This is a genomic window from Dictyoglomus sp. (genome assembly GCA_025060475.1).
Lineage (GTDB): Bacteria > Dictyoglomota > Dictyoglomia > Dictyoglomales > Dictyoglomaceae > NZ13-RE01.
In genome coordinates, this window is sequence record JANXBZ010000006.1 from 1 (window position 1) to 57,671 (window position 57,671).

General features: G+C 31.8%; 54 protein-coding genes (1 of these 54 running past the window's edge). 23 read left to right on the forward strand and 31 right to left on the reverse strand.

Annotation, left to right across the window (positions count from 1 at the left end; genetic code table 11):
- From NZ841_04120 to NZ841_04140, 5 genes are all read right to left on the reverse strand, one after another.
- Positions 1-470, reverse strand: a 470-nt coding sequence (locus NZ841_04120) for an N-acetyltransferase (protein MCS7201940.1), incomplete at its 3' end; no start/stop codon positions are given.
- A gap of 11 nt (positions 471-481) precedes the next feature.
- Positions 482-1,447 carry a Gfo/Idh/MocA family oxidoreductase gene (locus NZ841_04125; protein MCS7201941.1) on the reverse strand — a complete coding sequence of 322 codons (966 nt, stop codon included), beginning with the start codon at positions 1,445-1,447 and terminating at the stop codon, positions 482-484.
- On the reverse strand, positions 1,432-2,769 hold the full coding sequence (locus NZ841_04130) for a nucleotide sugar dehydrogenase (GenBank protein MCS7201942.1): 1,338 nt from the start codon (positions 2,767-2,769) through the stop codon (positions 1,432-1,434). The genes NZ841_04125 and NZ841_04130 overlap by 16 nt, the downstream gene beginning before the upstream one ends.
- A 1-nt stretch (position 2,770) precedes the next feature.
- Complete coding sequence (locus NZ841_04135; protein MCS7201943.1) at positions 2,771-3,778, reverse strand: UDP-N-acetyl glucosamine 2-epimerase; 1,008 nt, start codon at positions 3,776-3,778, stop codon at positions 2,771-2,773.
- Positions 3,779-3,782: 4 nt separating this feature from the next.
- A complete protein-coding gene (locus NZ841_04140) occupies positions 3,783-5,663 on the reverse strand; it encodes a polysaccharide biosynthesis protein (protein MCS7201944.1) in 1,881 nt (626 codons plus the stop codon).
- A 355-nt stretch (positions 5,664-6,018) separates the two neighbouring features.
- Here NZ841_04140 and melA point away from each other — a divergent pair, with 355 nt between their 5' ends.
- Positions 6,019-7,350, forward strand: coding sequence for an alpha-galactosidase (gene melA / locus NZ841_04145; protein MCS7201945.1), 1,332 nt, complete (start codon positions 6,019-6,021; stop codon positions 7,348-7,350).
- 51 nt (positions 7,351-7,401) lie between these two features.
- On the opposite strand, the gene NZ841_04150 is transcribed toward melA, so the two are convergent.
- The gene (locus NZ841_04150; GenBank protein MCS7201946.1) at positions 7,402-8,055 is read right to left on the reverse strand and encodes a 1,4-beta-xylanase; all 654 of its coding nucleotides are present in this window, start codon (positions 8,053-8,055) and stop codon (positions 7,402-7,404) included.
- 106 nt (positions 8,056-8,161) lie between these two features.
- Here NZ841_04150 and NZ841_04155 point away from each other — a divergent pair, with 106 nt between their 5' ends.
- A complete protein-coding gene (locus NZ841_04155) occupies positions 8,162-8,818 on the forward strand; it encodes a LysE family translocator (protein ID MCS7201947.1) in 657 nt (218 codons plus the stop codon).
- A gap of 20 nt (positions 8,819-8,838) precedes the next feature.
- Positions 8,839-10,077, forward strand: coding sequence for an MFS transporter (locus NZ841_04160; GenBank protein ID MCS7201948.1), 1,239 nt, complete (start codon positions 8,839-8,841; stop codon positions 10,075-10,077).
- Here the strand turns inward: NZ841_04160 and NZ841_04165 are convergent.
- The gene (locus NZ841_04165; GenBank protein MCS7201949.1) at positions 10,052-10,603 is read right to left on the reverse strand and encodes a macro domain-containing protein; all 552 of its coding nucleotides are present in this window, start codon (positions 10,601-10,603) and stop codon (positions 10,052-10,054) included. The genes NZ841_04160 and NZ841_04165 overlap by 26 nt on opposite strands.
- 99 nt (positions 10,604-10,702) lie before the next feature.
- On the opposite strand from NZ841_04165, the gene NZ841_04170 reads away from it, so the two are divergent.
- Together NZ841_04170 and NZ841_04175 are read left to right on the forward strand one after the other, a co-directional pair.
- Complete coding sequence (locus NZ841_04170) at positions 10,703-11,782, forward strand: alanine/ornithine racemase family PLP-dependent enzyme (GenBank protein MCS7201950.1); 1,080 nt, start codon at positions 10,703-10,705, stop codon at positions 11,780-11,782.
- The gene (locus NZ841_04175) at positions 11,779-13,092 is read left to right on the forward strand and encodes a cyclic 2,3-diphosphoglycerate synthase (GenBank protein MCS7201951.1); all 1,314 of its coding nucleotides are present in this window, start codon (positions 11,779-11,781) and stop codon (positions 13,090-13,092) included. Before NZ841_04170 ends, NZ841_04175 begins: the two co-directional genes overlap by 4 nt.
- Before the next feature lie 12 nt (positions 13,093-13,104).
- On the opposite strand, the gene NZ841_04180 is transcribed toward NZ841_04175, so the two are convergent.
- From NZ841_04180 to NZ841_04190, 3 genes are read right to left on the reverse strand one after another with little or no spacing between them, the layout of a single operon-like run.
- Entirely contained in the window at positions 13,105-14,127 is a 1,023-nt protein-coding gene (locus NZ841_04180) for an alpha/beta hydrolase family protein (GenBank protein ID MCS7201952.1), read from the reverse strand.
- Between the two features lie 10 nt (positions 14,128-14,137).
- A complete protein-coding gene (locus tag NZ841_04185) occupies positions 14,138-15,397 on the reverse strand; it encodes an alkaline phosphatase family protein (protein MCS7201953.1) in 1,260 nt (419 codons plus the stop codon).
- A gap of 15 nt (positions 15,398-15,412) precedes the next feature.
- Positions 15,413-16,072, reverse strand: coding sequence for a SagB/ThcOx family dehydrogenase (locus NZ841_04190; protein ID MCS7201954.1), 660 nt, complete (start codon positions 16,070-16,072; stop codon positions 15,413-15,415).
- A gap of 57 nt (positions 16,073-16,129) precedes the next feature.
- Between NZ841_04190 and NZ841_04195 the strand changes: the two genes are divergently transcribed.
- A complete protein-coding gene (locus NZ841_04195) occupies positions 16,130-18,067 on the forward strand; it encodes an ATP-dependent helicase (GenBank protein MCS7201955.1) in 1,938 nt (645 codons plus the stop codon).
- On the opposite strand, the gene NZ841_04200 is transcribed toward NZ841_04195, so the two are convergent.
- On the reverse strand, positions 18,054-18,338 hold the full coding sequence (locus tag NZ841_04200) for a metal-sulfur cluster assembly factor (protein ID MCS7201956.1): 285 nt from the start codon (positions 18,336-18,338) through the stop codon (positions 18,054-18,056). The two genes, NZ841_04195 and NZ841_04200, sit on opposite strands and share 14 nt — an antisense overlap.
- Before the next feature lie 85 nt (positions 18,339-18,423).
- Between NZ841_04200 and NZ841_04205 the strand changes: the two genes are divergently transcribed.
- Together NZ841_04205 and NZ841_04210 are read left to right on the forward strand one after the other, a co-directional pair.
- On the forward strand, positions 18,424-18,795 hold the full coding sequence (locus tag NZ841_04205; GenBank protein ID MCS7201957.1) for a response regulator: 372 nt from the start codon (positions 18,424-18,426) through the stop codon (positions 18,793-18,795).
- Entirely contained in the window at positions 18,792-21,308 is a 2,517-nt protein-coding gene (locus NZ841_04210) for an ATP-binding protein (GenBank protein MCS7201958.1), read from the forward strand. The genes NZ841_04205 and NZ841_04210 overlap by 4 nt, the downstream gene beginning before the upstream one ends.
- Here NZ841_04210 and guaB read toward each other — a convergent pair.
- The 3 genes from guaB to NZ841_04225 are packed head-to-tail and all read right to left on the reverse strand — an operon-like array spanning position 21,278 to position 24,773.
- Positions 21,278-22,753, reverse strand: a complete 1,476-nt coding sequence (guaB, locus tag NZ841_04215) for an IMP dehydrogenase (protein ID MCS7201959.1) — start codon at positions 22,751-22,753, stop codon at positions 21,278-21,280. The genes NZ841_04210 and guaB overlap by 31 nt on opposite strands.
- 11 nt (positions 22,754-22,764) lie before the next feature.
- Positions 22,765-24,048: a glycoside hydrolase family 1 protein gene (locus tag NZ841_04220; GenBank protein ID MCS7201960.1), complete on the reverse strand. Its 1,284-nt coding sequence runs from the start codon at positions 24,046-24,048 to the stop codon at positions 22,765-22,767.
- 20 nt (positions 24,049-24,068) lie between these two features.
- Positions 24,069-24,773 (reverse strand): DUF4272 domain-containing protein, encoded by a 705-nt coding sequence (locus NZ841_04225; GenBank protein MCS7201961.1) that lies wholly within the window; start codon positions 24,771-24,773, stop codon positions 24,069-24,071.
- Between the two features lie 78 nt (positions 24,774-24,851).
- On the opposite strand from NZ841_04225, the gene NZ841_04230 reads away from it, so the two are divergent.
- Positions 24,852-25,853 carry a mannose-1-phosphate guanylyltransferase gene (locus tag NZ841_04230; GenBank protein MCS7201962.1) on the forward strand — a complete coding sequence of 334 codons (1,002 nt, stop codon included), beginning with the start codon at positions 24,852-24,854 and terminating at the stop codon, positions 25,851-25,853.
- Positions 25,854-25,863: 10 nt separating this feature from the next.
- Positions 25,864-26,610: a sugar phosphate isomerase/epimerase gene (locus NZ841_04235; GenBank protein ID MCS7201963.1), complete on the forward strand. Its 747-nt coding sequence runs from the start codon at positions 25,864-25,866 to the stop codon at positions 26,608-26,610.
- A gap of 11 nt (positions 26,611-26,621) precedes the next feature.
- Here NZ841_04235 and NZ841_04240 read toward each other — a convergent pair whose 3' ends face one another.
- The 8 genes from NZ841_04240 to NZ841_04275 all read right to left on the reverse strand — a co-directional run bounded on the left by NZ841_04240 (position 26,622) and on the right by NZ841_04275 (position 35,481).
- Positions 26,622-27,623 carry a glycoside hydrolase family 5 protein gene (locus NZ841_04240; protein ID MCS7201964.1) on the reverse strand — a complete coding sequence of 334 codons (1,002 nt, stop codon included), beginning with the start codon at positions 27,621-27,623 and terminating at the stop codon, positions 26,622-26,624.
- A 12-nt stretch (positions 27,624-27,635) separates the two neighbouring features.
- Positions 27,636-28,583 (reverse strand): ABC transporter ATP-binding protein, encoded by a 948-nt coding sequence (locus NZ841_04245; GenBank protein ID MCS7201965.1) that lies wholly within the window; start codon positions 28,581-28,583, stop codon positions 27,636-27,638.
- Positions 28,576-29,556 carry an ABC transporter ATP-binding protein gene (locus tag NZ841_04250; GenBank protein ID MCS7201966.1) on the reverse strand — a complete coding sequence of 327 codons (981 nt, stop codon included), beginning with the start codon at positions 29,554-29,556 and terminating at the stop codon, positions 28,576-28,578. The genes NZ841_04245 and NZ841_04250 overlap by 8 nt, the downstream gene beginning before the upstream one ends.
- A 4-nt stretch (positions 29,557-29,560) precedes the next feature.
- Entirely contained in the window at positions 29,561-30,433 is an 873-nt protein-coding gene (locus NZ841_04255) for an ABC transporter permease (GenBank protein ID MCS7201967.1), read from the reverse strand.
- 31 nt (positions 30,434-30,464) lie between these two features.
- The gene (locus NZ841_04260) at positions 30,465-31,427 is read right to left on the reverse strand and encodes an ABC transporter permease (GenBank protein MCS7201968.1); all 963 of its coding nucleotides are present in this window, start codon (positions 31,425-31,427) and stop codon (positions 30,465-30,467) included.
- Positions 31,428-31,486: 59 nt separating this feature from the next.
- Positions 31,487-33,427, reverse strand: coding sequence for a peptide ABC transporter substrate-binding protein (locus NZ841_04265; GenBank protein ID MCS7201969.1), 1,941 nt, complete (start codon positions 33,425-33,427; stop codon positions 31,487-31,489).
- Between the two features lie 68 nt (positions 33,428-33,495).
- A complete protein-coding gene (locus NZ841_04270; GenBank protein ID MCS7201970.1) occupies positions 33,496-34,521 on the reverse strand; it encodes a LacI family transcriptional regulator in 1,026 nt (341 codons plus the stop codon).
- A 195-nt stretch (positions 34,522-34,716) separates the two neighbouring features.
- Positions 34,717-35,481 carry an enoyl-ACP reductase gene (locus NZ841_04275; GenBank protein ID MCS7201971.1) on the reverse strand — a complete coding sequence of 255 codons (765 nt, stop codon included), beginning with the start codon at positions 35,479-35,481 and terminating at the stop codon, positions 34,717-34,719.
- Between the two features lie 377 nt (positions 35,482-35,858).
- Between NZ841_04275 and NZ841_04280 the strand changes: the two genes are divergently transcribed.
- Genes NZ841_04280 through NZ841_04290 form a run of 3 tightly spaced genes read left to right on the forward strand, consistent with a single transcriptional unit; the run spans position 35,859 to position 39,190 of the window.
- Positions 35,859-37,004: an alanine--glyoxylate aminotransferase family protein gene (locus tag NZ841_04280; GenBank protein MCS7201972.1), complete on the forward strand. Its 1,146-nt coding sequence runs from the start codon at positions 35,859-35,861 to the stop codon at positions 37,002-37,004.
- Positions 37,005-37,015: 11 nt separating this feature from the next.
- On the forward strand, positions 37,016-38,596 hold the full coding sequence (gene serA / locus NZ841_04285; GenBank protein ID MCS7201973.1) for a phosphoglycerate dehydrogenase: 1,581 nt from the start codon (positions 37,016-37,018) through the stop codon (positions 38,594-38,596).
- A 9-nt stretch (positions 38,597-38,605) separates the two neighbouring features.
- Entirely contained in the window at positions 38,606-39,190 is a 585-nt protein-coding gene (locus tag NZ841_04290; GenBank protein ID MCS7201974.1) for a cob(I)yrinic acid a,c-diamide adenosyltransferase, read from the forward strand.
- Here the strand turns inward: NZ841_04290 and NZ841_04295 are convergent.
- The gene (locus tag NZ841_04295) at positions 39,187-40,041 is read right to left on the reverse strand and encodes a hypothetical protein (protein ID MCS7201975.1); all 855 of its coding nucleotides are present in this window, start codon (positions 40,039-40,041) and stop codon (positions 39,187-39,189) included. The two genes, NZ841_04290 and NZ841_04295, sit on opposite strands and share 4 nt — an antisense overlap.
- Before the next feature lie 107 nt (positions 40,042-40,148).
- On the opposite strand from NZ841_04295, the gene NZ841_04300 reads away from it, so the two are divergent.
- Positions 40,149-40,967, forward strand: coding sequence for a sugar phosphate isomerase/epimerase (locus NZ841_04300; protein ID MCS7201976.1), 819 nt, complete (start codon positions 40,149-40,151; stop codon positions 40,965-40,967).
- Here the strand turns inward: NZ841_04300 and fba are convergent, their stop codons facing one another.
- Positions 40,968-41,921 (reverse strand): class II fructose-1,6-bisphosphate aldolase, encoded by a 954-nt coding sequence (fba, locus tag NZ841_04305; protein MCS7201977.1) that lies wholly within the window; start codon positions 41,919-41,921, stop codon positions 40,968-40,970.
- A 146-nt stretch (positions 41,922-42,067) separates the two neighbouring features.
- Here fba and NZ841_04310 point away from each other — a divergent pair, with 146 nt between their 5' ends.
- The 5 genes from NZ841_04310 to larC are packed head-to-tail and all read left to right on the forward strand — an operon-like array spanning position 42,068 to position 47,423.
- The gene (locus tag NZ841_04310; GenBank protein ID MCS7201978.1) at positions 42,068-43,495 is read left to right on the forward strand and encodes a phosphomannomutase/phosphoglucomutase; all 1,428 of its coding nucleotides are present in this window, start codon (positions 42,068-42,070) and stop codon (positions 43,493-43,495) included.
- Between the two features lie 3 nt (positions 43,496-43,498).
- Complete coding sequence (locus NZ841_04315; protein ID MCS7201979.1) at positions 43,499-44,665, forward strand: MFS transporter; 1,167 nt, start codon at positions 43,499-43,501, stop codon at positions 44,663-44,665.
- 25 nt (positions 44,666-44,690) lie between these two features.
- Complete coding sequence (larE, locus tag NZ841_04320) at positions 44,691-45,521, forward strand: ATP-dependent sacrificial sulfur transferase LarE (protein MCS7201980.1); 831 nt, start codon at positions 44,691-44,693, stop codon at positions 45,519-45,521.
- Positions 45,514-46,272: a nickel pincer cofactor biosynthesis protein LarB gene (larB, locus tag NZ841_04325; GenBank protein MCS7201981.1), complete on the forward strand. Its 759-nt coding sequence runs from the start codon at positions 45,514-45,516 to the stop codon at positions 46,270-46,272. The genes larE and larB overlap by 8 nt, the downstream gene beginning before the upstream one ends.
- Positions 46,269-47,423: a nickel pincer cofactor biosynthesis protein LarC gene (gene larC / locus NZ841_04330; protein ID MCS7201982.1), complete on the forward strand. Its 1,155-nt coding sequence runs from the start codon at positions 46,269-46,271 to the stop codon at positions 47,421-47,423. The genes larB and larC overlap by 4 nt, the downstream gene beginning before the upstream one ends.
- Before the next feature lie 25 nt (positions 47,424-47,448).
- Here the strand turns inward: larC and NZ841_04335 are convergent, their stop codons facing one another.
- Positions 47,449-48,630 carry an FprA family A-type flavoprotein gene (locus NZ841_04335; GenBank protein MCS7201983.1) on the reverse strand — a complete coding sequence of 394 codons (1,182 nt, stop codon included), beginning with the start codon at positions 48,628-48,630 and terminating at the stop codon, positions 47,449-47,451.
- Positions 48,631-48,765: 135 nt separating this feature from the next.
- Between NZ841_04335 and NZ841_04340 the strand changes: the two genes are divergently transcribed.
- Positions 48,766-49,794 (forward strand): 4Fe-4S cluster-binding domain-containing protein, encoded by a 1,029-nt coding sequence (locus NZ841_04340; GenBank protein MCS7201984.1) that lies wholly within the window; start codon positions 48,766-48,768, stop codon positions 49,792-49,794.
- A 3-nt stretch (positions 49,795-49,797) separates the two neighbouring features.
- On the opposite strand, the gene NZ841_04345 is transcribed toward NZ841_04340, so the two are convergent.
- From NZ841_04345 to NZ841_04355, 3 genes are read right to left on the reverse strand one after another with little or no spacing between them, the layout of a single operon-like run.
- The gene (locus NZ841_04345) at positions 49,798-50,196 is read right to left on the reverse strand and encodes a DUF86 domain-containing protein (protein MCS7201985.1); all 399 of its coding nucleotides are present in this window, start codon (positions 50,194-50,196) and stop codon (positions 49,798-49,800) included.
- A 13-nt stretch (positions 50,197-50,209) separates the two neighbouring features.
- Positions 50,210-50,536: a DUF4388 domain-containing protein gene (locus NZ841_04350; protein MCS7201986.1), complete on the reverse strand. Its 327-nt coding sequence runs from the start codon at positions 50,534-50,536 to the stop codon at positions 50,210-50,212.
- A 58-nt stretch (positions 50,537-50,594) separates the two neighbouring features.
- A complete protein-coding gene (locus tag NZ841_04355; GenBank protein ID MCS7201987.1) occupies positions 50,595-52,211 on the reverse strand; it encodes an alkaline phosphatase in 1,617 nt (538 codons plus the stop codon).
- Between the two features lie 289 nt (positions 52,212-52,500).
- Between NZ841_04355 and NZ841_04360 the strand changes: the two genes are divergently transcribed.
- On the forward strand, positions 52,501-54,003 hold the full coding sequence (locus tag NZ841_04360; protein MCS7201988.1) for an alpha-amylase family glycosyl hydrolase: 1,503 nt from the start codon (positions 52,501-52,503) through the stop codon (positions 54,001-54,003).
- On the opposite strand, the gene NZ841_04365 is transcribed toward NZ841_04360, so the two are convergent.
- Both NZ841_04365 and NZ841_04370 read right to left on the reverse strand, forming a co-directional pair.
- Positions 53,968-54,948, reverse strand: coding sequence for a kinase (locus NZ841_04365; protein ID MCS7201989.1), 981 nt, complete (start codon positions 54,946-54,948; stop codon positions 53,968-53,970). The two genes, NZ841_04360 and NZ841_04365, sit on opposite strands and share 36 nt — an antisense overlap.
- A gap of 11 nt (positions 54,949-54,959) precedes the next feature.
- Complete coding sequence (locus NZ841_04370) at positions 54,960-56,210, reverse strand: 6-phospho-beta-glucosidase (protein ID MCS7201990.1); 1,251 nt, start codon at positions 56,208-56,210, stop codon at positions 54,960-54,962.
- Positions 56,211-56,355: 145 nt separating this feature from the next.
- Here NZ841_04370 and NZ841_04375 point away from each other — a divergent pair, with 145 nt between their 5' ends.
- Both NZ841_04375 and NZ841_04380 read left to right on the forward strand, forming a co-directional pair.
- A complete protein-coding gene (locus tag NZ841_04375) occupies positions 56,356-56,886 on the forward strand; it encodes a chromate transporter (protein MCS7201991.1) in 531 nt (176 codons plus the stop codon).
- A complete protein-coding gene (locus NZ841_04380) occupies positions 56,865-57,392 on the forward strand; it encodes a chromate transporter (GenBank protein MCS7201992.1) in 528 nt (175 codons plus the stop codon). The genes NZ841_04375 and NZ841_04380 overlap by 22 nt, the downstream gene beginning before the upstream one ends.
- A 37-nt stretch (positions 57,393-57,429) precedes the next feature.
- Here the strand turns inward: NZ841_04380 and NZ841_04385 are convergent, their stop codons facing one another.
- Positions 57,430-57,671, reverse strand: partial view of a cell wall-active antibiotics response protein gene (locus NZ841_04385; GenBank protein MCS7201993.1) — the 3' portion only. The gene runs 610 nt beyond the window's last position; 242 of the gene's 852 nt are visible here — the last part of the coding sequence; the start codon falls outside the window, past its right edge; it ends in the stop codon at positions 57,430-57,432.

The following is a 57,671-nucleotide window of genomic DNA, read 5'->3' on the forward strand; positions in this document are numbered from 1 at the left end:
CCCACTTGCCTTGCAGGAACCCCCACTACAAGTGCATAAGGAGGTACATCTTTTGTAACCACAGCTCCAGCTCCCACAAATGCATATTCTCCAATAGTTACTCCACAAATAATAGTTGCATTTGCTCCTATTGTAGCACCTTTTTTTACAATTGTCTTTTTAAATTCACTTTTTCTTTCTATAAATGCTCTTGGATTTATAACATTTGTAAAGACACAGGATGGTCCACAAAATACGTCATCTTCTAATTCTACTCCTTCATATATACTGACATTATTCTGAATTTTTACATTATTACCTATTTTTACCCTTGGTCCTATCATTACATTTTGTCCTATTACACAATTTTTCCCTATGGTGGTATAAGGTAGTATATGGCAAAAATGCCAAATCTTGGTTCCTTCTCCTATCTCTACTGGTTCATCTACATATGAGCTTTCATGCACAAAATATTTTTTCTCATCAGACATATTTTTCCTCCTTAATTTACCACTTTTATTGAATTTTGGCACTTTTCAAGCACTTCTAAAACCCTTAATCCCTCGTAACCATCGGTTTCTGGTTTTTTTCTCTCTTTTATACATTCCCAAAAATGCCTCAACTCCTCCTTTAGAGGCTCTTTTTCCTCTATTTTAATTACTTCCAAATCTCCTTTTTTAGCAATAGGAATATTATTTATCCACTCAACCTTATGAGAATAGTAGAAGAGTTTCTCCTTCGAAACATCATCAAAGACTATCATTCCCTTTTCACCAATTACAACTAATCTTTGCTCCTTAAAAGGATGCCACCAACTTACAAAAATATGTGCTTTTATACCATTCTCAAACTCTAAAGAAGCAAGAGCTATATCATCTATGCCTTTTGATATATGGGATGTACCATTATAGATGAAATTTATCACATTACTTTGAGCCAACATGAGTATTAAAGAGATATCATGAGGAGCAAGACTCCACCATACATTTTCATCAGTCCTTAACTTTCCAATATTCACTCTATTGGAATATATATAAAGAATTTTTCCTATTAATCCTTTTAAAATTAATTCCTTCATCCTTTTTACAGCAGGATGATAATGCAAAATATGACCTACCATCAAAATCAAACCATTTTTATCTGCTAAATTTACAAGTTCTTCTCCCTCTTTTAAAGAAGTAGTCATAGGCTTTTCCACTAAAACATCTTTACCAGCTAAAAGAGCTTTTTTAGAAAGAGCATAATGAGTTATAGAAGGAGTAGCAACAACTATCCCCTTTATATTAGGATCCTCAAGAAGATCTTCATAATACGTGGTATAATTTATATCTGGAAAAGTCTTTTTTCTTTCCTTTATTATTTCTTCATTAAAATCACAGGCGGTACGAACTACTTTAAGCTCATATAAGTTACGTAATATATTCTTTCCCCAATAACCAAGACCTACAATTCCTATTTCTCTTTCCATACTCTATTTTTATTTTCTTCCCCTACTCCTAAAATAGTTACTCTTTTGTCTACTACTATTCCTCTTTTTCTGAGGGCATTTCTTGTATCTACAATCAGTTTAGCATTTTCAAATATTTGTTTATAATCTATATTATCATGATCTGTTAAAATAAGTACACAATCGCTCTCAGAAATTACATCTTTATTTAATTCACAAGATTTTTTCAATCTCAATTTTTTTCCTTTATCTTCAATTTTAACTTCAGGAATAAAAGGATCATGATATTTTACCTCTCCACCAAGTTTTTCTAGAAGAGGAATTATCTTAAGAGCAGGAGATTCTCGGGGATCTGCTATATTAGGTTTATATGCTACACCAATAACAAAAATCTTCGAGCCATTCAAAGCTTTTTTATGTTTATTTAAAGCTTCCATAACCAGATGGACTATATATTTAGGCATTTCATCATTTATCTCGCCAGCAAGTTCTATAAACCTTAAATTATAGTCATATTCTTTTGCTTTCCAAGAAAGATAGAAGGGATCAATAGGAATACAATGCCCCCCAAGACCTGGTCCTGGATAAAAGGGCATAAATCCATAGGGTTTTGTAGAAGCTGCTTCAATTACTTCCCATATATCTATGTCCATCTTTTCACAGAGCATAGCAAGCTCGTTTATGAAAGATATATTTACAAGCCTATAAATATTTTCAAGTAATTTCTCCATTTCTGCAACTTTTGGAGAGGATACTTTATGGATCTTAGGAAAAACCAGAGAGTAAAGTTTAGAAGCTTTTTCAGTAGAAATACTGTTAACTCCTCCTATCACTTTGGGAATATCTTGAGTAGTGAATTTTTTGTTTCCAGGATCTACTCTTTCTGGAGAAAAAGCAAGATAAAAATCTTCTCCACCTTTTAGCCCAGTTTTTTCCAAAATAGGAAGAACTACTTCCTCAGTGGTACCAGGATAAGTAGTACTTTCTAATACTATTAACTGATCTTTTTTAAGATGCTTAGAGATTTCTGTTGTAACATTTACTATATATGAAATATCAGGCTCCTTATGAGGACCGAGAGGGGTAGGAACACATATAATAACTGCATCTGAAAGGCTCACACTTTTAAAATCTACAAAAGCTTTAAGATTTTCTTTTTTAACAACTTCTAAAAGTTCCTCACTTTTAACATCCTCTATATAGGATATACCTTTATTTACCATATCTACTTTTTTAGGATTCTGTTCAATTCCATATACTATAATACCTACTTTTGCAAACTCTAAAGCCAATGGTAATCCCACATATCCAAGACCAACAACAGATATACTTTTAAAATCCATTTTAATTAAGATCCCCCTTTGAAAAACTAGTTATAATTTCAATAATCTTAGGAGCAGTATAATCTTTATCAAAATTTACATCTTCCCCATACTTAATATTCTTTAAAGCATTTAATATTCTTTCTTCCTCTGTTCCTACTAATGTATTCCATCCATATTTTACAGTCTCAATCCATTCTGTTTCTTCTCTTAAGGTTATACAAGGAACTTTAAGCCAAAAAGCTTCCTTTTGAACTCCTCCTGAGTCTGTCAAAATAGCATATGCTTCCCTTTCAAGTTTCAGCATGTCTAAATATCCTAATGGCTCTATAGCGCGTATATTATCAAAATTTAAGTAATTTTCTAATCCATATTCTTTTATTTTATTTCTTGTTCTGGGATGAATTGGAAAAACCACATATTTATCTAACTTGGACAAGACAGATAAAATACTTCTTAATCTCTTAGAATCATCAGTATTTTCTGCACGGTGAATAGTAATCAGATAATATTCTTTAGGCTTTAGAGAAATTTCCTCGTATACACCTTCTGTTATCCCTTCTCTTTTTAGATTTTCAACAGCAGTTTCTGTGGGACAAAACAAAATATCCGACAAATGATCCGCAACAATTCTATTTATTTCCTCAGGCATCTTTTTATTAAAACTTCTAAGACCCGCTTCTATATGAGCTAATGGAATATGTAATTTGGAACTTGCTAAAGCTCCTGCCAAGGTAGAATTTGTATCCCCATAAACTATAACTAAATCAGGTTTTTCCTTCAATAAAATTTCTTCTATTCCAATAAGCATTTTACCTGTTTGTTCTCCATGTAATCCTGAGCCAATTCCAAGATTATAATCAGGCTCAGAAATTTCAAGCTCTTCAAAAAATATCTTATTCATATTAGCATCATAATGTTGTCCAGTATGAAGAATGATATCTTTAATACCTCTTTTCCTTAATTCCTTTGAAAGTGGAGCAAGTTTTATAAACTGGGGCCTTGCCCCAACAATAGATACTATTTTCATTTTTTTAGCCCAATATTTTCTCCTTGTTTTTATAATCCTTCTTAGTCTCTTCAATAATTTCCTTTAAAGTTTCCCAAATTTTTTCTTTATCCCTTATTCTTGCTACTTTTTCTAATTTTTTAAGTTTCTCTCTAAATATATAGGAATCTATATGATCATTAGATACTATCCTAAAAATCTTTGGATGTTCTGTTCTTTCTATAATCTCTTCCCTTTCCCATAATTCTTCTTTTAGTTTTTCTCCAGATCTTAATCCTGTAACTTCTATCTTTATATCCTCCAAGGAATAGCCTGAAAGTTCTATAAAGTTTTTTGCAAGATCCATGATTCTTACTGGTTTTCCCATATCAAGAACAAATAAATCTCCCGATCTTCCTATAGCACCTGCTTGGAGAACAAGCCCCACAGCCTCAGGAATAGTCATGAAATATCTTTCCATTTCAGGATGAGTAATAGTTATTGGTCCTCCTTTTTCTAACTGTTTTTTGAAAACCTCTAATACACTCCCTCTACTTCCAAGAACATTTCCAAATCTCACTCCTATTAGTTCTGTTTCAGAATTTTTGTTATAACATTGAATAAGTATCTCCCCTATTCTTTTTGTTGCTCCCATAATACTAACAGGATATACTGCTTTATCTGTGGAAATGAATATAAATTTTTTTACTCCAAAACTTATAGAAGATTCTATAATGTTTATTGTTCCAAAAATATTATTAAAAACTGCCTCATCAGGATTTTCTTCCATTAAAGGTACATGCTTATGAGCTGCAGAATGAAAAACTATATCTGGTTTTTCTTGAGAAAAAATATGAAATATTCTATCTTTATCCCTTATATCCGCTATATAGGATTTTAATTGTATATTAGGAAAATTACTTTTAAGCTCCAATTCTATATTAAATATGCTATTTTCTCCCCTTCCTAAGAGAATAATTGCTTTTGGATTATATTCTGAGACCTGTCTACATATTTCTGCCCCAATGGATCCCCCAGCTCCTGTCACTAAAATTTTTCTTCCCTCTATATAATATTTTATTTTCACAGAATCTAAATTTATTACATCCCTTTCTAACAGGTCTTCTATCTTTACATTTCTTATTTTACTCACACTTACCCTTCCATCTATAAGCTCCCAAATACCAGGTAGAATCTTCACAGGAATTTTCAGTTTAGATGTCATGCTTACTATATTTCTTATTAAAGATGGAGGAGCAGAAGGAATAGCAATTATTATTTCTTGAATCCTTTTTTCTAAGGCAATTTGAGGTAAAGATGCTATTGGTCCTAAAACCTTTACTCCATGGATATTTTTTCCTATTTTTTTAGGATCATCATCTAAAAATCCTACTACATTATAATTTAAATCTTTATGAGTTTTTATTTCCCGAAGAATTTTCTCTCCAGCATCCCCTGCCCCAATAAGAAGTACTCTTTTTGAAGGAAAAGATAAAGAAGAATTCTTAAATCTTCCTCTCTCATATGTCCATCGTGTTATAGCTCGAAAAGAAAAGAGAGCAAGAAGGGTGAGAATATAAGAGATAACTATGGTAGAACGAGGTAGACCATTTATAGGAAATAGAAGATAAGAAAGATAAAATAAAAGCTTTTCTAAGGTTATAGTTAAAGTTAAATCCTTTAGACCTTCTAAGCTAAAATATTCCCAAAGAGAATTGTGAAGTTTAAAAGTAAATAAATATAAAATTAAAAAAATAGGAATTTCTCGAAAAAGAACAAAAGGAATAATACTCCAGTATTGAGAAGGAAGAGAAAACTCGAATCTTATAAAAAAGGAGAAAATCAAAGTAAGGGAAAAGGTTAAAGTATCAAGGAGAACATGAAGCATGGAATTTTTTTGTAAATTTAATAACTTTCCTAATAACATTTTTCCCTCTTCAATTTTTATTTATATTATTATATACTACAGACTTCATCATTAAAAGGATGTGATATATATCACATTTTTTATTTTTAATTTATTACTTTACTTCTCACATAATTCAATTCTCACTTCATATTCCGGTTTTTCTAAAAGATTTTTACAATCTTCTCAGGTGAGACCAAAAGCAATAACATCATAAAAAATCTCATGTTCCTCTATAAATTTGGAGTATTTAGTATTTACCTAATAACATAATCTCTTGTCTTAGAGAATTTTAACAGAGATTTTAAATAACATCAAATTAAATTCTTATTATATAATATTTTTAGAAAAAGAAATTTTTTTAGGAGGAAAGGATATGTCCAAGAAGATTGCTTTTATTGGAGCGGGAAGCTTTGAATTTACAAGAAACCTTGTTAGAGATCTTTTAACTTTTCCCTCTTTTCAAGATGCTACTATTGCCTTAATGGATATTAATGAGGAAAGACTTAATTTTTCAAAAACTGCAGTAGAAAAGATAATCTCTACAGGAAAGTATCCTGCAAAAGTTTTAGCTACCTTAGATAGAAAAGAGGCTATAGAAGGGGCAGATGCTGTTATAATTACAATCCTTGTGGGAGGAGTCCAAGTTTGGAGACACGATATTGAGATTCCAAAAAAATACGGAGTAGATATAAACGTTGGTGATACCAGGGGACCTGCTGGAATTTTTAGAGCTTTAAGAACTATTCCTGTAATGATTGATATAGCAAAGGATATTGAAAGATATTGTCCTAACGCTATAGTTTTAAATTATACAAATCCTATGGCAATGCTTATAAGAGCTGTTCAAACAGTATCAAAGATTAAAATTGTGGGACTTTGCCACAGTGTACAAGGGACTGCTATGATGCTTGCAAAATGGATTTCTGCTCCCATGGATGAAATAACTTATTTTTGTGCAGGTATAAATCATCAAGCATGGTTTTTAAAATTTGAGTGGAAAGGAAAAGACGCTTATCCTTTGATTAAGGAGGCTATTCTAACAAGACCTGAGATCTATAATGAAGAGATCGTAAGAAATGAGATGTTTTTACATCTGGGATATTATGTTACAGAGTCCAGTGGACATAACTCTGAATATAATGCATGGTTCAGAAAAAGACCTGATTTAATAGAAAAATATTGTATTCATGGGACTGGATGGAATCCAGGAGAATGGGGATTTATTTTAAAAGAGTATCTAAGAAGGGAAGATACTTGGAAAAATGATATTAAAAACTGGATAGAAAAGGAGCCTGTAAATTTAGAAAGAGGACATGAATATGCAGCTTATATTCTTAACGCATGCATTGGAGATGGAAATCCCTTTGAATTCAATGGAAATACAAGAAATTTTGGACTTATAGACAATCTTCCTTATGGAGCCTGTGTAGAGGTCCCTATGATAGCTTCTAAAAGAGGACTAGATCCTTTAAAGGTGGGATCTCTTCCCCCTCAACTTGCAATTTTAAATTACATTAATTCTTCATGTGAGGAACTTGCTGTAGAGGGTGCTTTAGAGGGAGATCCTAAAAAAGTATTTTATGCTATATGTTATGATCCTCTTACTTCTGCAGTTCTTTCTCTTTCCGAAATAAAGGATATGGTTAAAGAAATGTTTGAAGTTAATAAAAATTACTTACCTCAATTTAAGAATTTTGACTTATAAAATAAAAAAGCCTGCCATCAAAAGATGGCAGGCAAAGTTTTAAAAAAAATCTTATTTTACTAACTTTAGATTTCCAAAGCTTGATGGATTTTGCCAGTTTATATTTTCTACCTCATTCCAAGCAATTATTCCTACTCTACTTCCAAATTTGTCTGCATCATTTATCTGCACATCAAATCCTATTATATCCCCTTCTTTAAGTTTCTTAGTCTTCATCTTTACCTGTGCTTCTACAATAAATCCAAAATTTGTAATTTTTGTAGCAGTTAAGAAATAGTCCTTTGACGCTCCAGTACCAAAAGTTTGTCGATTCTCAAAGTTCACTCTATATTGGGCATCATTGGAATCATAAGATGTTTTCTTTGCATTGTCTTCATCAATAAAAAATTCTACAGAGTCTTGTTCCCATGGATTGGTATTATCTTTATTTAATAACGAATCATAAACCTCTACCCAAATATATACACTATCTTCATCCCACAATACTCTAAATTTTGCATAAGATGTTTTTCCTTTAATTCCTTGAACATAGCTATCAGTTAAATATTCTTCAGTACTTTTCCAAACCTCATCCATTTCTCCATCTACTTTAGGTTTTCCATACTTTGCAGTTGCTAATTTACCTTTAAGCTCTTGTGCCCCAATAATGGTAAAAGAGAGAAGTAGAAGAAGAGCTATAAGAATAAAAAATTTAGGCTTGTTCATGATGAACCTCCATTTTAAAAATTTTAACTAAATTATAATTTAATTATAATTATTTGTCAAAAATAACAGTATAAGTGATATAATAATTTCTAGAGGTATATATTAAATGGGAATTATAAGATTATTTATTACAAGCTTTTTAATGGGATTTTCTGGGGCTTCCGCTCCAGGTCCTTTAATGACATTAGTATTGACTCAAAGTAGTATTGGAGGATGGAAGAAATCTTTAGAGATTGTTTCTGGACATGCTATTTTGGAGGGAATTCTTGTAATTTTACTTCTTTTAGGACTTCAACCCATACTAAGAACTCCTATTTTTTTAAAGTTTTTTAGCTTTATAGGAAGTTTATTTTTGATATATATGGGAGCAAGTCTTTTATTAGATATTATTAAAGACAGAATTCCTATTTTAAAAAATTATGATAATCCCATAAAAAATAATCCTTACTCTTTTAATCCCTCTTTGATTCTTGCTGGAGCATTAACCTCCCTTGCAAATCCCTACTGGCTTCTTTGGTGGTTAACTATTGGAGTATCTTTTATAGCTCAAGCAAAAAATTATTTAATAGTAGGACTATTAAGTTTTTATATTGGTCATATATTATCTGATTATGCGTGGTATATGTTTATAGGAATCATTGGCCAAAGTCTTTCTCTTCCCTTTTGGAGAAAAATATATAAGTATATTTTATATTTTGCGTCTATCTTTCTTTTAATTTTTGGAATTTATTTTTTAAGCTATATTTTTAGAGAAATCCCTTAAATTAAATAAAAGCTATAGTTATGCAAGGTTTTTTTCGTGCTTTAAGAAGTAGAAATTTTCGGTTATTTTTTAGTGGACAAGCAATATCTCTAATTGGAACTTGGATGCAACAAACTGCTACAAGTTGGCTAGTTTATCGCATCTCAAATTCCTCAGTAATTTTGGGAACAACTGCTTTTTTAAGCCAAATTCCCAATCTTATTATATCTCCCTTTGCAGGAGTATTTTTAGATAGGTTTAGTAAACATAGAATTTTAATTCTTACTCAATCTTTGTTGTTTTTACAGGCAATTATCCTTTCAATCTTGACTCTTACTCATAGAATAGAGATCTATCAAATCTTATTACTAAGTCTTTTTCTTGGAATTGTAAGTTCTATAGATGCGCCTACTCGACAATCCTTTGTAATAGAAATGGTAGAAAGAAAAGAAGATTTAGGAAATGCCATTGCTCTTAATTCTTTTCTATTTAATAGTGCAAGATTAATTGGTCCCATGATAAGCGGTATTTTAGTTGCCCTAGTGGGAGAAGGGATATGTTTTTTAATTAATGCCATAACGTATATTGCTGTAATTTTTGCCTTAATCTTAATGAAATTAAAAAAAAGAGAATTTGAAAAATCTCAAAATAGTATTCTGGAAGATCTCAAAGAAGGAGTTTATTATTCTTTTAATTCAATAGTAGTAAAAAATGTATTAATATTTATTTTTATCGCAAGCCTTATTTCTTCTTCTTATAGTGTTCTTTTGCCTATTTTTGCCTCAGAAATTTTAAAAGGAGGTTCTGAAACCTTGGGATTTCTTATGAGTAGTACAGGATGCGGAGCTTTAATGGGAGCTTTATATCTTGCAGGAAGGAAAAATATAAAGGGTATAGAGAATATTATTGTATATGCACTGTTTTTTGCTGGTTTCGGACTTATTCTTTTTTCCTCTTCAAGAAACATATTTTTTTCAATTTTTAGTTTGATTATAGTTGGTATGAGTTTTATGCTAAATGCAGTATGTAGTAATACTTTAGTACAAACTATTATTGATGATCATATAAGGGGAAGAGTTATGAGTTTTTATGTTACATTTTTCATGGGAGCTATGCCCATTGGAAGTTACATTGGTGGGTTAATAAGCAAATTAATAGGTCCCTCAAACACTGTTTTATTAGGAGGAATAATTTGTATTATAAGTGCTTTAATTTATTATTCAAGGCTACCTATTTTAAGAGATAAAATCTATTCTAAGATAAAGATTGTAAGTTCTTAGCAAAAAGAGATGGAATATCCTCTCCAATACCTATTAAATGTATTTCCTTAAAACTATGGGATTCCTTCTTAATAAAATCAATTATTGTTTCTATAATTATCTTTGTTCCTAAATCCTGAGGAAAACCAAAAATTCCACAACTTATTGCAGGTATACTTAGGCTTTTAATATCCTTTTCCGCTGCTAATTTTAATGTGCTTTGCACTGCCTTTTTAAGCTTATTATACTCATCTCCTTCTCCCCATCTTGGTCCCACAGTATGAATCACATATTTTGCTTTTAAATTTCCAGCAGAGGTAATCATTGCCTCTCCCGTGGGAATGGGCCCATATTTTTGGATATATTCATCACTTTCTTTTTGAATAATCTCTCCTCCTGCTCTTACTATTGCTCCTGCAACACCTCCACCATGTTTTAAGTAATTATTAGCAGGATTTACTATTGCTTCCGTATCCTCCTGAGTAATATCCCCTTTAATAACCTTTATATTCACTCCCTGAATCTCTTTTTGGTATATAATCTCCATCTATTCTCACCTCAATAAAAAGTGTAATTTTTTCCTTTAAATTAGTCAAGAAAAATTTTTTCTTGCTTTTATTTTTAAAAGATTATATTCTTATAGATAATGAAAAAGGAATATCCCATTTTAGAGATTAATCTACCTGCTATTTATCATAATGCAAGAATAATTGTAGCTAAAGCAAAAGAGCAAGGTATATCTATTGATGGAGTTACAAAAGTTGCCTTGGGAGATCCTAAGATTGGGGAAATATTAATAAGAGCAGGAGTAAGAGGAATATCTGATTCCAGAATTGAGAGCATTAAAAGAATGAGAAAACTTAAAACAGAATTTACCCTTATAAGAATTCCCTCTCGGTCCCAAGTTGAAGATATTTTAAACTATGTAGATATAAGTCTAAATTCAGAATTAGATATTTTAAGAGAGTTAAATAATTATGCAGAAAAGATAAGAAAAAAGCATAAAGTAATAATTATGGTAGAAATGGGAGATTTGAGAGAAGGTATATGGGATAAAAAAGAATTAGAAAAAATTGTAAAAGAAGTTTTAGCCATGAAAAATATTGAACTTATAGGCATAGGTACAAATTTTACTTGTTTTGGAGGGGTAATACCTACGAAGGAAAAACTAGAAGAATTTGCAGAAATTGCAGAGAATATAGAGAAAAAATTTAATATAACTTTTTCTTTAGTCTCAGGAGGAAATTCCAGCACTATTCCTTTACTTTTTAAAAAGGAAATTCCAGAAAAGATAAATCATTTGAGAATTGGAGAGGCAATTATGCTAGGAAAAGATACTGCCTACAGAAAACCTATTCCAGGAGGAAGAACAGATACTTTTAAAATATTAGCAGAGATTATAGAATTAAAGGAAAAACCTTCGGTTCCTTGGGGAATAATAAATGAAGATGCCTTTGGTCATAAACCTTTTTTTAAGGATAAGGGTATAAGAAAAAGAGCATTATTAAATATGGGAAGACAAGATATAGATCCTAAAGGATTAATTCCTGAATATTCTGATATAGAAATTCTAGGAGCAAATTCTGACTATTTAGTAGTTGATCTTGGAGAACATACAGAACTAAAATTAGGAGATGCTATAGCTTTTTCTCTAAATTATTCCGCTCTTCTTCAAGCCTTTACTTCGCCTTTTGTGAGGAAAATCTACAAGGAGGCAGACTTATGAAAAAAAAAGTTATTATTATGGGGGCAGGAGGAAGAGATTTCCATAATTTTAATGTTTTATTTAAAGATAATCCTCTCTATGAAGTTGTAGCTTTTACAGCTACTCAAATTCCCGGAATTGAAAATAGAATATATCCTCCCGAACTTGCAGGAAGCTTATATCCTAATGGAATTCCTATTTTTTCGGAAGAAAAACTTCCAGAACTTATTAAAGAATATAAAGTAGACGAGGTTATCTTTTCATATAGTGATGTATCATATTTATATGTTATGCAAAAGGCAAGCCTTATTATGTCTCTTGGTGCAGATTTTAAGTTAATTGGTACAGAGACAATGCTGAGAAGTAAAAAACCTGTAGTAAGTGTATCCGCAGTAAGGACTGGTGCTGGCAAAAGTCCAACCACAAGATATATTGTGAAGATATTAAAGGAAATGGGCTTAAAAACTATAGTAGTAAGACATCCCATGCCATACGGAAATTTAAATAAGCAAAAGGTACAAAGATTTGAAAACTTTAGCGATTTGGATATTCATGAATGTACTATTGAAGAAAGAGAAGAATACGAACCTCTTTTAAGAGAAGGAGCCATTATATATGCTGGAGTAGATTATAAAGAAATTTTAAATGAGGTAGAAAAAGAAGCAGATGTTATTGTATGGGATGGAGGAAATAATGACTTCCCCTTTTTTAAACCTGATCTTTTTATTACCATTGTAGATCCTTATAGAGCTGGACATGAGATATCTTATTTTCCAGGAGAGATAAATCTATATTTGGCGGATATTATTGTAATAAATAAAGTGAATACTGCTCCTAAGAAAAATATTGAGAAAATTGTAGAAAATATAAAGGAAAGAAATAAAAAAGCAAAAATCGTATATGCAAGTTTGCCTATAAAATCTGAAAGAGACGAAAATTTAAAAGGGAAAAAAGTACTGGTGGTAGAGGATGGGCCAACAGTAACCCACGGAGAAATGCCTTTTGGAGCAGGTTATTTATACGCCCAAAATATGGGAGCAGAAATTATAGATCCAAGACCCTTTGCTACAGGTTCTATTAAATCTACTTATGAAAAATATCCCCATATAGAAAAAGTCCTGCCCGCATTGGGGTATAATAAAGAGCAATTGAAGGAATTAGAAGAAACTATTAAGAAAATTCCCTGTGACTTTGTGGTTATAGGAACACCTATAGATTTAAGATCAGTAATTAATTTTCCTCAAAGATCCTTCAGAGTGTATTATGAGTATAAAGAAGAAGGGACTCCTAATTTAAAGGATTTAATAAAACAGTGGTGGAAGAGAGATTAAAAATTAAATTAATTAGGATAATTTTTCCTTCAACCATTTGATTGATTTGTTACCCCAAATTTCATGTCCACCCTCAAAGAATTCCCATTGAATATTATCAGAAAATCCCAAAAATTCATAAACTTTTTTAATCTTTTCTAGAGAAAATTTCGTAGCAGAAATTGGAAAAATATTATCATAAATTCCATGTTCAATAAAAAGATATCTTGGAGCAATTAGAGATGCTATATCATACATCTCAGCATAATTTAATATTCCTGGTATGTAATTACACTCACAATGAGATATAGATAAAATGCTATCTTTAAAGGTATTTAAATAGCCACTTATAACTGTAGCTCTTATCCTATCATCTAGCGCAGATACAAAAAGAGAAGTAGTCCCTCCCCCTGAAATCCCCATTATACCTATAGAATCCCTTTTTACTTCTTTTCTTTCTTGTAAGTAATCAATAGCTCTTATTAAATCCCAAACTCTTATTCCTAAGAGAGGCTTTCCCAGCATTAATCCCCAGAAAAACAATTTTCTACATGAAGATTTATTCTTATCTTTATTCATATCCTCTTTTAATCTTCTTTCTCCAAAACCTAATTGTTCCACAGCCAAGGTAATAAATCCCTCTCTGACAAGGGTTAAAGCAAAATCCTTTTGGTAGCCTGTTGGAATAATTCTTTCAGTTCCATCTATATTTATTCCCACAATATCATCCTTTCCATATCCATGTCCAGGAACTGCAATAACTGCTGGTTTTGGAAAATCTAAGTTTTTCGGTATAAGAAGATAACCTACAACTTTAATATTCTTATGAGAATAAAATATAATTTTCTCTCTAATATATTCATTGAATTCTTTTTTTTCTAAAATCTCACTGTTTAAGTCTATTTTTTCAGGAAATCCTCCCAAAAGATCTTTAATCTTACTTCTTAGCTCTTCTCTCCATATTTTCCAATCTTCTATGGACTGAGCTTTAAAACTATATATTCTTTCCTTCGTATATAATTCCTCAAAATATTTTATTGGATCATAATTTACCATTACATTCTCTTTATCCCTTTGCAATTTTCACAAGAAGAGGTAATAAATCTTTTCCTTTTATCCTTCCAAGTTTACCCTTAGAGCAGGCACTCTCCCCAAAATATTCACTACCATCCCAAGGAAGCCCTGAGGTTACTATCATAAGAGGAACGGGATCCTCTGAATGAGCCTTTAAAGAGCATGGAGTTGAATGGTCTGCAGTTACAGCAATCACTACTTTATCAAGGTCTAAGCTGGGAAGTAGATTGGCAAAAAATTCTGCATCTATTTTTTCTATGCTTTCCTTCTTTTTATCAATAAGTCCATCATGTCCAGGCACATCAGGACCTTTAAGATGGGCATAAACTCCGTCAAACTCTTTCAAGGCAAAAAGGACCTTTTCTGCCCAAAGTTTATAATTACTAGAATCCTCGATAGGAATTTCTTTCATTCCTGTAAGAAGGGCAATACCCCTTTCTACTGGCATTTCTACAATACTTCCAAAGGAAATTCCATAAAGCTCTTTCAAGGTAGGAATTTTAGGTAAAGAATCTCCTGCATCCCTTAGAAGAATAATATTTGCGGGTTTTTTACCTTCTTCCTTTCTTTTTTTATTTATTTCTGAGTTCTTTAAGACTTCAAAAGCCTTCATAACAAATTCATCGGTTAATCTTGCAGATTCTTTTGCCTCAAAGGAGTCATCTAAGGGGATACACTTTTGTACCTCTGTAGGGGGATTTGTAATAGCAATACTATAGGGTCCATGCCTCTTATAGCCAGGATCTATATTTTCTACGTTAGCAGATAATTTTCCATCTTTCTTCCTAATAACCAATACTCCTCTATGCCCTACTGTAGCTTTAAAAATAAAATCCGCACCCTCCAATTTAACTTTATTATTAACTTCTTCTGCAAGAGCCTTTGCTTCTTCGGTAGTTAAATTTCTTCCTGCCCTTCTATCTAAAATCTTTAATGTATTCTCATCTACAGTAGCAAAATTTGCTCTCCAAGCAAGATCCCCATCTCTCACTTCTATATCCGCTCCATGAGCTTCTAATGGACCTCTTCCTGTATAGTATTTGTCTACATCGTATCCTAAAATACTTAATACTGCTGCATCAGATTCAGGAGCAATGCCCTCAGAAATAGGATCCATAAGTCCTAGTTGTCCTTTTTTTGCTAAACTATCCATAAAAGGAGTATAAGCAGACTCAAGAGTAGTTTTTCCTCCAAGTATTTCTTCTGGTCTTCCACCAAGTCCATCAAGAACAATGTAGAGAATCTTTTTCATACTAATCCTCCTTTCTTATATTTTCCCTATAGGCATTAAGTATAATGGAGATTCATTCTTTTGTAAATTAAGAACTCTTTTAACTTCTTCGTCATAAAAAGCACCAATAGCAACAGTTCCAAGATTTAAAGATACACATTGAAGATAGATATTTTGAGAACAATGACCTGCTTCCATATACACATATCTTATTCCCCTCTCTCCATATTTTACTGTAGTTCTTTCAAAAACTGCTGAAATTACTACAACTATAGAGGCATTTTTTATCCATTCCTGTCTCAAAGCAGAAATATATAGATCATTTCTCTTATCTCCCTTTAATACTAATATTATTTCATGAGTCTCGGGCTTATATTTATAAACTCCGGGTTCTAAATCCTTTACCTTCCCTGCAACTAAATAAATCTCCAAGGGATAAAGAGCACCAGCAGAGGGAGCAGTTCTAAATCCTGTTCGTTTATCAGTAATTCCTTGAGCAGACCACAATATCTGGGATATTTCTGTAAGACTTAATGCCTCATCTTTATAAATTCTTATGGATCTTCTCCTTAATAAAGCTTCTTCCACAGAGATATTACCTTTATACCTCGGCTCAGGAAGCTTTATTATTCTTGTCTCCCCTTCCACTATATTCCATAATCCTAAAAAAACCAAAAAAAATAACAAGTATTTCATTTTCTCACCTCCATTTTCTTAAATTATATCATCTAATTTTCTGTTATAATTCTTGTTATGAGAGAAGGAATTAAAAATTTTTTAGAAAGACTAAAAAGAGAATTAAATCCTGAACAGGAAAAGGTAGTTTTAGAAGGAGATGGTCCTTGTTTAGTTTTAGCAGGACCAGGATCTGGAAAAACAAGAACTATTGTATATAGAGTCGCTTATCTTTTGGCATGTGGAGAGGATCCATCTCGCATTATGCTTCTTACTTTTACAAATCATGCGGCAAAGGAAATGTTAAATAGAGTTGTTTCTCTTGTCCAAAAAAATCTAAGTATTGTCGGTGGTACCTTTCACCATGTAGGAAATAAATTTTTACGAAAATATATAAAGGAATTAGGAATAGATGAGAATTATAATATCTTAGATAGGGATGATGGTAGAGAAATCATAAAAGATTGCATAGAAGAGTTGGAAAAAGATTTCAATAGTGAGATCCTACAAGAAATTTTTAGCTACAGAATAAACACTGGAAAAAGTTGGGAAGAGGTTCTTCAAGAAAAAGCCCCCCATCTTATGGAAAATTTAGATATTATAAAAGAAATTCATAAGATGTATGAGGCCAATAAGAGAAAATTAAATGTAATGGATTATGATGATCTTCTTTGGTTCTGGTATAAATTATTGCTAGAAAAAGAAAAGATAAGAGAACTTTTAGATGAGCATTTCCTATGGGTTCTTGTGGATGAATATCAAGATACCAATTGGCTTCAAGGAGAGATTATAAGACTTCTTAGACAAAGTAATAAAAATATCTTAGTAGTAGGAGACGACGCCCAGAGTATTTATTCCTTTAGAGGAGCAACTCTTGAAAATATGTTGAATTTTCCTAAAATTTTTGAAAACACAAAAATTTTCCATCTAATAAGCAATTATAGGAGCACTCCTGAGATAACAAATCTTGCTAATGAGATAATAAAGAATAATAGAAATCAATATCATAAGGAATTAAAAGCTATACCAAAATCAGGACCAAAACCTAAACTAGTATGGGCCTATGATGAAAATGAAGAAGCAAGATTTATAGCAGAAATGATTAGAGAAATTCACAAAGAAGGAACACCCTATAAAAATATTGGAGTTCTCTTCAGATCCAACTATCAATCTATGTCCCTTCAAATGGAGTTAACAAGAAAGGGAATTCCCTTTGAGGTAAGGGGAGGATTAAGGTTTTTTGAGCAGGCTCATATCAAAGATATGCTATCCCTTCTTAAGATTTTATATAATCCTATGGACCAGATATCTGCCCAAAGATTCTTTAGATTATTTCCAGGAATTGGAAGAACACATAGTAAAAGATTAGCAGAGATTATTTATGAGAGTAAATCCCTTGAGAGAATATTTTTACTACCTATGAAGGGAAGAACTTTAGATGGAGTAAGAGAAATAAAAAGAATTTGGGATGGTTTAAGAAATGTTCCTTTTGAAAAAGATATTTCGGGAACATTATCTTTCTTTTTCAGAGAATATTATGCTGATTATCTTAAAAGATATTACTTAGATTATTATGAAAGAAAAAAGGATATAGAACAGTTAATTATTTTAGCAGAAAGATACGATAATCTAGAAAATTTCTTAAGCGAATTATCTTTATATACCTATACAGGAGAAAGAATTATAGAAGAGGAAGAAGAAAAAGATATTTTAGTTCTTTCTACTATTCATCAAGCAAAGGGATTAGAATGGGAAGTAGTTTTTGTAATGAGATTAGTTCAAGGAGAATTTCCCAATCACAGAAGTATGGAAAAGGGATTAGAAGAAGAAAGAAGACTTTTTTATGTTGCTACTACAAGGGCAAAAAGAGAACTCTTTTTAACCACAGTTCTTACTCGCTTCAATAAAAATCTTCACTCCTTTTCTAAACCCTCTATCTTTATTGAAGAAATTGACAGGAAAAAATTATTAGAGGAATGGGTAGTAAAAGATATCTACCCTACTATACATTCTTAAGAAGTTCATTAGTCTGTTCTGCATATATGAAATCAACTACTTCTACATCCACATTTTTTACCCCTTCTATTTCTTTTAAGGACTTTTTAATTGATAAAGCAAGTTGTACCCCTAAGGGACAAAAAGGAGTCGTTGGTCTAAAAACAACTTTCACATTTCCATCCTCATTTACTTCTAAATTTTCAATGGTATTTAAAGTAACGAGATCTAATCCTACCTCTGGATCAATAATTTCTCTTAATTTATTTTCTATCTTTTCTTTCAAATTCATACCATTCACCTCGTAATTTTTTATAATATTTTATCATATTTTGTAGTAAAATATAATTAAAAATCTTTTTTAAGAGAGGGAAAAAATGAAAAAAATTTTAGTAGTTGATGATGAACCATATATTAGAAATTTAGTTGTTGAAACCTTAAATTATTTAGGAAAATACGAACTTATAGAAGCAGGAACAGGAAAAGAAGCTTTGGACTTAGTAATAAAAGAAAAGCCTGATTTAGTAATTTTAGATATTATGCTTCCTGATATTGATGGCTACACAATCTGCGAACAGATCAAGGAAAATCCAAATCTAAATACCTCAGTATTAATATTATCTGCAAGATGTAGCGAATTAGATCAAAGAATTGGATTTGGTATGGGCGCAGATGATTATTTAACAAAGCCCTTTACTATAAAAGATTTGATTGAAAAAGTACAAAACCTCCTTGAGAAAAGTCCATGAGAGGTATAGAAGAGAATATTAAAAAAGAAAAAATAATATCCTTTATTAGGGCAATATTTTTACTTACTTCTCTTATTCTTATTAAACTTGATTTCATTCCCACTTTTAATCCTAATTTATTTGACATCCTTCTTATTGTTTATTCCATATATATTCTTTTTACGACCTTCTTCCCTATTTACTCATATGGTTTTGTATATAGACATCAGATTTTTTCTGCTATTGATACTTTACTAATTGCATCTTTAGTATATCTAACAGGAGGAGTATTGAGCAGTTTATACTTATTTCTGCTCTTTCCAATAATCTCTGCATCTTTAAGGTACGATTTTAAAACATCAATAACTTCTGCTATTCTTGTAACATTGATTTTTCTATATTTTGGAATTATTCAGGAAGAGGAAACCATATTAAGTTCTGTATTATCTAGGGTTGCAGAATTAGGAGGACTTTCTATAATCTTAGCCATATTTTTAAATTATGTCGCTAAGGAAACCCTGAAATTACAATTAAAAATGAAGGAATCAGAAACTTTTCATAAAATAACTCAGATTATTAATTCCTCTCTTGATTTTGACGAGATTCTTTTTTCTATATTAGATTCTGCAATAAAACTTTTAGATGCAGATGGGGGAACCATATTTATAAAAGATAAGGAAACAGGAGAGCTGATATTTGAAAAGGTTGTAGGTGAAAAGGCGAAGAATTTGATGGGAAAGAGAATTAAAAAGGGCGAAGGGATAGTAGGATGGGTTATAGAAAAGGGAGAAGGAATTGTTATTGAAAATGCTTCCCATGATAAAAGATTTTCTCCATACTTTGATGAAATCACAGGTTTTAGAACAGGGTCAATTATTTGCACTCCTCTAAGAATTGATAATGAAATAATTGGGGCTTTAGAAATAGTTAATAATATAAAAAAGAAACCCTTCACAAAATATGAATTAGAATTAGCTATGAATTTTGCAAATGAAGCATCTATTGCTCTAAATAAAGCTATATTATACAATGCGGTAAACACTGAAAAGGAAAGAATGCAGAAAATTCTTGAAAATATAGCAGATGGTCTTATTATTCTTGATAATAGAAAAAATTTGAAGATGATAAATCCTATCGCTCAAAACATTTTCTCTATTACATCTCAAGATTTAGGAAAAAACTGCAAAGAAACATTAAAATGCAAAGATTTAAAGGGAAACATATTATGTGTAGACTGCCCGCTGGATAAGTTATATAGTCAACAAATTCCTTATTTACAATACGAGATGAAGATATATTCTCAAAACCTGAAAGAGATTATTCTAGGCTGTAATCTTTCTGCAGTATGGGATAACTCTAAGTTATTAGATTATATTTTAGCAGTAAGAGATATAAGTCTTTCTAAAGAGATAGATAGATTAAAATCTGAATTTGTCGCTAATGTATCCCATGAATTAAAAACTCCTCTTACTGCTATAAAGGGTTATAGTGAGCTTTTACTCACTCAAAAACCAGAAGAAGAAAAATTTAAGAATTATCTCAAAATTATAAATCAAGAAGCAGAGAGGTTAACAAAACTTATAAATGATCTCTTAGATTTATCAAAATTAGAAGAAGGAAGAATGGAAATAAAAAGAGAGATCGTAGATATAAAAAACATAATAAAAGAAAGAGCATTATTTTTCCAATCCCAAACCACAAAGCATAGTTTCATTTTTTCTTTTCCTGCCTATCCCATATTAATCTCGGGAGACCAGGATAGATTAACTCAGGTATTCCACAATCTTATTGATAATGCAGTAAAATATTCTCCAAAAGGCGGAAATATCACCTTGTCTATTCAAGATAATATAAAAAGTGTAATAATTGAGGTATCAGATCAAGGAGAAGGGATTGCTCCTGAACATCTTCCTTATATTTTCGATAGGTTTTATCGAGCGGATAGCTCTCTAATTAAAAGAAAAAGTGGAACAGGATTAGGGCTTTCTATAGTTAAAAGTATTGTTGAAGCTCACAAAGGGAAAATAAGTGTTAATAGTAAGGTAGGAGAAGGAACAACTTTTATTCTTGAATTTCCAAGAGATTTTCCATTAACCGATCCTATAACAAAAACTATATTTCTTCCCTATTTCTTTCCCTTAGTTTGGCAATCTATTAATAATGCAGGAGAAAAAGAAATTCCTTTTGTTTTAGGATATATAGAATATGAATTTTCAGATAATAGTTTAAGTTTAAGGGAAAAAGATATTGTAAGACAGAAATTAGCTCAACTTTTAAAAAGATTCATAAGACCCACCACAGATATACTAGCTCATGGACTAGGACATTTCTACCTATTTGTCTTAGATTTTGATCCCTTAAAATTACAAATATTTATCCAACGGCTTTCTCAAGCCCTTTCCGCCTTTTCCAAAATAGAGTCAAGCATAAGACTGAAAAATAGATTATTACAATTTCCCAGTATTCCCCTTCCTGAGATTAAAGCATTCTTATCTCAAAGTTTCTACGGATTACCCCAAGAAGAAATACTGTAATTAGGAGCTTCCTTTGTAATAATCACATCATGGGGATGACTCTCCCTAAGTCCTGCGTTGGTAATTTTTACAAACTTTGTTTTAGTCCTCAATTCCTCTAAATTCTTTACCCCACAATATCCCATTCCCGCCTTTAATCCTCCTACTAGTTGAAATAACACATCTGCTACTGCCCCTCGATAGGGAACTCTTCCCTCTATTCCCTCAGGAACTAACTTGTCAGATCCCTCCTGAAAATATCTATCACTACTTCCTTCTTTCATCGCAGAGAGAGAACCCATTCCTCTGTAAACCTTAAAACTTCTTCCTTGATATATTTCTATTTCCCCTGGGCTTTCTTCAGTTCCTGCAAGAAGGCTACCTATCATAACTGCATGAGCACCAGCTGCTAAAGCTTTTACAATATCTCCAGAATATTTTATTCCTCCATCAGCTATAATAGGAACGTTATATTCCTTTCCTGCCTTTGCACAATCAAAGATTGCAGTAAGCTGTGGAACTCCTACTCCTGCTATTACTCTTGTAGTACATATTGCTCCAGGACCGATCCCTACCTTAACTACATCTGCTCCTGCCTCAATCAAAGCTTTTGTTCCCTCATAAGTTGCTACATTTCCCGCAACAATAACTGCTCTTCCTTTACAAATCTTTTTTAATTCCTTTACTGTTTCCAGTACTTTTTTGGAATGACCATGAGCAGTATCTACAACAATAACATCTACCTCTGCTTCTAATAGGGCCTTTGCTCTTTCAATTGCTTCACGTCCAACTCCTACTGCTGCTCCCACTAACAATCTTCCTTTTTCATCTTTAGCAGAATTTGGATATTGTTTCATTTTTTGAATATCTTTAATAGTAATTAGACCTCTCAATTTAAAATCTTTATCTACAATAGGCAATTTTTCTATTTTATATTTCTGTAAAATATCCTTTGCAGAATCAATGGTAATTCCAACTTGAGCCACTATAAGATTTTCTTTTGTCATAACTTCAGAAACCTTTTTATTCATATCCGTTTCAAATCTTAAATCTCGATTTGTAACTATTCCCACAAGCTTTCCATTATCTTCCACTACAGGAAGTCCTGAGATATGATATTTTGCCATTAAAGAAAGAGCATCACCAACAGTTTGGTTAGGATAAAGATAAATAGGATCTGTTATCATTCCATGCTCTGATCTTTTTACCTTATCTACTTCCTCTGCTTGTCTTAGTATAGATAAATTTCTATGAATTACTCCTAATCCCCCTTCTCTTGCCATAGCTATTGCCATCCTTGCTTCTGTGACAGTATCCATTGCGGAGCTCAAAATAGGAATATTTAGATGAATTTTTTCTGTAAGATAAGTATCAACAGAAATTTCTTTTGGTGTGACCTCACTATAATCTGGAACTAATAAAACATCATCAAAAGTTAGAGCTTCTCCTAAGAATCTATCCTGCATAATCTTACCTCCTATTTCATATATCTTTCTATTAATTCTTCAGAAATTCCATTATTTTCTGCTATATTTTTATAAATTTTACCACTTTCCCTCCATTTTCTCTCCTGAGTTTTAAAATCTACTTCTATCAAGCCAAATCTTTGAGAAAATCCTTCTGCCCATTCAAAATTATCCATAAGAGACCAATGAAGATATCCCAAAACTTTAACTCCCGCCTGAATTGCTCTATGTAATTCTATAAGATGAGAAATCAGATATTTGGGTCTCTTTTCGTCTTTTGCATCAGATATTCCATTTTCTGTTATTATTATAGGCTTTTTTACCATTTCCCAGAATCTTTTCACTACTCTATAAAAACCTTCAGGATAAATTTCCCATCCAAAATCACTTTTTTCTACATTATCAGGAACATAAATCTTTATAAAGTATGGAAAAGCTTTAACATCAAATCCTACATATAATCTTGTATAATAATTAATTCCTAAATAATCTAAAGTATCCTTTGCATAGGGTATATCTTCTCTTTTAAAAGGAGCCGAAAACTTTCCCGTAAGGATTGTTTCTAAAAAGGTTAAGTTATACAATCTATCTAGAAAGCTTTGTACTTTTTTGTCGATAAAAGAAGATGGATTAATAGGATCAAATATAATAATATTGTAAGCAATACTAACCTTTGCATCGGGTATTATTTCGTGAATAATTTCATATGCTTTTGCATGAGCCTTAAGCATATTATTAAGAACAAGAACCATTTTAGAAAGACTTTTTTCTTGAGGGGGAAACATCCCCATAAGATAACTAACAAAAGCATAGGCATTAGGTTCATTTATAGTAATCCAATATTTTACCAAGTCTTTATATTCTCTTACAACTTTTTCTACATATCTTAAAAAGAAATCAATAGTTTTACTATTCAACCATCCTCCTTCTTTTGATATCCAAAGGGGATTAGTAAAGTGATGTAATGTAACAAAGGGCTCTATTTCTTTTTCTCTTAAAGATACTATCATTTTTTTATAATGCTCTAAGGATGAACCATCAAATACTCCAAGCATAGGTTCGATTCTACTCCATTCTATGGAAAATCTAAAAGCATTGTTATTCATTTCTTTAATAATTTTGAAATCTTCCTCATATCTATTCCAAAAATCACAGGCAATTCCTGATTTTTCTTTATTTTTTACCTTTCCTTGAGTTTCAAATTCCCACCAATCATTATTGTTATTATTCCCTTCCACTTGATGGGAAGATACTGCAGTACCCCAAAAAAATCCATCAGGAAAGAGATACTTCATCTTTTCTCTCCTCCATTCTTTTAACTACTATCAGAATATCCACATAACCAATTTAAAGTATTATATCTTTCTACAATAATATATGAAATTTGCAAATATTCATCCAAATTAATATCTTTAAAGGGCTTTCCTAAAATAGGAAAATCACCATCAATGGGTTCAGGTATACACCCATCAATATATGCCTTTTCAGCAACAGATCTTATTATATCCTTTATATTTACCCCCTCAGATATAGGCTCATTTCTTTTTTCTAAATCAAAAACTTGTAATCTCCAAAACCAATATTCTGAAATATCCCTTTCCCTTTTTATCTCTTCTTCAGATCTTAATCTCACCTTTTCTAAAAAGTACTCCTTTGGCCTAAAGAGGGTAAGATTTTCAATAAGTCTTTCAGGTATAAAAAGATTATCATAGGGAGGAATCTTGGGAATTAGAGATAAAGCCCAAAGAAGAGTTCCTAAAGATTCATTTCTCCATATAGCTTTAATGATTTCCATATTATTCCACTCACCAAGAGGTTTTGAGAAAGATTCTAGTTCTTCTGAAGTTAGATAATTTAACAAATCTTCCTTTTCCATCCACGAATATAGTAATCTTACTAATTCGTTGGCAGAGTTTAAAAAATCTTTGTTTCCTTGATTTCTAACTGAAATATCTAATTCTCCTCTAACAATATAACTTCCAAGAGAAAGACATCTTAAGGCAATTTTATCTTTTTCCATTTTTTAAAAATCTCCTTTAATAATATTTTCTATATATTAGCCTTCCCAAAATTTTATTTCAAGAGTATAATTTTAATCATGAAGGTGAGGGTAGTTATAATTGCGGGTGGAAGTGGAAAAAGACTTTGGCCTATTAGTACTGAATATAAACCCAAACCCTTTTTAAATCTTTTTGGGGAGGAAAATCTTATTAAAAATACCTTCGAAAGAGCTAAAAGAATTTCCAAGGATATATCTATGGTGGTAAATATAAAACATAAAAGATATGTAGAAGATCTACCTGCAGAAAAGATTTATGAAATCATTGGAAGAAACACTGCACCTGCCATAGCTCTTGCATCTTTATTTTTAGACGATGAGGATATAATGGTGGTTTTACCTGCAGATCATGTAATTCCAGAAATAGATAAATTTGAAAAAATCATTCGAAAAGCAATAGATTTTGCAAATAGAAGAGATGCTCTAATAACCCTTGGGATAAAACCTACCTATCCTGAAACAGGTTATGGATATATAGAAGTGGGAGAAAAAGTTGAGGAGAATATATACAAAGTACTTCTTTTCCATGAGAAACCAGATCTTGAAAAGGCAAAGGAATATATAGAAAAAGGAAGTTTCTTTTGGAATTCTGGAATTTTTATATGGAAGAATAAATCAATTAAATCTGCTTTTATAAAATATCTTTCTGAAGACTATGGAAAGATCTATACTTTAAAAGAATATATTGGAAAAGAATCCTTCGAGGAAAAAATAGAAGAAGTCTACAAGGAAATAAAAAGTGTTTCCATTGATAAGGGAGTATTAGAAAAAGCAGAAAACATATATGTAATCCCTGCAGATTTTCAATGGAGTGATATAGGAAGTTGGGAATCTCTCTATAATGTCTTTCCAAAAGATAAGAGAGGAAATTATATAACAGGTGAGGTAAAAACACTAGACGTTAAGAACTCTCTTATCTTAAATTATTCTGATAAAGAAACAGTAGTTATAGAGGAAGAAAATATAATAGTTGTTATAACTGAAGATAAAATACTAATTTCTAAGAAAGGTTCTTCATCAAGAGTTAAGGATATTATTTAGGAGGAAAAAAATGAGAAGAATTCCAATAGCACTGCAGCTTTATTCTGTAAGGAAGGAATGTGAAAAGGATTTTGAGAAAACAATTAAAGAAATTTCTGAGATGGGATATGAAGGGGTAGAATTTGCAGGCTATTACGGAAAATCTGCAAATGAGCTTAAGAAAATACTAAATAAATATAACCTAAAGGTTGCAGGAACTCACATTCCCATTAATACTTTAATAGGAGATGAATTGGAAAAAACTGTAGAATTTAATTATATATTGGAAAACAAATATTTAATTATCCCATCTCTTCCCGAAGAATATACTAAAGATAAAAAAGGATGGGAAAAGGCTATCGAGCTCATAAATGAAATTTCTAGTAAACTAAGATCTTATAAAATGATATTAGGTTTTCATAACCATTCTATAGAATTCCAAAGACTCAATGGAGAAACTTTTTGGAATTTCTTTTTTGATAATGTTAACGAAGATGTAGTAATGCAACTAGATACGGGAAATGCCATGAATGGAGGAGCAGATCCCATAGAAATATTGAGACGATACTTAAAAAGAGCAAAGACTATTCATCTAAAAGAATATCCCTTAACTTCAAGGGCTATTGGGGAAGGGATTATAAATTGGAAAGAAATCTTTGATATATGTGAAAAAGAAGGAAAAACAGAATGGTACATAGTAGAGTATGAAAATCCCTCTTTTCCTCCTCTAGAAAGTGTTAGATTATGTTTAGAAAATATTAAAAAAATAAAAGAGTAGGGGAAAATCCCCTACTCTTTTATTTTCGTGTCGGGAATTAATGCTTTAAGAAGATCTATTCTCCATTTTTTATTTAATGGATCATAAATTCCAAAACCCGAACAAAATTCCCAATAACTCCAAGCTATTCCTCTTTTTTCAGCAGATCTTGCTACAAAAGAAGTCCATCTTACTCTCGATTCCATATCTGCTTTTGAATAGGCTCCAAATTCTCCCATGTATAATGGAGGGTTTCCATTTCTTTTACTCCAATCTACTACCATATCTAATTCTCTTTCTATTGCTTTTTTCTCTGCTTCTGTTCCTAGCCATTTTACCCCTACGGGAGGGGAAGGATTAACCCATTCTGCTCCTTGATGAGTAAAGTTAAAAGGATTATAGTAATGAAAGGTTACTATTATATTTTTATCACCTTGCGGTATTTTTAATTCGTTTAATCGATATATATTATTCCAATCAGTAGGACCTATTATAATCTTTCTTGTAGGATTCGTTTTTCTTACAATTTTTACCGCTTCCATTAAATATTCATTCCATAGATTACTTTTTAGATTCATACAGGGCTCATTTAATAATTCAAAATACAAAGTTTCAGGATAATCTTTATAATGTTCTGATATTTGCTCCCATAATTTTAAAAATCTTTCTTTATGTTTCTCAGGTTCCTGCATTATTTCTTCATAATGGTGAATATTAATAATTACATAAAGATTGTTTTTAAAAGCTTCTTTTATAACATGATCTACCCTTTCAAAAATATAAGGAGAAATTTTATAAGGTGGTTTATATTCCGCATAAGCGTTCCACCTTACAGGTATTCTTACATGGTCAAATCCTGCACTTCTAATTAAAGAAAAATACTCATCCTTTATTACAACACCCCATTGTCCTTCGAAAGGCGCTTCCAATGCATTTCCCATATTCACTCCCCGAAGAATAGGCAATTTTTCCATAGCAGAAGTCCTCCCAAGAAAAATTAAGAATATGAAAGAGAGAACTAGTAACTTTTTCATATTTTTTCCTCCTTATACCAGATGGCATGAAACAAAATGCTCTGGAGAAACCTCTCTAAAGATAGGTTCTTCTTTTCTACATATATCCATTACATATTCACATCGAGACTGGAATCTACATCCAATCGGAAGATCTATAGGAGATGGAATTTCTCCTTTAAGAGCTGGAAACTTCCTTTGACGTTCCTCATTTTTAGGCATCTTAGGAACTGATGCAAGGAGAGCTCGGGTATAAGGATGTAAAGGATTTCCATATAGCTCTTCCTTAGGAGCCAGTTCTACAAATGTCCCTAAATACATAACAGCAACCTTATCTGATAAATATCTTACTACTGCTAAATCATGAGAAATAAATAAATATGCCAACTTAAACTGTCTCTTTAGTTCATATAGAAGAGAGATAATTTGTGCTCCTATGGATACATCAAGAGAAGATACAGGTTCATCACACACAATAAACTTAGGATTCAATGCTAATGCCCTTGCTATTCCAACTCTTTGTTGTTGTCCTCCCGAGAATTCGTGGGGAAAAGAGTCTATATATTCTCTACCAATTCCTACTATATCAAGAAGTTCCATTACTCCTTTTCTTCTCTGTTCCTTAGTTCCTATGTTATGAATGATTAAAGGATCTTCTATCGCTTGTCCTATAGTCATCTGAGGATTTAAAGATGCTAAAGGATCCTGGAAAATTATTTGCATAAACATTCTTATCTGTCTTAGCTCCTCACCTTTTAATTTTCTTAAATTTATACCCTCAAAAAGGATCTCTCCATCGTCAGGCTCAAGAAGTCTTAAAACTGTTCTTCCAAGGGTAGATTTTCCTGAACCACTCTCTCCCACAAGTCCTAGAGTTTCTCCAGCGTTTATTGAGAAGGAGACATTATCAACTGCTTTTAATACCTTTCTTCCCCTGGGAAAGTATTTTTTTAAATTTTTTACTAATAAAAGTTCAGGCATTAATTTTTCCTCCCTTCACTAAATGACACGCTGTTTTATGCCCTTCTTCTATTTCTTTTAATTCTGGCTCTTCTTCCTTGCATATCTCTTGAGCATAAGGACATCTTGGATGAAATCTACAACCCGATGGGGGATTTATTAGGCTTGGTGGGTTTCCAGGAATAGGTCTCAAAGAACCTTCTTTTGTTTCAATATCTAAAGTAGAGTTTAAAAGGCCTTGAGAATAAGGATGTAATGGTTTTTTTATGAATTTATCCATGAGACTATATTCTACGATTTTTCCTGCATACATTACTATTATAGTATCACAAAAGTTCATGGCAAGAGTAATATCATGGGTTATAAATATTATACTCATTCCAAATTTTTCCTTCATATCTTGCATTAAATTTAAAATTTGAGCTCTTATAGTTACATCAAGAGCAGTAGTAGGCTCATCTGCAATAATAAGTTTTGGATTACAAGCTAAAGCCATAGCTATCATTACTCTTTGTCTCATTCCTCCTGAAAATTGAAAGGGATAATCCCAAAATCTTGTTTTATGTTCTGGTATTCCTACAACTCTTAACAACTCTATTGCTCTATCCCTTGCTTCTTTATCAGACATTACTCTATGCCAAATTATAGGTTCCATAACTTGTATGCCTATTTTCATAATGGGATTTAGACTAGTCATAGGATCTTGGAAGATTATGGAGATATCTCTACCCCTAATTTCTCTTAATTCTTCTTTAGAAAGTTTTAACAAGTCTTTCCCATCAAAAATTGCTTCACCACTTTCTATCCATCCATTTCTTCTGATAAGTCTCAAGAGAGAAAGAACAGAAACAGTTTTTCCCGACCCACTCTCTCCTACAATTCCCAAAGTCTCTCCATAGTCTAATTTATAGCTTATACCATCAACAGCCTTAACTATTCCTTCACGTCTATAAAAATATGTTTTTAGATTATTTACTCTCAATAATTCTGCCATGATTTTATACCTCACTCCTTGGATTTAAAGCATCTCTTAAACCATCCCCTAAATAATTAAAGGCAAGCATAGTAAGAGCAAAGGTTACTGCAGGAAAGATTAGAAGATGAGGGAACGCAAATACATACTGGGATGCACCACCAAGCATATTACCCCAACTGGGCATTGGTGGCCTTACCCCCATTCCAATAAGAGCTAATCCACTTTCTATCCAAATTCCGTTAGGAATTCCAAAAGCTAAACTTATTATTATAGGTCCTAACATATTGGGAAGAATATATTTTCTTATTATATAAGATTCTTTTGCCCCAAGAGCTCTTGCAGCCTCTACAAAATCTGCATTTTTTAGAGATAAAACTAATCCTCTAACAAGTCTTGCCATTCCTGGCCAACCAGTAACTCCTACTGCAAAAAGAATAGTATGCAATCCTCTTCCTAGAACAGTAACAAGAATTACATTAAATAGAAAAGTAGGAAAGGCAAACATTATATCCACAATTCTCATTAAAATAGTATCCAATCTTCCTCCCTTAAAACCTGCGATAGCTCCAAGAATTACCCCTATCACAAGGACTACAATTTGAGACCCAAAACCTATAAATAATGCATTTCTAATAGCATAAATATGCCTGCTAAGCATACATCTTCCTAAATCATCAGTCCCAAAAGGAAATCTCCAACTGGGACCTTCAAAAGTATGTCCATAATGGGGTTCATCATATGGATAGGGTGCTATAATAGGGGCAAATATTGATATAAAAATAAGAATGGATATATAAATTAAACTTGCCACTGCCATCTTGTTTTCTTTAAATCTTCTCCATGCAGAAGCCCAATATCCTGCTTTTTTTGACTTTTGAACTAAAGCTACCTCCATTTTTTAAGCCTCCCTTTTATTCATTCCAAAATTATTCATATTTAATCCTTGGATCTAAAAATGCATATATTATATCTACCAACAAGTTCATAAACATGACCGACAAAGAGAGAATAAAAGTAGAAGTAACAAGTAACGGATAATCCCGTTGAGCAGCTGCATTAACAAATAATTGTCCTAGACCAGGAACCCTGAAAAGATTTTCAATCCAAACAGTTCCCGTAAAAAGTATCGCAAGTTGAGGTCCAATTATAGTTACTATAGGAATCATAGAATTTCTTAGAGCATGTCTAATAATTACTGCTCTTTCGGTTCCTCCCTTTGCATATGCAGTTCTTACATAATCTTGGTTAAGCACATCTAAAAGACTTGATCTCATGAATCTTGCTATTGTAGCGAGGGGTGCTAAAGCAACGGTAACTACAGGAAGAATCATCTGTTTTGGAGTTTCCCATCCTGAGGTAGGAAGAACCTTTAAATAAATACTAAATATAATAACTAAAATAACACCTATGAGATAAGCAGGAAACATACTTCCTATCATAGCTACAAAAGTTGTAGTATAATCGATCCAAGTATTTCTTTTAAGAGCAGAAATAACACCAAGAGGGATACCTATAATTAATGCAAGAGCAATCGATAAAATCGCAAGTGTAAAAGTTACAGGAAATCTTCTTGCAATTTGAACTTCTATAGGCTCATTAGGATTTGAAAAGGATGGTCCAAATTTAAATCTAAAGGCATCTCCTAAATAATTTAAAATTTGCTTCCATAAAGGAACGTTTAATCCGTATTTCTCTTCGAAACCCTTTATTAAAATTTGAAGCTGTTCAGGAGTTAAAGTAGAAACTTTTCCAGCACTAGCTGAAAAGGCATTTATATTAAAGAATTCACCAGGAGCAAGATACATAAGAATATATGTGATAACTATAACTACAACAAGGGAGATAAATATAGTAACTAATCTTTTTAGAATATACTTTAAAAGTCCCATATACTTCCTCCTTAATAATAGAGGGGAGGTTTGTCCTCCCCTCTTTCTTTTTATGAATCTTAGTCCTTAAGATTTAGATATTTGAAGCAGAAGAAAGCAGGACCCCAAGAGAACTTATAAAGCATTAAGCCTTCAAGTTTTGGATTTTGTACCCATTGAGCCTTTGCTAAATATACGGGAACCATCCAATACTGATCTTGCATGATTTGTAATGCATAATGAGCAATCTTTACTGCCTCACTGAAAGGTCTATTAACAGCCCTAAGTCTCCATCTATATGCTTCCTTATTTGATGGGTTTCTACCATTATATTCTACTTGAAATCTTTCTTGGCTTGTTATTACTCTTCCTGCTAATCTCCAATAGTTAGTCTTTTCTTCTGGAGTCTTTGCAGCCTTCCATTTTTCATAAAGTTCATCAAATTGTTCATACCAAAGAGGTGGTCTTGTTAAATCTTCTCTCCATAATTTTTCTGGCTCAGTTTCCACTATCTTTTTGAATCCTGCAAGTAATGTGTTTCTTTTTTCAATTAGTGGCTTCCAATCTGCCTCAGTTTGTCCTCCTTCTTTTCTTAGCCAAGCATCATATTCCTTATCATACTCGTTGAGTCTCTTCTTTACACTAGCTGGGTAATCAAAGAACCAAATAGTATGATCAGAATTCTTAAACAATGCTCCAATTTCTAAATTATTCATAGGAGCACCAATTACAGTAAATCCAGCCTTTGCTTCAGGGGTAAAGTTTGCCCATACATAGGAATTCCAGTAAAGTCCAGACTCTACATTCTCAATTATACAATTCACTCCAAGATTCTTTTTCCATTGATCCACTATAAATTCAACTACAGGATCTCCGCCACCAGTTATGTAGAATACAAGGGTTGGAAGTCCCTTTCCACCAGGATATCCTGCCTCTGCAAGTAACTGTTGTGCCTTCTTTACATCAAAAGGAATTTCCTTCATTTTATCACCAATAGGTGATCCTTTAGGCCAATAAGAGGAAAGGGGTAATGCTCTTCCACCTAAGACTTCATTACATAATTTCTCCCTATCTATGGCCATAGCAAGGGCTTGTCTTAATTTCTTATTATCCATTAATGGATCAAATCCACGAGAAATTTGATATCCATTCCAGAATAGATCCATAACATCTTCACGGAAATGCTTAGACAAGGTTGGATCCGCTTTTACAAATTTATATTCTGGTACAGTATTTATAAATGCTGCATCAAGCTCTCCAGCCTGATATTGCTGAATTCCAAGTCCGCCGAATTTAAGTACTATCTTATCTACATTTCCTCTTTCCCCTACATAGTTAGGATTTTTGACTAAAACTGCATCCTTCCCAGGAGTCCAAGATTGAGGAATATATGGTCCATTTACTACAATCTTCCCAGGTCTCCACCAGTTCTGAGGATCCGCTTCTACAGTTTTTCTATGTAAAGGAACACCTTGAGCAACACAAAGCCATTCCTTCATATCATATCTTGGCTGAGAAAGTCTAATCTCTAAGGTATAATCATCAAGAGCCTTTACTCCAAGTTTATCCTCTGAAAGAGCTCCACTTTTCACTGCCCAGAAGTTTTCAATAAACTGATGGGGTCCAGCCCAGGCAGGAAAATCTGGTATCTTAGGGCTTGCATAGTATCTAAAAGACCATTCGAAATCCTTTGCCGTTACTGGGTCTCCATTAGACCACTTTTTATCCTTTCTCAACTTAAAAGTCCAAACTTTATAATCCTTTGAAACTGTAACACTTTGAGCAATAACAGGAACAACCTTTACTCCTCCAAGACCCTTTGGATCTGGTGCATATCCAAAAAGTCCTTCAAATATAGTTCCTTGTGCCAAGATATGTTGAGGCTGCCAATAATAAGGGGTAAATCCTGGTGTATCAAAATAGGGTAAACTTACAACTCTTTCCTTTTGTCCATTTACTATTCCTGAGAGAAGAAGAACTGAAAATAAAACAAATAACACTAAAAATCTCTTTTTATACATTTTAACCCTCCTAAAAGATTTAAGTTTTTAAATTGAACTTTTAAGGAGAGTGTTTTTTAAATAAATTATCACCTCCCTTTACAAGAATTTCTTATAGATAATTCAACAGGTAGTACTATCTTTACTGGAATTTCTTCTCGACCTTGTATTTTATTTATTAATATTTCCACAGCCAAGGAACCCATTCTCCTCTTAGGAACCTTTATAGTTGTTAGAGGAGGGTCAAAATTTCTTGCAAGATCTATATCATCAAATCCCATAACTGAGATATCTTCAGGAATTCGAAAACCTAACTCTCTTAATGCTTTAATGGCACCAATCGCAATAAGATCATTTCCAGCAAAAACTGCAGAAGGAACTTCTTTGTTTTTAGCAAAATATTCCTTTATTGCAGAATATCCACCTTCGATTCGAGGTTCTTCTGTGTGAGCAATTAAAGGTATAGTTTGAGGTAATTCTCCCATATACAATTTAAAAGCATGTAATCTCTCCTGAAAACTTTTATGGGTTTGGGGACCTGCAATATGTAATATCTTTCTATGACCTAACTTATATAAATACTCTATCCCTTGCCTTATTCCATCAAAATTATCCATTATTATAGTGGTATATTCAGGACCTATGTAATTATCCACTATTATTGTAGGAATATTATAGGAAATTAACCTCTTTGCCCAACTTTTATCCATATATCCTACTAAAAGCATACCATCAATAATTTTATCTTCTATCATAGATGGAATCGAAAAATTATCTTTTTCCTCATCCAAGGAAAGAATAGAATAAAGTAGATTAGATTTATATCTTTTTACAGCATTTTCTACTCCATTAAATACTACTGAATAAAACTCGTTAAGAACTATAACACCTAAGGAATGATGAGGGGGACGATAAGTTATAAAACCAATGGAGTAGCCCTTTTTAGGAATAGTTCTTTTTGTAAAATTGGAAATATCGTATCCTAATTCTTGAATTTTTTCTAAAATTTTTAATCTATTTTCCTGAGAAACCCCAGGCTTATTATGTAAAGCTCGTGATACGCTTGATGGATGTAGGTTTAACTCTTTAGCAATTTTTTTAACTATTCCACGCAAATTTATCCCCTCATTTGCGCAATTTGCATCTATTATATATATTCTTTCCTCGTTTGTCAATAGATATTTTAAGGGATAAGAGAATATTAAAAACCTCTTCTAAGCAAGATACATATTTAATTTTTAATAAATAATTTAATAAAGACCAGAGTTTAGTACCTACTTTCTTTTATCCTAACTCTAAAAAGTTAATTTCTAAATTCCCATAATATTATATCCTGCGTCAACATAGATAATCTCTCCTGTTATACCTGAAGAGAGATCACTAAGTAAGAAACATGCAGTATCTCCTACTTCACTGTGTTCGATATTTCTCTTTAAGGGAGCTCTCTCTTTATAGTATTCCAAGATGTCAGTAAATCTTGAAATCCCTCGTGCAGCTAAAGTACTTAAAGGGCCAGCAGATATTGCATTTACTCTTATATTATCCTTTCCAAGTTCATAGGCTAAATATCTAACAGAAGATTCTAAGGCTGATTTTGCAATTCCCATAACATTATAATTGGGAATTACCTTTTCAGAACCGTAATAAGTTAATGTAATAATACTTGAAGGAGAATTCATTATTCTTCTAAACATTCGGACCATAGAAATAAAAGAATAAACACTTATTTCCAAAGCAATTCTAAAAGCTTCTTTTGAGGTCTCAATAAAAGGAGATTTTAAAGCCTCAGTAGGAGCGTAAGCAATAGAATGAACAAGTCCATCAATCTTTCCTACTTTCTTCTCAATTTCATTAACTACTTTTTCAATGTTCTCATCCTCAGAAACATCACATTGTACCACTAAAGGTTTTTGAGGAATTTCTTTTAATAATTCCTCTACATTATCTTTAAATCTCTCATTTTGATATCCTATAATCACTTCTCCTCCAAATTTCATAATAGATTGAGCAATGGCCCATGCAATACTTCTTCTATTAGCCACATTAAAAACAGCAATTTTCTTTTTCTCTAACATAGAAACACTCCTTTCTTTTTTGATTTATATGTTAAACCTTTATTAAAAAACTTGCAACTTTCAAAAGATTTATATAGAATATAAATTTAAAAGAAAAATTTCAATTTACTGAAAGGAGCGGAAAAATCTGATTAAAGAATTTCAAAGTAAAATTCCTAAAAATTTCTGAAGACACATATATTTCTGAGAAAGCATTAATCATTGGAGATGTTATTTTAGAGAGAGAAGTAAATATATGGCCCTTTGCAGTATTAAGAGGTGAGTTTGCAAGAATTTATATTGGACGTTCTGCTGTGATTCACGGATGTAAAAAAAAGATTAAAGAGAACGTGCGGTTATATTATGAAATAAGTAAACTTTATAGGAGGTAGAATCCTATGTCCAAAATCTATCTTATGATTCCAGGTCCCACTCCTGTACCCAACGATGTATTAAGAGAAATGTCTCGAGAAATGATTAATCATAGAGGTCCAGAATTTGCAAAACTAATTTCTGAGACCACTGATCTTTTAAAGAAAGTCTTTAAGACAAATAATGATTGTTTCATCCTAACAGCATCAGGAACAGGAGCTATGGAAGCATCTGTAGTAAATTTCTTTTCCCCTGAAGATAAAGTAGTTGTAGGTGTGTGTGGAGTATTCGGGGAAAGATATGCAAAAATATGTTCTGCTTATGGATTAAATGTTGTCAGAATAAAAACTCCCTTAGGAAAAGGAATTGAACCTTATGAATTAGAAAAAGTTCTTGAAGAAAATCCCGACACAAAAGGAGTCTTTCTAACTCATAATGAAACATCTACAGGAGTAACTTTAGATTTGAGAGAACTTGCACCTATTGTAAAGAGAAGAGGGATATTATTATTAGTTGATGCTATAAGTTCTCTTGGTGCTATAGATCTTCCTACTGACGAATTAAATATAGATGTAGTAGTTTCTGCATCTCAAAAAGCTCTAGAAACTCCTCCGGGGATAAGTATGATTTCTGTAAGTCCTTTAGCATGGGAATATTACGAAAAAGCAAAACTTCCAAGATTTTATTGGGATCTTAAAATGGCAAAAAAATCCTTAGAGAAGGGAGCAACTCCATTTACCCCTGCGATTTCTCAAATTTTTGCCCTGAGGAGAGCTTTAGAAAACATTTTATCAAAAGGTTTAGAAAATAATTTTAAAAAACATGTTATTTTAGGAAATGCAGTAAGAAATGGAATTAAATCTATTGAATTTTTTAAACTTCTTGCAGAAGAAAAATATGCCTCTAATACAGTAACACCAGTAATTACCCCATCTGAAATTAACCCCGATGAATTAAGAAGAAAATTAAGACAAGAATTTGGGGTAGTATTAGCAGGAGGTCAGGGTGAATTAGAGGGGAAAATATTTAGAATTGGGCATGTGGGACATATTGAACCTTCAGATATTCTTGTTACCTTATCTTCTATTGAAATTATGTTAGAAAGAATGGGATATAATGGAGTAAGGGGGAAAGCAGTTGGATCTGCAGAAAAAGTATTCTTAGAAAGTTAGGGGGGATATTAATGGATAATAAAAATAAAATTTTAATCTCAGACCCTATAGCAGAACAGGGAATAGAAAAATTAAAAGAATATTTTCATGTAGATTATAAGCCTGGAGTAACAAAAGATGAGTTATTGAAAATTATAAAAGACTACTCAGGATTAGTAGTTAGATCAGAAACAAAAGTAACAAAAGATATCATAGAGGAAGGAAAAAATCTAAAGGTTATTGGAAGAGCAGGCGTAGGTGTAGATAACATTGATGTGGAATATGCAACAAGAAAAGGGATTTTAGTTATCAATGCTCCAGAAGGAAATACCATTTCAGCAGCAGAACATACTTTTGCACTAATTCTGAGTCTTAGTAGAAAAATTCCTCAGGCTTTTTATTCTTTAAAGTCAGGAAAATGGGATAGAAAAAGCTTTATAGGATATGAACTTTATGGTAAAATTTTAGGATTGGTTGGTCTTGGAAGAATCGGCTCAGAAGTAGCAAAGAGAGCAAGAGCTTTTAAAATGAAAGTTGTAGCTTATGATCCCTATATTTCTATGGAAAGAGCAAAAGAATTAGAAGTTGAACTTTTAAATAATCTTGATGAATTGTTAAGAATTTCTGATTATGTATCTTTGCATCTTCCTTTAAATTCTGAGACAGAAAATCTTATTGGAGAAAGAGAACTTAGTTTAATGAAGCCTTCTGCCTATTTAATCAACTGTGCCCGAGGGAAACTTGTAGATGAAAAAGCTCTATATAATGCATTAAAAGAGAGAAAAATTGCGGGATGTGCCTTGGATGTATTTAGTAAGGAGCCTATAGAACCTGATAATCCTCTCTTAACTTTAGATAATGTAGTATTAACTCCCCATTTAGGAGCTTCAACCCAAGAGGCCCAAGAAAAAGTAGCATTAATTGTAGCGGAGGAGATCATAAGATATTTTAAAGGAGAACCAGTATTAAATGCAGTTAATCTTCCTATTATAATCAGTGATGAAATATCACCCTACGTAATTCTAGGAGAAAAACTTGGAAAATTTCTAGCTCAGCTTACTGATTCCTATCCTGAAGAGTTAGAAATCCAAATATGCGGGGAACTTTCTCAAAAACTTGAAACATCTCTTGCTTCTGCAGTAGTAAAGGGATTTTTAGAACCTATTCTAATGGAACCCATAAATTTTATTAATGCTCTTCCCTTAGCTAAGGAGAGAAAATTAAGAATAAAAGAATCAAGAACTCAGGATACAGAAATATATAGGAGTCTCATAAAACTGCAGTTAAAAACAGAAAAGGGATTATTAGAACTTACTGGAACAGTAAACAGAGGGCAAGAGAGAATAGTAAAAATCCAAGACTACTATATAGATCTAAATTTAGCTCCATATTTACTTATTGCTTTCCATACTGATAGGCCAGGAATTATAGGAAAAGTAGGTACCATATTGGGAAAGGAGAATATAAATATTGCTGCAATGCAAGTGGGAAGAAAGGAACTAGGAAAAGAAGCAGTTATGGTTTTAATTGTAGATAATCCTGTCCCTTCTTCGGTATTAAATGAATTAAAATCGGTAGAAAATATACATAGAGTTTATTATGTATGCCTCTAAAAAATTTTTATGAAGCTTTCAAGAGGATTAATTCAGGTATATACAGGAGACGGAAAAGGGAAAACCACAGCTGCTTTAGGGCAAGCGCTAAGAAGTGTGGGACATGGACTTTCTGTCCTTTTTGTCCAGTTTGTAAAGGGTAATAGCTTTTCGGGAGAAATCTTTTCTACAAAATTTCTTCCTAAATTTATTCTTTGGCAATTTGGAAGAGATTGTAAATTTTCTTCTGCTATAAGAGATAATATTATTCCATGTATTGGATGTGGAGAATGCTACATTAGTAAAGAAGGCCCTACAGATCTTGATAAAGAGATCATAGATAAGGGATGGAAGAAGGTAAAAGAAGAGATCCAAAAAGAGAAATTTGATCTAATTATTTTAGATGAAATAAGTTTAGCGATACATTTTAAACTTATTCCCTTAATGGATTTAATAGAAGTACTTAAAAATAAACCCTTTCTCATGGAAATAATATTAACAGGAAGAGATATGCCTGAAGAGATTATATTAATAGCAGACCTTGTAACAGAAATGAAAGAAATAAAGCATCCCTTTAAATCAGGAATTCCTGCCCGTTGGGGAATTGAGTATTAAAATCTAATACTTCCCGTTAATTTATATTGTTGCTTCTGACTTTCTTCAGGAGCTATAAATGGAGCTACTAATGTTGCAAGATCTATCTGAAGAATATTTAATCTTAAGCCTAATCCTAAGGTATAATTCAAGGGATTAGTGATATCTCCTATAGATCCCCACCTTAAAGCTATAAAGTCTCCAATCCACTGCTCTAATCCAAATCTTAAATAGTTCCAGCTATTTTCTCTACTTGCTTTCTCTACATCTAGTAAGTCAATAAATAAACTTGTTTTCTCAAAGGGCTTTAAACTTAATCCAATAGCATATCCTTGGGGTAATGTCACTAAGATTTCCTTTTCTGAATACTTTCTAAAACTAAGTCCATAGCCTACAACTCCAGCCCTAATATTTCCCCAAAGATTTAATAAAATACCTAAATTCCCTTTTAATGTATCCCTTTCTCCCTCTACATATTGAAAACTTGCGCCAACATATATATGAGATGTTAAAGGAAAGGCAAGAGCAGTTTTCCAATTCCTAAAAATGTAAGAATTATTTTCAGGGTTATATATCAAATCTACAGAAAAAGCAAAGGTCGATGTGGAAGGATAAAAATAATTCAGTCTTAAATTAGGATTTTCCTTCAAAGGATAATTAAGAGTCATAGAGAGTTGGGGAAATCTTTTTAAAGCTAAAGTTGCTGGACTAAAAAAATAAGTATCCCCATTACTATCTAATGTAACAAAAGTTCCTCCCATACCCAAAGATTTTGCATCCAGATTTTCTATAGAAACCTGGGAGAAAATAACATTTATAAACAAGATAAATATAAAAGTTGCCACTTTAATTTTCATGAAACTTCTTCTCATATTATCCTCCATTCTAAATATTCGATGATTTCTATCACAAAAATTATGTGATATTTGACATATCTTTTTATATATTCTATTATAACCAAAAAGTATTAAAAATTAAAATGGAAAAAATTGGTTTTTCTTTGACATCCTTAAAAAAGGTATTAGCATTAAAAGCCCTCGATATTGCAAAAGAAAAAGGAGCAGGAGTAGTAGAACTTTTTGGAGATCTTTCTGTTATCTTAAAAGGATTGCCTGCCCAAGATCCTGAAAAAATCAGAAAAAAAGCTGAAAAATATAATATTTTTCTTACCCTACATCTTCCCCTAATAGATATTAATCTAGCAAGTCTTAATGATCTTATATATGAAAGTAGCATAGAAGGTACAATAAAAGCATTGGAATATGCAAGAAAATGTGGAGTTAGATTAGTAGTAGCTCATCCAGGTTTGGTCCCTGTAAGACATTTTCTAATTATTCTTTTAGCAAAAAGGAGATTAAGAAGAGCTTTAGAAAAAATATTAAATTTAGCAGAAAAGTACAATATTGAACTGACTTTAGAAAATACTTCCTTGGATGAAAGAGATTTATTCTTAAAAGTCTCCCATTTTAAAAAATTTTTATCATCCTTTGATGGAAAAATAAAAGTATGTTTTGATTTTGGACATGCAAATGTATCCTCTGATGGATTAACAAAAACCTGGAAAGAATTAAAACCCTTTATATCTCATATTCATATTCATGATAACCATGGGAAAAAGGATGAACACTTGCCTTTGGGAAAAGGTAGTATTGAATTTTCACCATACTGGGAGGAATTAAAGAAATTTAATGGCCCAATTGTTTTAGAAATAAATGATTCTCATAAAAGTTTATTAGGATTATGGAGTAGTTTGGAAAAATTAAAAAAAATAAAGGAGGGGGTTATTCCCCCTCCCTAACTATTGACCCTTTATACTTGTTAAAATCTCCTCCGCCTTCCCACTACATCCTAAAACATTCTTTAATTTATGCTTTACCACTTCTTTGATAGCTTCCCTTGCAGGCCCTAAATATTTCCTTGGATCAAATTCTTCAGGATGTAATGCAAACTGTTCTCTCAATGTTGCAGTCATTGCAAGTCTTAAATCTGTATCAATATTAACCTTACAAATCCCCATTGTTGTTGCTTTCCTTATCATCTCTTCAGGAACACCTTTTGCTCCACCTAACTTTGCCCCATATTTATTTGCCTTTTCCACAAGATCATTAAGAACAGAAGACGCTCCATGAAGGACCAAAGGGAAACCAGGTAATTTTTTTGCAATCGCTTCTAATCTTTCAAAATCAAGTTTAGGCTCACCCTTAAACTTATATGCTCCATGACTTGTTCCAATAGCTATAGCTAAAGAATCAACACCAGTTCTTTCTACAAACTCTACTGCCTCATCGGGATCAGTATAAACTGCCTCTTCTGAAACCACATGCTCCTCAATTCCTTTCAATTTTCCTAATTCTCCTTCTACCACTACCCCTCTTGGATGGGCATAATCTACTACTTTTTTAGTAATTGCAATATTTTCTTCAAAAGGTAAATGGGAACCATCTATCATTACAGAAGTAAATCCAGCATCAATAACTTCTTTACATAATTCAAAAGAGTCTCCATGATCTAAATGAACACAAATAGGAATATCAGGAGCATCCTGCATAGCGGCTTCGATAAGTTTCATTAAGTAAACAAGTTTTGCATAGTTTCTTGCACCTTTTGAAATTTGAAGAATTAATGGTGCTTTCTCTTCCTTTGCAGCTTCTATAACTCCCTGAAGAATTTCCATGTTATTCACATTAAAAGCTCCTATAGCATATTTACCATAGGCTTTTTTGAACATTTCTTTTGTACTTACTAATGGCATCTTATTAACCTCCCTGCTTCTATTAGTTATAATAAAGTATAGCATATTTGTAAGATAGAGTAATTTAAAAAATTTTAATATATTTGTTGACTTTTTATGATAATTTTTGTTTCATATATAAAGCTTAATAAAAGGAGGAGATAAATATGAATTTAGATAGAAATATTTTTAGAATGTATGATATAAGGGGAGAAGTAGATAAGAATCTAACAGAAGAAGTAGTTAACTTAGTTGGAAAAGCATACGGGATAAAACTAAAGGAAAAGATAAAGAAAGAAAATTTAAAAGTATCTGTTGGACATGATGTTAGATTATCCTCTAAAAGATTTTCAGAAGCACTAATAGATGGAATTACCTCTCAAGGAATAGATGTTGTATTTTTAGGTCTAATTCCCACTCCCGTTTTATATTTCTCTTTATTTAATCTTCCCGTTGATGGAGGAATAATGATTACAGGGAGCCATAATCCTCCTCAATTTAATGGTATGAAAATATGTATTGGAAAAGAAACAATATTTGGAGAAGAAATTCAAGACCTTTATAGGATTGCTATGGAATTAAAGGAAAATGCAAAAGAAAAGGGAAAAGTCGAAAATTTTGATATTCTCTCAATCTATAAAGACTATCTTATAAAAGAATTCAGCAAGGGACCAATAAAAGAGTTAGAAAAAGATAGTTTAAAAATTGTTGTAGACTCAGGAAATGGATGTGGAGGACTCGTAATTCCTGAGGTTTTAAGAAAACTCGGTGTTAATGTTATAGATCTTTTTTCAAATCCTGATGGAAATTTCCCAAATCATCATCCTGATCCTACAGTAGTAAAGACCTTAATATTTTTAAAGGAAACTGTTATAAAGGAAAAGGCTGACTTTGGTGTTGCTTACGATGGAGATGCAGATAGGATAGGAGTTATTGATGAAAAGGGAGAGGTAGTATACGGAGATAAACTAACTTACATATTTGGTAAAGACATATTAAAAAATATTCCCAAGGGGAAAATAGTTGGAGAAGTTAAATGTTCAAAGACACTATTTGATGGAATAGAAAAATTAGGCGGAATTCCCATTTTGTCTCCTGTAGGACATTCTTTAATTAAGAAAAAATTAAAAGAAGAAAATGCCCTTTTAGCAGGAGAAATGAGTGGACATATATTCTTTAATGATCGATATTATGGATATGATGATGCTCTGTATGCAACTCTAAGACTTGTGGAAATTTATGCAAGAGAAAAACAAAAAAATCCTGATTTTAAATTCTCTCAACTTCTTTCTGATTTACCCAAAGTTTATGTATCGCCAGAAATTAGAGTCCATTGTCCCGATGATAAAAAATTTGAAGTAATTAAAAACATATTACCCAAATTGGAAAAGGAATATCCTGAAATTTATAAGGATATAAAAAAGATAATAACTATTGATGGAATAAGAGTGGAATTTTCTGACGGATGGGCATTAGCTAGAGCCAGCAATACAGAACCAGTAATTGTTATGAGGTTTGAAGCAGAAAATGAAGAAAAATTAAATCTTTATAGGAAGATTTTTGAAGAAACCTTAGGAGAAGAAAATAACTTATAATTAATGAAAAGAAATATTTTTTTAGTAAGAGGATTTTTCTTTGTATTCTTCTCTGCATGGAGTTTTATTTTTTCTTTTATTCCTGTTTATTTAAGAGATAAGGGTTTTTCTATTGGAGAAATTGGAATTTTTGCAAGTATTTCTTCTCTTGTAGGAGCTCTTACTCAAATATTTATTGGATATTTTTCTGATAAAATAGGGAAGAGAAAACCTTTTATAATATTAGGACTCTTAGGTTTAGCTTTCATTTACTTTTTTATATTTCCTAAAATAAACTCTTTTTGGGGTTTTCTTTTACTTTATCCTTTAATTGGGGTATTTATAAATTCTGTTATTACCTCTTCTAATGTCCTTGTGATTGATCTTTCCTTAGAGGAAAAAATTGGAAGAGATTACGCATCTACAAGAATCTGGGGAAGTATAGGTTTCTTTATTCTAACAACCATTATTGGTATTTTCCCCATCCTTACAAGACCCCAATATATGTTTCCTTCTATTTCTTTAATTTATCTTTTAGGTTTAATTCTAATCCTTTTTATAAAGGAGCCAAAACTAAAGGCAGGAATAAAAGCTTTGAGCTTGAGAGATATAAAAGAGATAATCTTTCTTCCAAAGGTAAGAATTTTTCTTCTTTTTTATTTTTTCTATTTCACATCCTTAGTGGGAGCATCCTCTAATGTAAATCTTCTTATCAAATACTTAGGAGGAACAAATCAGATTATAAGTTTTGCTTATTCTGCAAGCTCTGCATCAGAAATTCCTTTCATGATCCTATGGGGAAATCTTTCCGATAAAATTGGAAGAAGACCAATCCTTTTATTTTCTTCTTTTATTCTTCCTATAAGAATTTTTCTTTATAGCATAATTAAAAATCCCTTTTATACTATTCCTATACAGCTTATGCATAGTTTAACCTTCGCAATTATAGGAACAATTCCTGTAGTTTATATAAATGATTTAGTTCCTCCTGAAAAGAGAGCAACAGCCCAAGGGATTTTAAGCATGATATCTGCTCTTTCTTCAACCTTTGGACCTCTTCTTTCAGGAATTACTGCTGATATTTTAGGAATTTCTGGTATGTATCTCTTTTTAACCTTTATTTCGGGAATTTCTACCTTTATTGGAGTAATTTCCTTAAAAGAATCGAAAACTAATACTTCTTTGGTATAATATTCAAAAAAGGATGAAGAAGAATATGGAAGAATATTTATATAAAAAATTAGAAGATTTAAAGAAATTACTAAGGGATATGAAAAGAGTTGCTGTTGCCTTTTCAGGAGGTGTTGATAGTACTTTTCTCTTAAAGATAGCAAGGGATACCTTAGGAGAAAATGTTATAGCAATTACACTGGTTTCTCCCCTATATCCCCAAAGAGAAATAAATGAGGCAAAAGAAATAGCAAAAAGCTTTGGAGTAAAACATATAATTGAAGAGGAGGTAAATATTTTGAAGAATAATGAGTTTTTAGAAAATCCTCCTGAAAGATGTTATATATGTAAAAAAGAAGGATTTAAAAAAATACTCGAAATAGCTAAAAAACTTGATATTAATTATGTATTAGATGGAAGTAATGTTGATGATTTAGAAGATTATAGACCAGGAAGAAAAGCCTTAAAGGAACTTGGGATAAGAAGTCCTTTAATGGAAGTAGGATTTACAAAAAAAGAAATAAGAGATTTATCTTTTGAATTAGGACTTCCCACATACGATAAACCATCTCTTGCGTGTCTTGCATCAAGATTTCCATATGGGGAAAGGATAGACATAGAAGCTTTAAAAAGGATTGATGAAGGGGAAGAATTTTTAAGAAGTTTCGGAATAAAACAGGTAAGGGTTAGAAATCATCATACTATGGCTCGAATTGAAGTAGATAAAGAAAGTTTTAGCATATTCCTTAATGAAGATATCAGAAGAAAAATTGTTGAAAAATTTAAAAAATTAGGATACATTTATATAACTTTAGATTTAGAGGGATATAGAACAGGAAGTATGAATGAAGTATTAAGGAGAGGTGAAAATGAATAGAGAGAAAATAAGAGAGATATTGGAAAAGATAAAAAGAGGAGAGTTGGATGTTGAAGAAGGTTTAGAAAAAATTAGTTTTCTTCCTTATGAAGATCTAGGATATGCAAAGGTAGATTACCAAAGAAGTATTACAAGAGGATTTCCTGAAGTAGTATTTTGTCAAGGAAAAACTCCCGAACAAGTAGCTAACATTATGGAAAAGCTTCTTTCTAGAAACCCAAGAGTTCTAGCTACAAGGGCAGGAAAAGATGTCTTTGAATTAGTGAAAACAAAAATAAAAGATGCGAAATATAATGAATTTGCAAGAACCATAACAGTGATAAGAGAAGATTATGAGAAGAAAGGAAAAGTTATTGTAGCTTGTGCTGGAACTGCAGATTTACCCGTCGCAGAAGAAGCAGTAGAAACTGCAGAAATAACAGGAAGTAATGTGGAAAGAATTTATGATATAGGAATTGCTGGGCTTCATAGAGTATTAGATAAAATAAAGATATTAAGAAGTGCTAATGTTATTATTGCAGTAGCGGGTATGGAAGGAGCATTACCCTCTGTTATAGGAGGTCTTGTAGATAAACCTGTAATCGCAGTTCCCACAAGTATAGGTTATGGAGCAAATTTTAATGGCTTATCTGCATTGCTAACCATGTTAAATAGTTGTGTCCCAGGAATAGCAGTTGTTAATATTGATAATGGATTTTCCGCAGGATATCTGGCTAGTATGATAAACCTTTTAGTGGAGGAAAAAAGATGATTTTATATTTTGATTGTTTTTCTGGTATAAGTGGGGATATGATTCTTGGAGCTCTTTTAGATTTGGGGTTGGATCCTGAACTTTGGAAAAAAGAATTAAAGAAAATACCCTTAGAGGGATATGAGATAAAAATAAGTAAAAAAAATAAAGGATTCTTACAAGGGACCGATGTGGAAATAATTTCCTATGATAATAAAACTCATCGTCATCTTTCGGACCTTTTGGAGATAATTGAAAAAGGTGATCTTTCTAAAAAAATTAAAGAGTTATCAAAAAGAGTTTTTATCAAAATTGCTGAGGCAGAATCAAAAATCCATAATGAGCCCATTGAAAAGCTTCATTTTCATGAAATAGGAGCTATAGATACTATTATAGATGTGGTAGGAGCCTTCATAGCAATAGAACTTTTAAAAATTGAAGAGGTTTATTCTTCTCCTCTTCCTTTAGGAGAAGGTTTTGTAGAAACTTCTCATGGAATTATTCCAATTCCTGCTCCTGCTACTGTGGAAATTTTAAAAGGAATTCCTGTATATTCCACAGGAATAAAAGGAGAATTGGTAACCCCCACAGGAGCAGGAATTATTACTACTTTGGCAAAGGGATTTGGCCCTATTCCCCACATGAAAATCCATAGAATAGGATATGGGACAGGAAAAAAAGATTTTCCCATTCCAAATCTTTTAAGAGTTTTCATAGGAGATAGAGTTTTCGAGGTAAAAGAAGATAAAAATCTTGTTATTGAAGCAAACATTGATGATATGAATCCCCAAATTTATGGATATCTAATGGAAAAACTTTTTGAAAAAGGAGCTTTAGATGTAACTTTAACTCCAATTTTCATGAAAAAGGGAAGACCTGGAATTCTTCTTACTATCCTCTTGGAGCCTTGGAAAGAACAGGAAATAACAGAGATTCTATTTAAGGAGACTTCAACCATTGGTTTTAGAAAATATTATGTAGACAAAGTAATGATGGATAGAGAAATAAAAGAAGTTGATACTAGTTGGGGAAAGATCAGAGTTAAAATTTCAAGATATGGTACTTTTGAAAAAATAACTCCTGAATATGAGGATTGTAAAAAAATTTCGGAGAAGGAAGGTATACCTTTAATCAAAGTAATAAAAGAGGTGGAAAAAATAATTAAAGAATAAGGAAGGAGTTTTTACTCCTTCCTTTTTAATATCCAACTAAGCCTGCGTCATTATGTTTTTTATAAATTTTATTTGCAAGATCATCTAAAGCTTTGAGCTCCTCTTTTTTTGGCAATCCCTTTATTAAAACAGGCTCCAAAATTTCTACCTCAAGATTTGTTATCATATTTTTTAATATATCAACAGTTCTTCCACCCCAACCATAGGAACCTATAATAGTTAAGAATTTTGCTTTTGGCTTAAGCACATTTGTAAGATAAACTGCATAGGCAACATTAGGATGAGGGCCTGAAAGAACTGTAGGTGTTCCTATTACTATAGATCCTGCATCTACAAGAGCCATAGCTAGTTTTCCAATATCCACCGAAGAGAGGTCAAAAATTTCTACCTTAATTTCCTTTTCTATCAATTTTTCAGTTAGATATTCTACCATGAGGTTTGTACTATTATGCATGGAAATATAAGGAATTACTACAATATTTTTAGGAGGATTATTTACCCAATCATTATAAGCATTGATTATAAAGGAAGGATCCTGATAGATAGGTCCATGACTAGGAGCAATTAATTCTATTTCATAGTCCTTTATCTTCTCTAAGTTCTTCTGAATAATATTTCTAAAGGGCATCATTATTTCTGCATAGTATCTTTTTGCAGCTTCATAAACCAATCCTTTATTAGTTACATAAAGGTCTGAAGTAGCAAGATGAGAGCCAAAAAGATCACATGTGAAAAGTATTTTATCTTCCATAAGATAACTCACCATGGTTTCTGGCCAATGCACCCATGGAGTGTATATAAATTTTAATGTTTTATTTCCTAAGGATAATGTTTCTCCATCAGAGACAATAATAAATCTTTCCTCAGGAATATGAAGATGAATAGATAAGAGTTCTTTTCCCTTTGCATTGGTTACCACTTTCGCAGATTTATATCTTTCAAGAATTACAGGAAGAGCTCCAGAATGATCCTGCTCTGCATGATGAGAGATTACATAGTCTATATGAGAGACATCTTCTAAATAAGATAAGAGAACATGAAGCATAGTAGGATCCACTGTATCTATTAATGCAGTTTTTTCTCCTTTTATCAAATAGGCATTATAGCTTGTTCCATCAGGAAGAGGAATTAAAGCATCAAAAAGTCGTCTATTCCAATCTCTTGCACCTACATAATATACTCCCTCTTTAATCTTTTCTGGTTTCATTTTAACCTCCCTAAATTAATACTTTTTTGGTATTAATTATATCATCTATCTCTCAAAATTGCAAATGATTTTCATTTAAATTATAAATCAAAATTTGAAACTTTTTTTAATTTTAGATATACTCTTAACTAAATTATGAAAATAATTTATCCTATAGATTCTGCAGGAGTAATATTGACTTACAAATGCCCCCTTGGGTGCAAGCATTGCTTATATGCTTGCAGTTCCCAGTGGAAAGAATTTATAGATATGGAAACTCTAAACTCGATTCTCCAAGGCATCAAAAAAATATGGAAAAATTATAAACCTAATCCCTATAAAAATATTCTCTTTCATGGAATCCATTTTGCAGGAGGAGAGCCTTTTTTAAACTTTCCCTTACTTCTTTCTGCAGTAGAAAGAGCAAGAGAATTGGGAATATATATAGGTTATGTGGAAACAAATGCTGAATGGTGTGTAAATAGGGAGGATGTTTACGAGAAATTTTCCCTCTTAAAATCTGCAGGACTTTCCCGTATCTTTATCAGCTGTTCTCCCTTTCATGCGGAAAAAGTTCCTTTAAAAAGAACCCTTCTTGCCATTGAAGTTGCTCAAAAAGTTTTTGGAACTAAGAATGTGATTATTTACATGGCACATTTTATAAAGGAAATTGCAAAATTTGATATAGAAAATCCTATTCCTTTAGAAAAATGGGAAATTGCTTATGGAAAAAAAGGAGCAGGTTATATATTCTGGGAGGGATATGGTCTTATTCCTGGAGGAAGATCGGGATTTCTTTTAGGAGATCTTTGGTATAAATATCCTCCCGAAGTATTTAGAGAAGATACATGTAGATATGAAATCTTAGAATCCCAACACGCTCACTTTGATCTCTATGGAAATTATATTCCATATTTTTGTGGAGGAATTTCTTTGGGATACTGTAATAACTTGGAAGAATTCTATGATAATTTCTGCTTAGATAATCTTCCTCTAATAAAAATCCTTGTGGAAAGAGGGCCATATGGATTAATGAAATTTGCTAAAGAATTTGGTTTTGAAGAATCACCTAATGGTTACGTAGGCAAATGTCACCTTTGTGTAGATGTTAGAAGATTTTTAGCACTTAATTCTAATGAATTTTTAGAATTATCTCCTAAAAATTTTTATAATTTTCTATTTTGAAAATTATTTTGTAAAAGCTTTTATGGAGGAAATAAATTCATTATAAATTTCTAAGTTTTCTAATAGATCATATAGATTTTTTAGATCTATCTCAAGATATGGTTTTTTCAAAAGATCTTTTATACTTAACATCTTTATAAGCCTTTCAACCAAAAATTTATCAAGAATATTGTTATCCCCAAGAATAGCAAGACAATCTTTGTAATTTTTGTAACTTCCAAGATTTTTTTCAATTATAATGCCACATGATATTTCTCCTATCCCTGTTATGCAGGAATAAATTCCATATTTTAGTGCCCATTGTATTATTTTATCTCTTTTAATATCTTCTAGCTTATATCTTTCCGAAAACTCTCTTAAAATTTTTATATTCTCTTCCAACTTTTTTACCCTATCTTTCATGGCAATGTTATCCTTATCTTATCAAAACTTTCTCATCTTCTCTTCTTAAAGCCTCTAATATCAATTCTTCTGTCCTTTTATAGATAGTCCTTTCTTTACTACTTAGTTCTGTGGTGATAAAGTAGAAGGATAAGACATCTTTGCTTTCTAAAATCATATAAAAGGCTTCCTCTCCTCTCTTTTTGTTATATCCTACATCTATAATTTCTCCTTTATCAAAATATACTACGCCTTCTTGATGATTGGAACTTATTAGTAAAATACCTGAACGTCTATTTATCGAGAGAAAATTTAATAAAGAAAGAAAATCTAAGATTTCTAAGGTTCCATTAATTATCATTTTATTTACCTCCCCTCTAAGGGAGGGAGAAGGATAATCCTTCTCCCCTTTTAGATTTCTACTTAGTACTTACTAATACTTTTAAAGAATATTCCTGAGAAATAACATTATCTTTGTAGGGATCTAGCCCAAGTAAACTACATAATTTCTTATACAAGTCAGTATTATCAAAATAATTTTTGAAAATATATGCTCCTCTTCCAATAGCATATATAGGGACAAGAGCACTAGTATGAGCATAAGAAGTCCAGGAAACACCTGCTTTTTGATTGAGTATACGAGTTACCATCATTACAAAGGGTTCATATCCCCCATATAATAGATAGGTTCTAACGTCTGAAGGACGATCTTTTGGTGCCAACATACTCAAGTTAAATGCCTTATTTAATTCCTCTAACTCTTCTTTTGTTAAGGAAAGCATTAATCTTATTTTAGAATCTATATCTCCTTGTTTACTTTTTTCTTCTAAAATTTTTTTACTACTTTCGTCTAAGACTTCAAGTCCATAAAATTCTTTAACAACAGTAAGAAGATCTTCCAACTTTCCTTTTCCTTGAGTCTTTTCTCTATATTCCGCAACAATTTTACTGAACTCATCAAAGGAGATTTTTTGTTTTGAAAGAAGTTGAGTATATAATTCATATCTTGTTCCAGCATAGCCTAAACTTAAGCCTCCTGTTTCATGATCTGCAGTAACAATAATTAAAGTATCAGAAGGTCTTTTCCTGTAGAATTCGAGAGCTACTTTTACTGCCTTATCAAAATCCAATATATCATGAATAACAGAACCTGCATCATTGGCATGAGATGCCCAATCAATTTTTCCTCCCTCTACCATCATAATGAAACCATTAGGATTATCTAAGAGTTCAATTCCCTTCTTAACAAAATCTGCGAGAGATAAACCTACATTCATTCCTCTTAATCTATTAATTGCATAGGGCATAGCTCTGGAAGAGTCTAATATCGGATTTATTGCCACAACTTTTCCTACTCCAGGCTTTAATGCCATTATTTCTTCTGCTTTATCCACTACTTTATATCCCTTTTCTTTTAAAATCTCTATAATATCCTTACTTCTTCCATCTCTTCCCCTTGGTTGTAAGAATCCTCCGCCTCCAAAGAAGTCAAAATTGCTATTTGCAAGCTCTAAGGCTATTTCATAATAATTACTTCTACTGGGTTGATGAGCATAACAACCTGCAGGAGTAGCATGATCAATAGATACACTTGTTATTACTCCTACTTTTCTACCTAATTCCTTCGCCATTTCAAATACACTTTTATATTTGATTTTCTTATCAGGATCCATATTTATAACGCCATCACTAGTCTTTTTGCCTGCAAGCATTGCAGTAATTGCAGAAGCAGAATCAGTAATGTATGTATCTGCAGCATAAGTACTCATATATCCTGCCTCGGGAAATTGAGTAAAACTAAGTTTTTGTATAGAGGGATCTTTTTTTCCTGACATAGCTCCGAGGAATATTTCTGTTAAGTGTACATGATTAAATCCCATTCCATCTCCGATAAAAAGAAAGATATATTTAACAGGAGCTCCTCTATATAAACTGACTGATTCAGGATTAGCTATAATATTAGGCGAATAAAGAATTAGAGAAAAAATTAATAAAGAGATTAATAATATATTCATTAAGATTTTTCTAATTTTCATTTTCTATTAAACCTCCCTCTTTAGATTTTCTTTGAAATCTTTCTAAGAATCTTAAATTTAGGATACTTTTCACCTCCTTTCCATTTTTAATAATAAAACGAAAATTTTAAAGAGTCGTTAAAAATTTATGAAAATTTTAAAAATTTGTGTTAAAACAACTTTAAAGGGATTTTTTCCTATTGTGATCCATTAGAGAATATGGTAGAATTTATAAAGAAGCATGGGGTAAGAAAAGGAGAGAAGCCCTGGGATTAATCCCAGGGTTTATTAATTTAACTATAGAATAAACATGTTTAAAAAATTTAGGATCTTAATAATTTTAATTTTTCTTATACTTTTAACCTTAAACTTTTCTAATGATATTCCTTGGCACAAAAACCTAGTATTTTATGAGATATTTATTAGATCCTTTGCAGATAGTAATGGAGATGGAATAGGAGATCTGAGAGGATTAGTAGAAAAATTAGATTATCTCAATGATGGAGATCCCAGAACTGAAAAGGATTTAGGAATTAATGCCATTTGGCTTATGCCTTTGTTTCCTTCTTCTAGTTATCATGGCTATGATGTCACAGATTATTACAACATAAATCCTGATTATGGAAGTATGGAAGATTTTGAAAATCTTCTAAAAGAAACCCATAAAAGAGGAATTAAAGTAATTTTAGATCTTGTTTTAAATCATACCTCTTCTCTCCATCCCTGGTTTAAATCTGCAAGCTCTTCTGAATCTTCACCTTTTAGAAATTTTTATCTTTGGAGTTCCCAATTACCTCAAGCTAATTCTCGCTTTTGGCATAAGGCGTTTACGGGATATTATTATGGAATATTCTCTTCGGAAATGCCTGATTTAAATTATGACAACGCAAAGGTAAGAGAAGAGGTTAAAAAAATTGCAAAGTTTTGGTTGGACAAAGGAGTCGATGGATTTAGATTAGATGCGGTTAAATATGTATATGAAGAGCATGAAAAAAATATTTCCTTTTGGAAAGAGTTTTATAATTATGTTAAATCTATAAAGAAAGATATATTTATTGTGGGAGAAGTATGGGATAATGAATATATAATAGCTAAGTATTACGAAAGCTTACCCTCAAACTTTAATTTTCCATTAGCTCAAAGGATTATTTCCACAGTTTCTATGGAGAGAGATTTAGGACTTGTTAATTATCTTTTAGAAGAAAGAAAATTATTTTCTGAATATAATCCTAACTTCTCTGATGCTATATTTTTAACAAACCATGATCAAACAAGGATAATGAGTCTTTTAGGAGGAAACAAAGATAAGGTAGTTCTCTCTGCATCTATTTATTTAACCTTACCAGGCATTCCTTTTATATATTATGGAGAAGAGATTGGAATGTCTGGAGCAAAGCCCGATGAACATATTAGGGAACCCTTTGAATGGAGTAAAGATTTAAAAGGAAATTATCAAACCCGATGGCTAAAAACTATTTATGCAAAGCCCAATGACGGGATTTCAGTAGAAGAACAAGACTTAAATAAGAATAGTATTCTAAATCATTACAGGAAATTAATTAATTTGAGATTAAAATATAAGGCATTATCCCAGGGAGATATAGAAAAAGTAGAGACAAAAAATCCTACGATTTTAGCTTATATAAGAAAATCAAATAAAGAAAGGATACTAATAATTCATAATCTAACTAAAATTGAAAACAAGTTTTCCTATCCCTTAACAAAGAACTCTAAAATTCTTTATTCTCGAAATTCAAAGATAGATAAAAATATAATCTTAGGTCCTTTCTCCTCTATCATAATTAAAATTTAAGAAATTTTCCCATCTATCTGAAGATAAGAAATTATTATCCATTTCCCATGCAATAATCCCTGCTCCCACAACAGGAGGAACTTTTAATATCTCTACTTTTGCTTTATCTGCAAAAATATGAATTTTTGCAGATATATACTCTTTAAGCCAACTTGCCCCTTTATAAAGGCTTCCTGCAAGAATAACAGGAGTTTCTTCCTTCATCAAATCCAATTTTTTCATTAATGCATATACACTCTTTACTGTTTCCTCTACAATTCTTTCTCCAATTCTTTTAGCAACAACATCTCCCTCTTCTATAGCTTTGAACAAGTATGGAGCAAGGTTTAAAGCTTTATGCCATTCCTCATGATGATAATATAGCTTTTTTGCTAACTCATCAAAGTTATTAACAGAGAAAAATTCTAATACCATTCTTTCTAGAATAGTTTTTTCTCCTCTTCCATCATAGGATCTAAAGGCACAGTGAAGCATTTCCTGAACTACAGAAGATGCTCCACCCCAATCTCCAAAAGCATATCCTTCCCCATAAAATCTATACCACTTCCCATCTTTTCTTCTTCCATAACCATTGGTACCTGCACCCATTACAACAATTACTCCCCAGTAATCCCTTGTTCCTGCCCTTAAAGCAATAGCCGTATCATTTTCAACACAAACTTCCTTTGCTATATTTAAAGATTCTACCTCTTTTTTTAGCATGTCAAAATCTTCTGGAAAATCTGCCCCTGCAAGTCCAAAGCATGCCTTTTCAAAATATATATCTTTTAAATTTCTCTTTGCCTCCTCTATAGCTAAAAGCCAATTTCTTTTAGCAGATTCTATTCCTGATACTTCATAATTTCCTGGTCCTGATCTTCCAAAACCAACAATTTCTCCCTTTTCATCTAAAATGATTGCTTCTGTTTTACTTCCTCCCGCATCTATACCTAAATAGTACTTCACTTTCTCCCTCCTCACTTAAGATTTGGAAAATATTCTTTATTTGCTTCCATTAAGGCTAATAAAACTTTTTCCGCTAAAGTTAAAGAAGAAATAAGAGGATGCTGAGCTAATGCAAAAAGAGCCTTTTTAAAAGATCCTTCTATTGCAGATTCTATAGTCAATTCCTCATAGGTTTTTATTGCCTGAATTAATCCCTTAACTTCTAAAGGTAAATTTCCAATTATATACCTTTGAATCAACTCCCCATCAATATAAACAGGGATTTCTACAACACTATTATGAGGAAGATCAAAAATTGCTCCTTGATTTTTAATATTTACTACTTGAAAGCCCCTTCTCAATCCTAAAAGGTGAAATATTAGGTTAACTGCAGATTTAGAATATAATGCTCCTCCTCTTTTTTCCAATTCCTTGGGCTTTTCGTCTAAATTTGGATCTTTATAAAGTTCAAACAGTTTTTCTTCAATTTTCAGAACTTCCTCCGCTCTCTTTGATTTACTCTTTAATTCCTCCACTTTCTCCTCTCGAAAATAAAAATACCTAAGATAATAATTAGGAAACATATTTAAATATTCTAAAACTTTTCTCTCTTCTTCAGAAAGAAGTTCCTTTATCTTACTAAAAGCCTCATCAGTTCTATCCTTTCCATTAACAAATACTCTTCTTACAAAACTTAGGTGATTTAATCCAAAATAATCTAAAAAAACTTCTTCCATGGAAACATTCAAAATTTTTGCAAAATAATTCTGAAAATTAATGGGAACATTACAAAGCCCTAAAACTTTAACCTTTGAATATTTTGAGACTGCTTCAGTTATAATTCCTGAGGGATTTGCAAAGTTAATTAACCATGCATTAGGAGAAAGATCTTCCATTTTTTTTGCAATATTTAAAACTACTGGAATAGTTCTTAAAGCATTGGCAAATCCCCCTGCTCCTGTAGTTTCCTGTCCTAAAAGATTAAATTCCTGGGGAATAGTTTCATCAAGAAGTCTTGCCTTTTGTCCTCCTACTCTTATCTGATTTATTACAAAACTTGCACCTTCTAACGCGTTATCCAAGGATAAAGTAGATTTTAAATCTATACTAGCTTTCTTCTTGTTAATCATTCTCTTTGAAAATTCGGTTATTATATTTAATCTTTCTTCGTTAATATCCATAAGATAAATCTCTAAAGGAGAAACTTCAAAAGAAAGTTCTATTAAACCTTCCATTAATTCAGGAGTATAGGAACTTCCTCCTCCAATAACCGCTATTTTCATTTTTGACCTCCAATTTAACTTTTTTCATAAGTATATCAATTATAAGATAAATTGTAAAGAATGTTAACTAATTGCTTTAGTAGAGAATTAATTGTTTTGAAAAAATTGAACTATTTTAAAAATAAGTGTAAAATTTCAGATTGTTATGTTTTATTGGGAATTATTTTTTGTTTTTTTAAAAATAGGATGGCTTACCATTGGGGGAGGTTATGTAATGATTCCCCTCTTCTTAGAAGAGATTGTCAAGAAAAGAAAATGGCTAAAAGAAGAGGAATTCTTAGAAACTCTAACCTTAGCTCAACTTTTTCCAGGCCCCATAGCTTTTAATTTTGCAGTAGCAGTAGGATATAGATTAAAAAAATATAAAGGAGCATTAACAAGTGCCTTAGGAGTAATTATTCCGTCTTTTGTTTCAATTTTAATTATTGCCATGTTCTTTATTAAATGGCATAAAAGTAAGATAATACAGGGTTTATTATATGGGATGAGACCCGCAATTGCAGGTCTTATGGTCTATAGTGTATATGAGCTTTTAAAAAAGGTGAATTTTACCCCTTTAAAAACTTTCATAATAATTTCTTTAAGTTTTATATTGATATTCTTTAAAATTAATCCTATATACATAATTTTCATATCTTTTGTTTTTAGTATTATATGGGTATATTGGGAGCATTAGTTAAGGTATTCTTTTTAATAGGCCTCTTTGGTTTTGGGGGTGGATATGCTATTGTCGCCCTTATAAGACACTTTGTTGTAATAGAAGAAAAATGGCTAACAAACACTCAATTTATTGATGTTCTTGCAATTTCTCAAATTACCCCAGGTCCTATTGCTATAAACTCTGCTACCTTCATAGGTTATAAAATGGGAGGACTTATAGGATCAATATTGGCTACTATATCCTCAGTTCTTGCCCCTTTTATATTAGTTTTTTCTTTCTCTTATTTCTTTCATAAAATTAATAGTGAAAAATTTTCAAAGATTTTAACCCACTTAAGACCTATGACCTTTGCCCTTTTAATTTCAGCTACCTATAATATTCTTTTAGATTCAATCATTGATTGGAAAGAATTTATCTTATTTTTATTATCCTTAATTTTTTGCTATAAAACTAAATGGAATCTATTACTTCGAATTCTTATAATTGCATTATTAGGAGAAATTATTTATCTTTTAAGTTAAAAAAGACTGGCAAGAAAAAACTCCCCAGCCCTAAAATCTAAATTATCTCTTTACTTGCTTTTATATTTATATTTCCAATTCCCGATTTTGCTTTTAGATATATTATATCGCTTGACTTTCCTTCTTGAACCCTTGTAATTTCTGAATCTACAGAGATTTTACCTATTCCCGTCTCCGTTTGCAGATCAAGAATTACCCCCTCAGGAATATATACGGTTATATTTCCAATTCCACTATTTATTTCTACTTTTGATGTTGTTTTGGAAAGCCATACGGAAA

Bases quoted from the DNA above. Each gene is read 5' to 3' on its own strand.
- NZ841_04125 (MCS7201941.1), bottom strand. From the start codon at position 1,447: ATGGAAAGAGAAATAGGAATTGTAGGTCTTGGTTATTGGGGAAAGAAT.
- NZ841_04130 (MCS7201942.1), bottom strand. From the start codon at position 2,769: ATGGATTTTAAAAGTATATCTGTTGTTGGTCTTGGATATGTGGGATTA.
- NZ841_04135 (MCS7201943.1), bottom strand. From the start codon at position 3,778: ATGAAAATAGTATCTATTGTTGGGGCAAGGCCCCAGTTTATAAAACTT.
- NZ841_04140 (MCS7201944.1), bottom strand. From the start codon at position 5,663: ATGTTATTAGGAAAGTTATTAAATTTACAAAAAAATTCCATGCTTCAT.
- melA (MCS7201945.1), top strand. From the start codon at position 6,019: ATGTCCAAGAAGATTGCTTTTATTGGAGCGGGAAGCTTTGAATTTACA.
- NZ841_04150 (MCS7201946.1), bottom strand. From the start codon at position 8,055: ATGAACAAGCCTAAATTTTTTATTCTTATAGCTCTTCTTCTACTTCTC.
- NZ841_04155 (MCS7201947.1), top strand. From the start codon at position 8,162: ATGGGAATTATAAGATTATTTATTACAAGCTTTTTAATGGGATTTTCT.
- NZ841_04160 (MCS7201948.1), top strand. From the start codon at position 8,839: ATGCAAGGTTTTTTTCGTGCTTTAAGAAGTAGAAATTTTCGGTTATTT.
- NZ841_04165 (MCS7201949.1), bottom strand. From the start codon at position 10,603: ATGGAGATTATATACCAAAAAGAGATTCAGGGAGTGAATATAAAGGTT.
- NZ841_04170 (MCS7201950.1), top strand. From the start codon at position 10,703: ATGAAAAAGGAATATCCCATTTTAGAGATTAATCTACCTGCTATTTAT.
- NZ841_04175 (MCS7201951.1), top strand. From the start codon at position 11,779: ATGAAAAAAAAAGTTATTATTATGGGGGCAGGAGGAAGAGATTTCCAT.
- NZ841_04180 (MCS7201952.1), bottom strand. From the start codon at position 14,127: ATGGTAAATTATGATCCAATAAAATATTTTGAGGAATTATATACGAAG.
- NZ841_04185 (MCS7201953.1), bottom strand. From the start codon at position 15,397: ATGAAAAAGATTCTCTACATTGTTCTTGATGGACTTGGTGGAAGACCA.
- NZ841_04190 (MCS7201954.1), bottom strand. From the start codon at position 16,072: ATGAAATACTTGTTATTTTTTTTGGTTTTTTTAGGATTATGGAATATA.
- NZ841_04195 (MCS7201955.1), top strand. From the start codon at position 16,130: ATGAGAGAAGGAATTAAAAATTTTTTAGAAAGACTAAAAAGAGAATTA.
- NZ841_04200 (MCS7201956.1), bottom strand. From the start codon at position 18,338: ATGAATTTGAAAGAAAAGATAGAAAATAAATTAAGAGAAATTATTGAT.
- NZ841_04205 (MCS7201957.1), top strand. From the start codon at position 18,424: ATGAAAAAAATTTTAGTAGTTGATGATGAACCATATATTAGAAATTTA.
- NZ841_04210 (MCS7201958.1), top strand. From the start codon at position 18,792: ATGAGAGGTATAGAAGAGAATATTAAAAAAGAAAAAATAATATCCTTT.
- guaB (MCS7201959.1), bottom strand. From the start codon at position 22,753: ATGCAGGATAGATTCTTAGGAGAAGCTCTAACTTTTGATGATGTTTTA.
- NZ841_04220 (MCS7201960.1), bottom strand. From the start codon at position 24,048: ATGAAGTATCTCTTTCCTGATGGATTTTTTTGGGGTACTGCAGTATCT.
- NZ841_04225 (MCS7201961.1), bottom strand. From the start codon at position 24,773: ATGGAAAAAGATAAAATTGCCTTAAGATGTCTTTCTCTTGGAAGTTAT.
- NZ841_04230 (MCS7201962.1), top strand. From the start codon at position 24,852: ATGAAGGTGAGGGTAGTTATAATTGCGGGTGGAAGTGGAAAAAGACTT.
- NZ841_04235 (MCS7201963.1), top strand. From the start codon at position 25,864: ATGAGAAGAATTCCAATAGCACTGCAGCTTTATTCTGTAAGGAAGGAA.
- NZ841_04240 (MCS7201964.1), bottom strand. From the start codon at position 27,623: ATGAAAAAGTTACTAGTTCTCTCTTTCATATTCTTAATTTTTCTTGGG.
- NZ841_04245 (MCS7201965.1), bottom strand. From the start codon at position 28,583: ATGCCTGAACTTTTATTAGTAAAAAATTTAAAAAAATACTTTCCCAGG.
- NZ841_04250 (MCS7201966.1), bottom strand. From the start codon at position 29,556: ATGGCAGAATTATTGAGAGTAAATAATCTAAAAACATATTTTTATAGA.
- NZ841_04255 (MCS7201967.1), bottom strand. From the start codon at position 30,433: ATGGAGGTAGCTTTAGTTCAAAAGTCAAAAAAAGCAGGATATTGGGCT.
- NZ841_04260 (MCS7201968.1), bottom strand. From the start codon at position 31,427: ATGGGACTTTTAAAGTATATTCTAAAAAGATTAGTTACTATATTTATC.
- NZ841_04265 (MCS7201969.1), bottom strand. From the start codon at position 33,427: ATGTATAAAAAGAGATTTTTAGTGTTATTTGTTTTATTTTCAGTTCTT.
- NZ841_04275 (MCS7201971.1), bottom strand. From the start codon at position 35,481: ATGTTAGAGAAAAAGAAAATTGCTGTTTTTAATGTGGCTAATAGAAGA.
- NZ841_04280 (MCS7201972.1), top strand. From the start codon at position 35,859: ATGTCCAAAATCTATCTTATGATTCCAGGTCCCACTCCTGTACCCAAC.
- serA (MCS7201973.1), top strand. From the start codon at position 37,016: ATGGATAATAAAAATAAAATTTTAATCTCAGACCCTATAGCAGAACAG.
- NZ841_04290 (MCS7201974.1), top strand. From the start codon at position 38,606: ATGAAGCTTTCAAGAGGATTAATTCAGGTATATACAGGAGACGGAAAA.
- NZ841_04295 (MCS7201975.1), bottom strand. From the start codon at position 40,041: ATGAGAAGAAGTTTCATGAAAATTAAAGTGGCAACTTTTATATTTATC.
- NZ841_04300 (MCS7201976.1), top strand. From the start codon at position 40,149: ATGGAAAAAATTGGTTTTTCTTTGACATCCTTAAAAAAGGTATTAGCA.
- fba (MCS7201977.1), bottom strand. From the start codon at position 41,921: ATGCCATTAGTAAGTACAAAAGAAATGTTCAAAAAAGCCTATGGTAAA.
- NZ841_04310 (MCS7201978.1), top strand. From the start codon at position 42,068: ATGAATTTAGATAGAAATATTTTTAGAATGTATGATATAAGGGGAGAA.
- NZ841_04315 (MCS7201979.1), top strand. From the start codon at position 43,499: ATGAAAAGAAATATTTTTTTAGTAAGAGGATTTTTCTTTGTATTCTTC.
- larE (MCS7201980.1), top strand. From the start codon at position 44,691: ATGGAAGAATATTTATATAAAAAATTAGAAGATTTAAAGAAATTACTA.
- larB (MCS7201981.1), top strand. From the start codon at position 45,514: ATGAATAGAGAGAAAATAAGAGAGATATTGGAAAAGATAAAAAGAGGA.
- larC (MCS7201982.1), top strand. From the start codon at position 46,269: ATGATTTTATATTTTGATTGTTTTTCTGGTATAAGTGGGGATATGATT.
- NZ841_04335 (MCS7201983.1), bottom strand. From the start codon at position 48,630: ATGAAACCAGAAAAGATTAAAGAGGGAGTATATTATGTAGGTGCAAGA.
- NZ841_04340 (MCS7201984.1), top strand. From the start codon at position 48,766: ATGAAAATAATTTATCCTATAGATTCTGCAGGAGTAATATTGACTTAC.
- NZ841_04345 (MCS7201985.1), bottom strand. From the start codon at position 50,196: ATGAAAGATAGGGTAAAAAAGTTGGAAGAGAATATAAAAATTTTAAGA.
- NZ841_04350 (MCS7201986.1), bottom strand. From the start codon at position 50,536: ATGATAATTAATGGAACCTTAGAAATCTTAGATTTTCTTTCTTTATTA.
- NZ841_04355 (MCS7201987.1), bottom strand. From the start codon at position 52,211: ATGAAAATTAGAAAAATCTTAATGAATATATTATTAATCTCTTTATTA.
- NZ841_04360 (MCS7201988.1), top strand. From the start codon at position 52,501: ATGTTTAAAAAATTTAGGATCTTAATAATTTTAATTTTTCTTATACTT.
- NZ841_04370 (MCS7201990.1), bottom strand. From the start codon at position 56,210: ATGAAAATAGCGGTTATTGGAGGAGGAAGTTCCTATACTCCTGAATTA.
- NZ841_04375 (MCS7201991.1), top strand. From the start codon at position 56,356: ATGTTTTATTGGGAATTATTTTTTGTTTTTTTAAAAATAGGATGGCTT.
- NZ841_04380 (MCS7201992.1), top strand. From the start codon at position 56,865: ATGGGTATATTGGGAGCATTAGTTAAGGTATTCTTTTTAATAGGCCTC.